Genomic DNA, 56,513 nt, shown 5'->3' with positions numbered 1-56,513 from the left:
CTTCTCCAACTCTTTCTTTGTTCCTCCTGTAAGGGAGTCACTTCTTCATGCGTGTGAACAGAATCGGTCGTGCCCGGAAGGCGGCGGTGGGGCTGTCCCTGGCGGCGCTGGCCGCCGGCGTGACGACCGCCGCGGGACCGGCAGCCGCCCAGCCGAAGGCGGCGGCCGCGGCGGCGCAGTGCAGCACCACGTACCGCATCGAGCAGAAGCTCGCGAGCGGCACGACCTGGCGCATGTGCTGGCGCTTCGAGAGCAAGTCCGGACTCGTCCTGGAGGACGTCTCCTACCAGCCGCCCGGCGAGGCCGCTCCGATCAAGGTCCTCAACAGCGCCAGGCTCGCCCAGATCCATGTGCCCTACGACGACGGCAAGAACGAGTTCAACGACGTCACGGACTACGACTTCGGCTCCGGCCTGGTGAACCTGGACCCGGGCGAGTGCCCGGGCGGCACCATCCGGGTGGTCAAGGTCCCCGGCGGCATGGACCCCGCCCACCCCTACGTCAAGGGCCTGTGCACCACGACCCGTTCCCGCGGCCACGCCTACCGCATGCAGGCCGACACCGGCAACAAGGTCTACCAGGCCCAGGGCAAGGACCTGCTCGTCTACACGGTCAACAAGGTCGGCTGGTACGAGTACATGACCGAGTGGCGCTTCCAGGACGACGGCACGATCAACATGAACGTGGGCGCGACCGGCAGCCTCTCGCCGTACGACTACGACGCCGGCGACGGCCGCGGCTGGCCGATAGGCAAGGGCGCCAGGTCCTACGCCACCAGCCACAGCCACAACGTGTTCTGGCGGCTCGACTTCGGCCTCGACGGCTCCTCCAAGGGCCGCGTCGAGCAGTACGACTCGGTCGTCAGCCCGCCCGCGGCCGGCCAGCAGGGCCCGACCAACAAGACCACCCGCACCACGGTCACCAAGGAACTCGCGGGCGACGCCAAGAACATGCGCTGGTGGCGCATGGTCAGCGCGACCGGCAAGAACAAGGACGGGCACGCGCGTTCGTACGAGATCGTCCCGGGCCCCACCTCCAAGTACCTGGGCCGCCCGTTCACCAAGCACGACGTGTACTTCACCGAGTACGACAAGTGCGAGCAGTACGCCAGCAACAACCCGCTCAACTGCGGTGCCGGACACGGCAAGTCCGTCGACACCTGGGTGAACGGGCAGACCCTCACCCACCCCGTGGTCTGGATGAACGTGGGCTTCCACCACATCGCGCGCGACGAGGACCAGCAGCCCATGCCGGTCCACTGGCAGGGCTTCTCGATCGCCCCCAGGGACGTCACCGCTATGAATCCGCTCACTCCGGCCGACCTCGCCGGGCAGAACGGGCAAGTGGAACCGCTTGGTTGAGAAACGACCCTGTCCATCCGGCTGCACCGCCCACCGCTCCCGGAGTACCCTTCCTTGATCGTTGAGACGGGAAGCTCGGGGGAGCGGAAGGCGGTGCGCGGGTGGGCTCGGGAGGGCTTGAGTTGCCCCCTGGTGACGAGGGTCACGAGGGGAACTCGGCAGACGTCCCGCCCGGCACGGTGTCGCTGGCGCGGCCGATGGAGACGAGTTCCATCGGGCCGGAGCTGGACTGGGACGCCGACGCCTGGCGTGAGGTGCGTACGCGCGCCCAGCGAGCCGGCCGGGCCTACATCTGGCTGAACCTCGTCGAACAGCGGCTGCGCGCGGTCGTGGCCGCCGTACTGCGGCCCATCTACGAACCCGTCCACGGCGACGAGTGGGTGGTCGCCGCGGCCGGCCCGGCCGGCCAGGAGTGGGTGCAGCGCGCGGTCGCCGTACGCGAGGTCAGCCGCCGCAAGGGCTATCTGCTCGACCCGGCCGACGACAATGTGATCAGCTTCCTGACACTGCCACAGCTGCGCGAGCTGATGGTGCAGCACTGGCCGTGCTTCGAGCCCTACTTCGACGAGCGCCGGGACGTCGAACTCGCCCTGGACGAGCTCGAAGTCACCCGCAACGTCGTCTCCCGCAACCGGGCCCTGTCCGAGGCGGTCCTCAACCAGGCCGAGCGGGCCTCCGCGCGGCTCCTCGAGATGCTCGACTCGAGCGGCGACGTGCCCTCCGCGCGGCGACTGCCCGTCGACGCCGTGGAGGACCTGGTCGGCGACCGGTACGCGGACGTGGTCGCCGTGCACTCCGACCGGGTGCGGCTGCTGCGCCAGTTCCCGGCCGAGGACATCTTCGGCGGCGCCCGCCGGCTCGACGCCATCGGCATCGGCCTCAACCTGCTCGTGCAGAACTTCTCCGGGCGCCGCCTGGTACGGCTGGCGGAGGCGGGCGCGCGAGTGCGGCTGCTGTTCCTGAACCCGGCCTCCAGCGCGGTCAAGCGCCGCGAACGCGAACTCGGCATCAAACGAGGCGAACTGAGCCGCGCCGCGGAGATGAACATCCTGCACATGCGCCGGGTGCGCTCCCGGCTTCGGGACCCGGACGCCTTCCAGATCCAGGTCTACGACGAGACCCCGCGCTTCACCGCCTACCTCGTCGACGGCGACGGCTCGGACGGCATCGCGGTCGTGCAGTCCTATCTGCGGCGGACCCGGGGCATGGAGGCGCCGGTGCTGGTGCTGCGCAACGGCAGCCGGGTGGTCAAGTCGGACGGGGTGGACGAAGGCGGTCTCTTCTCGGCCTATCGCGAGGAGTTCGAGCTTGCTTGGGCTGATTCGCGGCCAGTGTCCTGAACTGTCCGTTCTTCTGGTGGCTGAGCGGAACGCGGTCCTCGGATTGTCAGTGGCGCATGCGATCGTGGAGACCACTGGGGGAAAGCACCACCGAGAAGGGGGGCCACCATGGCCTGGCACCGCGAGCTGCTGATCGGCTTCGACCTGGAGACGACGGGGACGGACCCGCGTGAGGCACGCATCGTCACGGGGGCCGTGATCGAGGTCAGGGGCGGGCAGCCCACAGGAAGCCGGGAGTGGCTGGCGGACCCGGGCGTGGAGATCCCGGCGGACGCGGTGGCGGTGCACGGCATCAGCAACGAGCGCGCGACCTCCGAGGGCAGACCGGCCGACCAGGTGGCGGACGCGATCGCGGACGTCCTCACCACGTACTGGAAGACGGGCGTCCCGGTCGTCGCCTACAACGCGGCCTTCGACCTGACCCTGCTCTCCGCCGAACTGCGCAGACACGGACTGCCGTCCCTGCGCGACCGCCTCGGTGGCCTCGACCCGGCCCCGGTGGTCGACCCGTACACCATCGACCGCTGGGCCGACCGCTACCGCCGCGGCAAGCGCAACCTCGAAGCGGTCTGCGCGGAGTACGGCGTGGTTCTCGACTCCGCCCACGACGCCTCCGCCGACGCCCTCGCCGCGGCCCGGCTGGCCTGCGCGATAGCCGAGCGCCATCCGAAGGTCGCGGCCCTCGGCCCGGCGGAGCTGCACCGCCGCCAGATCGAGTGGTACGCCGACTGGGCGGCGGACTTTCAGAGTTTCCTGCGCGGCAAGGGCGACGCGGACGCGGTCGTGGACGGGACATGGCCGCTGCGGGAGTTGGCGGACGACCGGATCTGAACCGGCCGGGTCAGGCCGGGCTCGCGATGCGCTCCACGCGCGGATTGGCGAGCCTGGCGTAGTCGGCGCCGGAGATGACCAGGGAACGGTCCAGCCGGGCGGCGTTGAAGTACAGCCGCCGCTGGGCGACGACGTCCGGGTCGGCGACGAGGTCGAGGCCGGGATCGAAGGCGAACGGCAGCACCGTTCCGGGAACGGAGCGGGCCAGCCGCTCGGCGGTCCCCGCGTCGCTGAAGCCGACGTACCGCGCCGCGAACAGCTGCCGCACGGCGTCCAGGTCCACGCGCCGGTCCCCGGGGACCACGGCGAGGACGTGCCGTGTGGTGCGCCGGTCCTCCTTGACCCTGAGGACGATGCACTTCGCGGCCTCGGACGCCGGGTGACCGCGCAGCGCACACACGGCGTCGGTGGCGCCCTCGGGCTCGTGGTCGATGAGGCGGTACTCGACGGAGGAGGTGTCGAGCAGGGAGATCAGCTGGTCGTAAGTGTCGTGCTCCGGCATGGGGAGTCCTCTTCGGTGCGGGATTCGGTGCGGGATTCGGTGCGGGATTCGGTGCGGGGTTCGGTGCCAGGCGCGGCGGTGGTGGCGGGGACGGGGGTGGTGGCGGGGGCGGCGGTGGTGGCGGGGACGGGGGTGGACGGTCTGCCCGGCCTCGCCGCGCGGTGGGCGCGCTCCACGGACTGCCCCCAGTAGGTGCCGGCGACCATCAGCGCCGCGCCGAGGCCGGTGAGGGGGCCGAAGTGTTCGCCGCCCAGGACGACGCCCACGGCCGCGGCCCACACGGGCTCCGTGCCCAGGAGCAGACTGGCCCGGCTGGCGGAGGTGCGCTGGACCGCCCAGGTCTGGGCGAGGAAGGCGAACACGCTGCAGAACAGCGCGAGATACACCAGCTGCGTCCAGGTCGCCGCGTCGGCCCGGACGAGGTCGGGCAGGCCGGTGGCGGCGGCCGACGGCAAGAACAGCGCCGTGCCGATCAAGGTCTGCAGCGCCGTCAGGTGCAGCGGTCGGACGGCCCGGCGCGCGGTGAGCCGGCCGACGAGCGCCACGTGCACCGCCCGCACACCGGCCGCCGCGAGCATCAGCAGATCGCCGAGGCGGGGCGCGTGGAAGCCGTTGCCGGACATCAGCAGCCCGACGGCCAGGACGCACACACCGGCGGCGGCGTAGAAGGAGGGAGGCAGCCCGCCCGGGTGACCGGAGCGGTCGAGCAGCGGGGTGAGGACGATGGTCAGGCTGATGATGAGGCCCGCGTTGGCGGCGCTGGTGTGGGCGACGCCGTACGTCTCCACCACCAGTACCGCGGCCTGGGTCACCCCCAGCGGCACGCCCACCCGGACCTCGTCGCGGGTCCACCGGCGCGGTCCGCGACGGGCGGCTCCCAGCACCCCCAGACAGGCGACGGCGGAGAGCGCGTACCGCGCGAACAGCACGGTCAGGACGGGCAACGCGGAGACGGCCGTCTGGGCGGACAGATAACTGGAACCCCAGACGAGCGCGACCAGGAGGAGTACCGCATCGGTACGGCGGGCGTCGGACACCCGTTCACCGTGCACCGGCGACGTCCCTGAAGCCCAGAACCAGTTTCTAAATTGATCTTTTAGCGTCCCTACACTGTGCTCTTACACTGCGGCAATGGACGAACGGCAGTTGCGGATCCTTCGGGAGCTGGGCGAACTGGGCAGCGTCACCGCGGTCGCCGAGGCGCTGCTGGTGACCCCGTCGGCGATCTCGCAGCAGCTGCGGCTGCTCCAGCGCTCGATGCCGGTGCCGCTCACCGAGCGCCACGGACGGCGCCTGGTGCTCACCGACGCCGGCCAGGCGTTGGCGGGCGCGGCCGTCGAGGTGGAGACCGCGCTGGCGCGGGCCCGGCACGCCGTGGCGGAGTTCGTCGGCCGACCGGACGGGGACGTGTCGGTGGCGGCGTTACACAGCGCGGGCGCGGCATTCTTCCCGCTGCTGCTGCGGGCCTGCGCCGGACCCGACGCGCCCGCGCTCGCGCTCGCCGACGCGGACGTACCGCAGGAGGACTTCCCCCGGCTGACCCGGGAGTACGACCTCGTGCTCGCGCACCGCCTCGACCACGCCCCGCCGTGGCCGCGCACGGTGACCGTGACCACGCTGCTGCGTGAGCCGCTCGACGTGGCGATGCCCGCCGGTCATCCCCTCGCCGCCAAACGGCGTGTGACCCCGCGGGACGTGGCCGACGAACCATGGATCACGGTGCACGAGGGGTTCCCCGTCCTGGCGACCGTCGAGGCGATCGCCGCCGCGGCCGGCCGCCGGCTCCGGCTCGCCCACCGCATCAACGAGTTCACGGTGGTGGCCGACGTCGTCGCCGCCGGGGGTGGCATCGCGCTCATGCCGCGCTGGACGATGCGCCCGCACCCGGCCCTGGTCCTGCGGCCGCTCAGCGGCGTCCAGGCCAGACGCCACATCGACGCCCTGTGCCGCCCCGAACGCACGGCCCGCACGGCGGTCCGCACGGTCCTCACCGAACTCCGCCGCGCCGCCCGCACGATCCAGGCCCGCGACGCGGAGACCTCCGTACCGGACACTCCCGATGCCTGACCGCCACATCCCTGCGGCGCCCGAACCGACGGCATGACCGGTACGACCGGTACGACCGGTACGGTCAGAACGGATACCACCGCACCGTCTCGTCCCCGTCCCGCAGCGACGCCACCCGGCGCCGGAACTCGGCCAGCGCCTTGGGGTTGCTCGGGGCGTGCTGGGCGACCCAGGCGCAGCTGGCGGTCTCGCGGGCACCGCGCAGCACCGAGCAGCCCGCCCACGCGCGCACGTCCCAGCCGTAGGCCTCGGTGAAGGAGTCGTACGCCTCGGCCGGAAGGCCGTAGCGGTCGCGGGAGAGGGCCATGACCACCAGGTCGTGCTCGCGCAGGTCGGCGGAGAAGGTCTCCAGATCGACCAGGACGGGGCCCTCGGGCCCGATGTGCACGTTGCGCGGCAGCGCGTCGCCGTGGATCGGGCCGGGCGGCAGATGCGGGGTGAGCGCCGCCGCGGACGTCGCGAAGCCGTCGCGGCGCTCGCGCAGGTACGCCGCGTCAGCCGGGTCGATCGCGTCACCGGCCAGCCGCAGCCAGCGCTCCACCCCGCCCAGCAGCTCGCGCGGCGGCAGGGCGAACGCGGGGGCGGGCAGGGCGTGGACGACCCGTAGCAGTTCGGCCAGATCGCGCGGCTCGGCGGGCCGTACCGGATCGGGCAGCCGGTGCCACACGGTCACCGGGTGCCCGTCCACGAGGAGGGCCTTGGATTCGGCCGCTCGTACCGCCGGGACGCCCGCCTCGGCGAGCCATGCCGCGATGTCCAGTTCGCGCCGCGCCCGGTCGAGGAGTTCCGCGTCGCGGCCCACCTTGACGACCAGGTCACCAGCGGCGAACACCGCGTTCTCGCCCAGGGCGAGGAGCCGTGCGTCCCCGGCCGGCCCTGGCGACACCCCCGCCGCGGCCAGTACCTCCCGGGCCCGTGCCTCGTCCATCGTCCGCCTCCGTGTCCGTACTCGCTGTTCCGATGTGCGGGCTCTCGCTGTCCTGGAAGACCGGCTCGTGCTGTTCCGATGTGTCGGCGCACTCGCCGTCGCGTTCCCGCCAATCGTCGGTCAGTGTCGCATCCGCACAGGTCGGACCGTGTGCGCGGTGTCTTGACGAGGCACCTGGTCTTCACCTCCTTCTTGCGAGGATGCCCCGGCGTTCACGCTGGGGTGGGGGTACCTCCCGCTTGCGGGGGAGGATCGCATCCCGGTGTTGCGGCGTGGAGCGCGGCCGTCTCTGACCGGTGGGCGCGGAGTGTCCGCAGGGTTGCCCGGGGCCGGGGAATGCGAACGCGTGTGCCGGTAGTCGCCGGTTGGAGTGGTGATCGCGCGATCGGGCTACGGGCGTGCGGCTGTCGTACGTACGGTCTCGTCACGAGGCGTCGGGGAGGCCGTGGGCTTTTGGTCCGGGGGTCGTGGAGGGGGTGAGGGTGTGGCGGGAGCGCAGGCGGTCGCGGACGAATCCGGGCACGCCCGGTGGACGTTCCGGCTGCGGGTGTCGTCCACCGCACTCGCCGCGCTGCTGGACGAGTGGGACCGGTGCCGGTGGGTGTGGAACGAGAGCGTGGCCAAGTCCAAGCAGGTCCACGCCCGGAACAAGACCCTGCCCGAAGGCGTCGGCAGGACGACGTGCGGTCCGGCACAGCTCGACAAGATGCTCACTGAGGCACGGGCCCGTACTCCGTGGCTGTGTGAAGGCAGTTCGGTGCCGCAGCAGCAGATCATCCGCGACTTCGGGAAGTCCAGGGCGAAGGCGCAGAAGGACATCCGCGAGCGCCTTCCTGCGCGGCAGCGGGCGGGGATGCCGAGGTGGAAGAAGAAGCGCGAGGCCCTGCCGAGCCTGAACTATACGAAGCGCGGGTTCCGTCTGAAGGAGGGTCGTCTGCACCTGGCCGGGGGCATCGTCCTGACGCCTGTGTGGTCCCGCGACCTGTCCGCCGAACCCTCCTCGGTGCGCGTGTACCGGGACAGTATCGGCCACTGGTACGCAAGCTTTGTCATCCCCGCCGAGGTCCAGCCGCTGCTGCAGACCGGCCGGGTCATCGGTGTCGACTGGGGCGTGAAGGAGACCGCGACCACCACGTCCGACGCCCACGACCTCCCCCATGCGCAGCACGGGAAGAAGGCCCAGGCCAGACTGTCGCGGTACGACCGCATGATGGCCCGCCGTAAACCTGCCAAGGGGCAGGCCGCAACGAAGGGCTACCGGGGGGCGAAGAAGTGGCGGGCGAAGACCTACGCGAAGATCGCCCGGCAGCGTCAGGACACGGGCCGCAAATGGGCCAAGCGCGTGGTCCGCGACCACGACGCCGTGGCGGTGGAAGACTTCCGGCCCAAGTTCCTCGCGAAGTCGACGATGGCCCGCAAGGCCGCTGACGCGGCGATCGGCGCCACCAAACGGGCGCTGACCGAGATGGCCCGCAAGCACGGCCGGATCGTGCACCTGGTGCACCCGGCCCACACCACGATGGACTGCGCGCACTGCGGAGCGAGAGCCAAGCACGCCCTGCCGCTGTCGGAACGAACGTATACCTGCACCGCGTGCGGAACCGTCTCCCCCAGAGACAAGAACTCCGCCCGCGTGATGCTCGTCCGGGCTGGTCTCAACCCGGCTGGCGCCGAAGGCGTAAGACCCCCGGGAGCGCCGCTCCCCGAGGCCGCCTGAGCCAGGAATCCCCCTCATTTATTGAGGGGGAGGATTCAACTACGCGATTCCGCCCGTGTTCGCGGACAAGGCCGCCGAGACCGGTGCCGAGGTGAAGCCCTGGCGCTCCGCGCTGCCCTCGCCCGACGACGACCTGTCGGCCTGGGGGGCCACGCTGCTGGACAACGTCGAGCCGTTCCTGGACAACGCGATCCAGGCGCTGCCCCAGCTGATCGACGCCTACGACGGGGACGAGCCCGACCTCGTCCTGCACGACATCACCTCCTACCCGGCCCGCGTCCTAGCCCACCGCTGGGGCGTGCCCGCGGTCTCCCTCTCGCCGAACCTGGTCGCCTGGGAGGGCTACGAGGAGGAGGTCGCCGAGCCGCTGTGGGCGGAACCCCGCAAGACCGAGCGCGGGCGGGCCTACTACGCCCGCTTCCAGGCCTGGCTGGAGGAGAACGGGATCACCCAGCACCCCGACCCGTTCGCCGGCCGCCCCGCCCGCTCCCTCGTGCTGATCCCCAAAGCCCTCCAGCCCCACGCGGACCGGGTCGACGAGCGCGTGTACACCTTCGTCGGCGCCTGCCTGGGCGACCGCGCCGCCCAGGGCGACTGGCGGCGGCCCGCGGGTGCCGAGAAGGTGGCGCTCGTGTCGCTCGGGTCGGCCTTCACCAAGCAGCCCGACTTCTACCGGGAGTGCGTACGGGCCTTCGGAGAGCTGCCCGGCTGGCACCTGGTGCTGCAGATCGGCAAGCACGTCGACCCGGCCGAACTGGGCGACGTACCCGCGAATGTCGAAGTGCGGTCCTGGGTCCCGCAGTTGGCGATCCTGAAGCAGGCCGACCTGTTCGTCACCCATGTGGGCGCGGGCGGCAGCCAGGAGGGACTGGCCACGGCCACGCCGATGATCGCCGTACCGCAGGCCGTCGACCAGTTCGGCAACGCGGACATGCTGCAGGCCCTCGGCGTGGCCCGTCAGGTCCCCACCGCGGAGGCCACCGCCGAAACCCTGCGCGCCGCCGCCCTGGCCCTGGTCGACGACCCGGACGTGGCCCGCCGGCTGAAGGACATCCAGGCGGAGATGGCGCAGGAAGGCGGCACGCCGCGGGCGGCCGATCTGATCGAGGCGGAACTCCCCGCACAGTGGCGCGCATGAGGATCGAGGCCGAACTCCCCGCACGGCAGCGCGCATGGGTGAGGGCCCGTTGGTTCCCGTCAGGGATACCAGCGGGCCCTCGGCCGCGCAGGATCAGACCTTCAGCGGCTCACCCTCGTCCGGCACCGCGGGAGCGGTCACGGCCTCCGGCGACTCGTCGTGTGTGAAGTCCGGCATCCGGTTCAGCCACTTCGGCAGGTACCAGTTGCGTTCGCCGAGCAGCGCCATCACCGCCGGGAGCAGCACACCCCGGATGACCGTCGCGTCGATCAGCACCGCGGCCGCGAGGCCGACACCCATCTGCTTCATCGACTGCATGGACAGCGTCCCGAAGATCGCGAACACGGCGACCATGATGACGGCGGCGCTGGTCACGACGCCGGCCGTGGTGACCACGCCGTGCTGGATCGCGTCGTTCGTCGTACGGCCGCGCAGCCGCGCCTCGCGGATCCGCGAGACCACGAACACGTGGTAGTCCATCGACAGGCCGAACAGGATCACGAAGAGGAACAGCGGCAGCCAGGTCACGATGGCTCCGACGCCCTCCGCGCCCACCAGCGAGGCGCCCCAGCCGTGCTGGAAGACGGCCACGAGGATGCCGTACGCCGCGCCCACCGACAGCAGGTTCAGCGCGATCGACGTGATCGCGACGGTCAGCGAGCGGAACGACAGCAGCATCAGCAGGAAGGCGAAGACCACGACGAACGCGAAGACCGGGACGACGGAGCCGACCAGCTGGTCGTTGAAGTCGTGGTTGCCCGCGACCTGCCCGGTGATCGGCGCCTGGACGCCGTCCACCTTGCCGAGCGTGGCGGGCCGCACCTCGTCGCGCAGCTTCTCCAGGCTCGCACTCGCCTTGTCCTGGTCGGAGCCGCCGACCAGCGGGACGTAGACGAAGGCGACGTTCTGCGCGTCGTGCAGCTTGATCTCGACCGGGCCGCGCGAGGCGCCCGAGCTGATCGCCCGCTCCTTGAACCGCGCGAGCGCGCTCGCCACCTCGGGGGCGTTGATGTCCCGCGCTTTGACGACGACCTCGGCCGGCTCGGAGCCGCCGGGGAAGGCGTCGTTGACGCGGTTGTACGTCTGCACGATGGACAGCGAGTCGCCGAACTCCTGGTCCAGCGTGAGGTTCTGGGTCTTCATGCCGACCGCCGGAGCCGCGATCGCCAGCAGCGCGCCGGTCGCGACCACGACGGAGACGACGGGCTTGGCCAGCACGCGCCGCAGCACCGCCGTCCAGACACGGCTTCCCTGGTTCGCCGCCCGTCGGCGCCGGCCCAGGAACGGTATCCGGCCCTTCTCGACCCGCTCGCCCAGCAGCGACAGCAGCGCGGGCAGCACGGTCACCGAACCGACCATGGCGACCGCCACGACCATCAGTGAGGCCAGGCCCATCGCCTCGAACCCGGCGAGCCCGGTGAACAGCATGCCCGCCATCGCCACGCACACCGTGACTCCGGAGACCACGATCGCCCGGCCGCTGGTCGCGGCGGCGATCCGCAGGGCCGTCTGCGCGTCCCGGCCGGCCTCGCGCTCCTCGCGCTCCCGGCGCAGGTAGAACAGGCAGTAGTCGACGCCGACGGCCAGACCGACCAGCAGCATCACGGAGTTGGCGGTGTCGCTCATCGCCATCACATGGCTGACGACACCCATCAGGCCCATCGTCGCCATGATCGCGGTGATCGCCAGGGCCACCGGCAGCAGCGCGGCGACCAGCGCACCGAAGGCGATGAGCAGAATGCCGAGGGCCACCGGCACCGCGGAGTACTCGGCCTTCTGGAAGTCGTCCCCGAACGCGTCGCTGAACGTCTTGTTCATGCTGGCGCCGCCGATCTCCTCGATCCGCAGCGACGCATGATCCCTGCCGACGCCCTCGACGGCCTTCAGGACGGGCTCCACCCTGTCCTTGGCGGTCTCGGAGTCGCCGCGCATGTCGAACTGCACCAGCGCGCTGCGGCCGTCCTTCGAGATCGTCCGCGTGTCGTACGGCGAGGTCACGTCCGTCACCTTGTCGGTCGCCTCGACGGCCCTGACGACGTCGGCGACCGCCGCCCGGAACTCGGCGTCCGTGGCCTTGACGCCACCGTCCTTGCCCTGGATCAGGACCGTCTCACCGGCCGGTTCCTGGATACCCGCGTCGTCGATGATCCTGGCGGCGGTGTGCGTCTCGCCCTTCAGTTGGTCGTTCTCGTCGACGTCGACCCGGCCCGCGGCCGAGCCGAGCCCCATCGCCAGGACGACGAACAGGACCCAGATCCCGACGGCCGCCCATCGGTGCCGGGCGCTCCAGCCGCCGGCCCGGGCGGCGAGACCCCGCACCCGTGAATCTCCGTTCCCCATGACGGGCTTGCCCCCTTGTGTGCGGTGACAGCCCCCTGCCGCCACCTTTCGCTTCGAAGGTATGGGCCGGATAAAGGCAATTCGTCGTACTGTCCGGTGAGGTCGGGTGGGCCCGACTCATCCCCTCGGACCGCGCCGTCTCCGTATCGGGGAGGACGGTGGCCCCTTACACGTAGCCGGTCTCTCCGGGATGCGGATCAGGGACGCAAGGTTGTGCTGCAGGCTGACCAGTGAGTAACTTACGTTCCCCGGCCGGGCCTGAGCGGCCGTCGTGCCCGCCCCCACGGGGCACGACGGCCGCTCTAAGGTGTGCGGATGACGACGTATGCGGCGCTGCTGCGCGGAATCAACGTGGGCGGCAGCAAGAGGGTCCCGATGGCCGATCTCCGCACCCTCATGGAGAGCCTCGGCTACGACGGCGTCCGCACCCATCTGCAGAGCGGCCAGGCCGTGTTCACCCCCGGCCGCGGCGACGAGGAGTCCCTTGCCGCCGAGCTCGCGCAGGCGATCGAGAAGCACTTCGGCTTCCGCGTCGACGTCATCGTGCGCGACCACGCCTACCTGAAGGCGGTCGCCGACGCCTGCCCGTTCCCGGCCGCCGAACTGGAGGCCAGGCAGCTCCACGTCACGTACTTCTCCGAGCCGGTCGACGCGGAGCGCTTCACCGGGATCGACCGGGCCGCGTACCTCCCCGAGGAGTTCCGCCTCGGCGACCGGGCCCTGTATCTGTACGCCCCTGACGGCCTGGGCCGCTCCAAGCTGGCCGAGCAGCTGTCCAAGCCGCGGATCACCAAGGGCCTGATCGCCACCTCGCGCAACTGGAACACCGTCGTCAAGCTGGTGGAGCTGACAGGCTGACCGTCCGCAGGCCGAGATACCCGGTGCGCGAGATGTACGACTGGATCTCCTGCGGCACGGTGAGGCGCGGATCGGCGTACAGCCGACGGAAGTCGTCGTCCGTGCGGGCCGCGGCGATCTCGTCCAGGAGGGCGAGGTCCTCGTCCATGAGCTCGGCGTCGGCGTGGATCTCCCGGCCCCAGAAGTCCCAGGGCAGCAGCTCCACACGGTTGACCGCGGCCAGGTCCAACCGCACGTTGCTGCCGATGTACCACAGTCCGTCGAAGCCGTCGTAGCCCCAGACCCCGAAGGTCTTCGCATCGGCCTTCCCCGCCCGGCACGCCCGCCAGGCGTCCCCGGCCACCAGGAACCGGTCCCGCGGCACGTCCAGCGGGTCGAAGGGGATCTCGTACGACGGATGCAGCACCTGCGCGTCGGCCAGCCGCCGACTTCCGTCCGGCAGGCGGTACTCGGTGACCCAGTGGTCGTCGTGGTATCCCTCCGTGAAGTAGTCGGCGAAGCCGCACCGGATCCGGGCGGGCGTACCGGTGGCCCGCAGCAGACCGCACAGCAGCAGGGAGAAGTCCCGGCACGTCCCCGCGAACCGCTCGTCGTACGCCCGCTCTTCGGTGAGCGGGCCGTCCCCGCGCTCGCGCAGGATCCGCAGCAGCTCCCCGACGTACCGGGAATCGGGGTCGTCGTGCTGCCGGTCCTCGGGGATCGGATGGCCGAGACGTCCGCTCTCGGCCCGATGGATGATCAAATTCCTTACCAGCTGGGCGAGTTGACCAGGGTCACGCGGGAGCCCGCTGACGTCCAGGTCCCCCGGATCGCTGTACGCCGTCTGCTCCAGATAGATGTCGTCCATGCCGCCGACGCTCCGCCTTGCCCCAGGGGCAAGGTCAACCGGCGCAGCCGGCTTGATGGAGTCGCACACGACTGTGCGAGGGTCGTCCCATGCGCTACATCATGATCGGAGCAGGGGCCGTCGGCGGTGTCGTCGGCGGACGGCTGGCGGGGGCGGGGCACGAGGTCGTGCTGGTCGCGCGGGGCGCGCACCACACGGCGCTCAGGGACGGCGGGCTGCGGCTGCGGGTGCCGGAGGGCGAGCTGACGTACCGGCTGCCCGTGGTCGACGGGCCGGGCCCGCTCGGCGAACTCCGCGCCGACGACGTGCTGGTCCTGGCCGTCAAGACCCAGGACAGCGAGGCGGCACTCCAGACCTGGGGCCCGGTTCCGGTCGCCGGTGGCGGTACGGCCGCCGAGCGACTGCCGCTGGTGTGCGCGCAGAACGGCGTGGAGAGCCAGCGCCTCGCCCTGCGTCGCTTCCGACGGGTGTACGGCGTCTGCGTCTGGCTGCCGTCCACGTACGTCGAGCCCGGCGTCGTCTCCGCCGCCGGCAGCCCCCTGACCGGCATCCTGCACCTCGGCCGCTACCCGCACGGCACCGACGCCACCGCCCGGGCGATCGCCGCCGACCTGGAGAAGTCGGGCTTCGAGGCGCCGCTCCCGCCGGACGTACGGCGCTGGCAGTACGCCAAACTGCTGAGCAACCTCGGCAACGCCATCGAGGCCGTCAGCGGACCCGTGGACAGCGAGGAGGCCGAGGCCCTGTTCGCGAGGGTGCGCGCCGAGGGCGAGGCGGTGCTCGACGCCGCCGGCATCGCGTACGCCGGCCTCGAGGAGCAGCGGGAGGCCCGTGGCGACAAGGTGACCCTGGTGCCGCTGGACGGCGCCCCGCGCGGTGGGGGCTCCTCCTGGCAGTCCCTCGTCCGTGGCACCGGCACCATCGAGGCCGACCACCTCAACGGCGAGATCGTGCTCCTCGGCCGGCTGCACGGCGTACCGACTCCGCTGAACGAGCTGCTCCAGCGCCTGGCCAACCGGTTCGCGCGGGAGCGGCGGGCCGCCGGTTCGATGCCGGTCGGCGAGCTCGTGCGGCTGGCGGACGACGCTGTCGCGTTTGTTCAAGAGGCCTGAGCGCGGTCTGTCTAGCGTGAGGTGCATGACGTACGACGACCTGCACCCGTACCTGACCGAATGTGCCGCCGAGGCGGCACGCGTCGCGCGCGGCGTCCCGGCCGACCGGCTCACCGACCCGACCCACTGCCCCGACTGGGATGTCCGTGCCCTGGTCAACCACTGGGTCCTCTACACCTCTCACGGTCTCGAGCACCGCGCCCTGCGCAAGCAGCTCCCCGAGGAGCTCACCGCGCGCGACTTCACCGCCGAGCCCGACTGGGCCGAGGCGTACGCCGCCCAGCTGGACCGTGCCGTCGCCGCCTGGGCGGACCCGGCGGTGTGGGAGGGCGAGGTCGACCTGGGGATGGCGCAGATGCCAGCCGTCGAGATCGCCTCGATGATCATCAAGGAGACGGCGGTGCACGGCTGGGACGTCGCCACCGCCACCGGCCAGGAGTTCCACGTCTCGGACGGCGCCGCCCGGCTCGTCCTAGACGTGGTCGAGAAGCACGGCGACCTCTACCGGCGGTACGACGGCTTCGCCGACCCGGTGCCCGTGCCGGAGGACGCTCCCGTGTTCGAGCGGGCCCTGGCGGCCAGCGGACGGGACCCGCGTCGGCGCGCCCGCGCGCGGACCCGCACGGGAGGGCTGTCCTAGCGGGGCCGCGTGGGACGGCGGGACCGGTCAGACGGGGATCGTCAGGGGCAGGTCGGCGGTCACCGTCCCGCCCTCCGGCGTCGCCCGCAGGGTGAGCGTGCCCCCGATCTGCTCGACGCGTTCGTGCATGGAGCGGATGCCCACGCCGTGCGTCCACGGCGCGGTGTGGCGGCCGGTGTCCGTGACCGTCACACGCAGGGACGCGGTGTCGGTCAGCTCCAGCGTGAGCGTGGCGGTCGCTGCGCCGGAGTGCCGGGCGACGTTGGTCACCGCCTCCACCGCCACCCGGTACGCGGCGACCTCGACGGCCGCCGGCAGCGGAGGCAGCACCTCAGGCGCGTCGACCGCAACCCGGAGAAGGCGGCCGTCAGGCGCTCGCAGCGGCGCGATGCGCTGGCGTACGGCGTCGACGAGGCCGAGTTCGTCGAGCGCCCCGGGACGCAGGCCGTAGACGATCCGGCGGATCTCGGTGATCGCGTCGCCGACGTCGGCGCGCAGCCCGCGCAGCATCTCCACGGCACGCTCCGGGTCTCCGTCGACAAGGTTGACGGCCGCGTCGGCGGTGTAGGCGATGCCGGTGAGGGTAGGGCCGAGACCGTCGTGCAGATCGCGGCGCATCCGACGACGCTCCTCCTCCAGTACGGTCACCACCCGGCCGCGGGACACCCGCAACTGCTCGCTCAGCCGCGCCGCGTGCAGTGCCTGGGCCAGCGGCGCCACCACCAGGCCGACCACCGCCGCGGCGGCCCGGGGCAGCCGCAGGTGCCCGGGCGGAAGCCAGACCACGAGGTCGCCGACGTGCTCGCCACCCGCCCGCAGCGCGGTGAGCGTGGTGTGACCGTCGTCCGCGTTCCCGACGGTCCCCGCCGTGGCGATGGTCGTGCCGTCCTGGCGCAGGGCGATCCCCGGCACCCCCAGCGTGGCGCGCAGGGTGTGCAGCCACAGCGGCGGCGGCGCCCCGGCGGTGAGGTCCGTGCCCAGCCGGGTCAGCGTCTCGACCGGGTCGGCCGACCTGCCGAACAGCATCTCGTCCATGCTCGCCTCGACCCGCAGCCGTACGGGCTGGTACCCGGCCGCGATCACGGCCGCCAGCAGCGCGGGCAGCCCCTTGCCCGGCCGGGTGCCCAGCACCAGTTCCCACAGCGCCGCGACCCCCTCGTACACCGATGCGCTCAGCGCGAGCATGACGATGAGGACGGCGGCGCCGCGCATCACGGCCCGGACGTCGGCCCGGTGCGGCGCGACCAGCGCCACCGTGATCGACAGCGGGAGGAGCAGCGACAGCGCACCCATGGCGACGACCGTGGCGACGGGCCCCATCGGTACGGAGTTCTCCGCCGCGAAGAGCAGCATCCCGCCCAGAGTCGTCGCGGCGCCGCCCAGCACCAGCCACAGCACACGCCGCCGGTCGTCGCCGGCGGTCACCTCGAACAGCACCCAGGTCCCGGCGCACATCGCGGTCCCGGCGGCGATGGCCGCCGTGACCAGCGCGGCCTGGCCACCCCACACAGACGCCGCCGCGCAGCCCGCCCCGGTGACGACGACGGCCGCTTCCGCCCAGCGCAGCAGCCGGGAGGCAGGCCGTACCTCGACGACGCGGAGGGCGGCCAGCGGCACGGTGACGGTGGAGGCGAGCACGGCCAGCGCCACGGCGAACGCGTGGGCCCCGGCGGCGAGTACGAGCGGCGCGCCCAGCAGGGCCGCGGCGGAACCGGCCAGGAAGCGGGAGGCGGCCGGGTCCCCGCGCCGGCCGTCCGCCGGACGGCACGACCGCCGGGCGGTCACGGTGCCGGACGACTGCCGGGCGGTCACGGTGCCGGACGACTGCCGGGCGGTCACGGTGCCGGACGACAGTGCCAGGCCGCCGCCGGTCATCACCGACCAGATCACCCACTGGTCGGACGGCGACGGCGGGGCGAACCACAGGGACGCGCAGGCCGACACGGCGAGCAGTGCGAGACCGGTCCACAGGGCGAGACCGGCCCACAGGGCGACCGGACGACGGCGCCCGTTCACGTGCCGTCGGCGGCCGGTGCGGTGCCGCCGCCCAGACCCTGCTGCCGGGCCAGGATGACGGCCTCGGTCCGCCCGTTCACCCGCAGCTTGGTGAAGATGACGGACAGGTGGTTCGCGACGGTCTTGGCGGCCAGGGCCAGTTCGGCCGCGACCCTTGAATTGCTGTGTCCCCGCGCGACCAGGTCCAGCACCTCACGCTCCCGGGCTGTCAACTCGGGGAAGGGCGGGGCTGGTTCGGGCGTCGGGTCCAGGCGTCCGAGCAGCCTCGCCGCGGCACCGGGGCCCATGACGAACTGCCCCGCCGCCACCGAGCGCAGGGTGGTGAGGATCTCCTCCTGCTCCGCTCCCTTGAGCAGATAGCCGCGGGCGCCGGCCCGCATCGCGGACACCACCGTCGCGTCGTCCTCGAACATCGTCACCACGAGCACCGCCACGTCGGGCAGCAGCGTGGCCAGCCGCCGGGTCGCCTCGACCCCGTCCATGGCCGGCATCTGGATGTCCATCACGACGACGTCCGGTCGGCTCAACTGGGCCTCACGCAGCGCCTCTTCTCCGGTGGCCGCCTCCGCGACCACCTCCACGCCGTCCAGTGAACCCAGCAGGGCGCTCATGCCCCGTCGCACAACGGGATGGTCGTCGGCGATGAGGACCCGGATCGGGCGGGTGGCGGGGGAAGTCATGTCCCGATGATGGCCGAGTTCCGTCGGTGCGGGCAGGGCGCGGGTTCCCCCCGGCCCGGGAACTCCTCCCGGGTGAACAGGACGAACAGGCGATGCGCGGCGCGGGGTGTCTCCCCGATGCTCGGTTCACCGGGTCGCCGCGGCGGCGGCCCTCAAGTCCCGTACGGGGGAACCGACATGAGTGCGAAGGAAGCGGTGAGCTCGCTCACCCGCAAGAACAAGGTGGGTTTGGCGCTCGCCGGGGTGCTCGGGCTGCTCGACACGGCGAACTTCCTCGACATCCCGGCGGGCGACTCGGACGCCGCGGGGCCGCCGGCTGCCGTACTGGTCGCCGACGGTGTCCTCGGCCTGATCACGGTGGTCGCCGTCCTCTACGCCTGGCGCACCGCCAACCGGACCGGCTCCCGCGTCGTCGCGGGCTCCCGGATCCTCTCGGCGATCACCGCCCTCCCCGCGCTGTTCGTCAGCGGGGTCCCGGCGTGGGTGGTGGCCTTGGTCGCGGTCTTCGTGGTCCTCACCGTCGTCGTCACCGCTCTGGTCCTGTCGCGGCCGGCACCGGCACCGGACGTTGTCACGACATGACGCGGTGACGCGTGGCGCCCTGACGCCCTGACGCCCTGACGCGATGACGCGATGACGCGATGACGCGATGACGCGATCACGCGATGACGCCCTGACGCGATGGCGGCGGGACGACGGGACGACGGGACGATCACGTGACGCGCTCGGCTCCGGCATCCGGGACCACGGGGGAGTGGCGGATGCCGGAGCCGGGCCGGTCCCGGCATCCGCGGCGGAAGGGGAGCCGTAGCGGAGAAGGAGCCGGAGCCCGCGGCAGAAGGAGCTGTAGGAGTCGTAGGAGCTGTAGAAGTCGTAGGGCGTCCGGGGAACTCGTCAGGTGGTCTCGCCCCGCCAGTCCCCGTCGCGCTGGGCCCACCGCACCGCCGGAGCCACCGCCACGCCCACCACCGCGAACAGCACGCCCAGGACCGCCCACCCCGCAGTGCCGTGCTGGATCGCGGTCACCGTCACCAGCGCCGGGCCCGCCATCATGCCGGCGGACATGCCCGCGCCGAAGACGCCCTGGTACACGCCGTGGGCGCGGGCGTCGGCGAGTGCGTAGCCGAGGGTCCAGCCGCCGGACGCGGACAGCACCTCGGCGAAGACCTGTACCACCGCGCCGGCGGTCAGCGCGAGCACCGCCCACACGGGGGAGAGGCCCGCGGAGAGCGCGTACACCGCGCAGGCCGCCGCGAGCAGCAGCCCCGCCCAGCCCATCGCCCGTACCGCGCTGTGGACTTGGGAGGCGCGGCGGGCCACCCGCACCTGGAGCAGCGCCACCAGCACACAGTTCACGATCATCAGCAGCGCGGCCGTCCAGCGGGGCGCCTCGGTCCGCTCCACGATCCACAGTGGCAGACCGACCTCGGAGAGCGTGTACTGCACGACCAGCACGGAGTTCAGCACGGTCACCGCCAGGAACGGCAGGTCCCGCACCGCGCGCCAGCGGTCGGCCGCCGGAGCGTCGGCCGCGACCGGCGCGCGGTCGATCGCGTGCGCGGCCAACGGCAGCCGTCGAACCATCAGCGCGGGCACCGCGAACGACAGCGCGTTCACCAGAATGACCGTCATGTACGCGCCGCGCGTGTCGAGTTGGAGGGCGATCGCTCCGAACACGCCGCCCACGCCCATACCCACGTTCGTGACCATCCGAAGGTACGCCCGTGCCTCCACCCGGGTCGCCGCGGGCAGCACGTCCGCGTACAGCGCGCCCTGCACGCCACGGCTCGCCATCTGCAGCCCGGTCGCGCAGACCACCGCGAGGACGAAACCGACGTACGAATGCACCAGGACGTAGGCGGCCGTTGCGAATCCGGTGCCGCCCCACAGCAGCGATCCCACGCGCCGGGCGCCCCACCTGTCGGCGGCCCGTCCGGCGGGAATCCCGGCCGCCACGCCGACCAGCCCCGCGACGGTCATGCCGAGCCCGACCGAGGTCGCGTCCAGACCGACGATGCGCGTGAAGTACAGGACACCGAGCGGGAAGTAGAGGCCGTTGCCGAGGGAGTTGAAGGCGGTCAGCACCGTGGCCCGGCGCAGGACGGGGTCGGCGGGCAGCAGCCCGGCAGCTCGGGTGGCCGACGTCGGCGCCGTACCGGCCGAACTGCCGGAGGGCGGGGAGTCGGACGCCGGTTCGGAGGCCGATTCGGAGGTCGGTGTCGTGGTCATGAGGACAGCCAACCCGGCCGCTTGTCCGCGCCGACAATGATTTAGCGTGGCGCTCAATGATTGAGTTCCGGTTCGCCGTCGGCGACCTCGCCACCACCTCCTTCGCGTACTCCCCGCTCCAGGAGGCGGTGTTCTCGCTGCGCTGTCTGCACGACCCGGCGCGCTATCCGCACCACCGGCCGTGGCTGCGCTGCATCCGCCCGCGCCTGGAGACGCTCGACCGCGAACTGCTCACCGCGGTCGTAGCCCCCTGGCTATGGGTACCGGATTTCCTCACCCCGCGCCCCGCCCGCGCCCGGCCCGCCTTCGCCGACGAGTTGGACGTGGTCCGCGCCACCCCGCCGGACGTCGTCGGCGCCGACATCCGTGCCACCTACCGGACCCCGGAGGCGCTCCCCGCCGTCCTCGCGCGGGGCCTCGCCGAGCCCGTCGCGCTCCTCGCCCGGCTCGCGGACGCGATCGACGCCTACTGGCACACCTGCCTCGCCGACGACTGGTGGCCACGCGTGCAGAGCATCCTGGAGGCCGACCTCGCGTACCGGGGACGGGTGCTGGCGGAGGACGGCGTCGGCGCGCTGCTGGCGGGACTCGATGAGCGGCTCTCCTGGACGGGCAGTGAGCTGCGGCTGTCCACCCGGGACTTCATGGTCCAGACCTCGTGGGCCGACGTCAGCATCGACGGGCGCGGCCTGGTGCTGCTGCCGACGATGTTCGCCCGCGGCGCCCAGCCCCTGATCGACCCCGCACGGCCCCCGGTGCTCATGTATCCGGCGCGCGGCCGCGCCACCCTCTCCGAGACACCGCCCCCGGTCACCGACGAGGCCCTGCTACGCCTCCTCGGCCGCCCCCGCGCCCGTCTGCTCCTGCTGCTGGCCGAACCGGCGTCCACCACCGAACTGGCCCACCGGCTCGGCGTCACCCCCGGTGCGGTCAGCCAGCACCTCGCGGTGCTCTACCACGCCGGGCTGCTCAGCCGTACGAGGAGCGGTCGGATCGTCCGCTACACCCGGACGCGGCTCGGCGACGAGCTGTGCCGGCGGTGACGAGCAGGCGACAGCGGAGGAAGCACGCTTCCGTCGCTCAGGCGCTCACCCTGGTTGACAGCAGCGCTTTCGTGGACGCTCCGTCGTACCGGTGCACCATCAGCTGGGCCACTTCCGGGGCCGGACCCAGCACCTCGGCCAGCACGTCCGCCGCTGCCGCGCCCCGCGCGATGCGGTCCGGGAGGAAGCCGGGGGCCAGGACGTAGGGGGCGACGGCCACTCGCCGGCACCCCAGTGCCCGAAGCTCCCGCACCGCGTCCTCGGTGCGGGGGAGGGATGCGGAGGCGAACGCAGGTCGCACGGCGCACCAACCGGTGTGCCGCCACTCCCGCGCGATATCTGCGATCACTGCGATCGCCTCCGGGTCGGTGGACCCTGCCGAGGCCAGCACGACCCCGGTCGAGGACTTGTCGGCGGGCGTCAGCCCCGCCTCGTACAACCGTCGTTCCAGGGCGGAGAGCAGCAGCGGCGACGGGCCGAGAACCTCCGCCTGCCGGATCCGCAGCTGCGGCGGCGCGTCCCGCAGGACCGCCGGGATGTCCGCCTTCGCGTGGAACGCGCGGGTCAGCAGCAACGGGAGCGCCACGACGTCACGGACGCCCTCCGTCGCCAGCGACTCCAGCACCCCGTGCACCGACGGGATGTTGAAGTCGAGGAAGCCCGTCTCCACGCGCAGCCCCGGGCGCAGCGACCGTACCCGCCGCACGAGGGCGTGGATGGTCGCCGCGTGCCGCGGATCGCGGCTGCCGTGGGCGATGACGAGAAGGACCGGCTTCTTGTGCATGGGACTTCAGCTCTTCACCAGCAGGCCGCGGCTGCGCAGCACCCACCGCTCCAGCGGGCTGAAGATCAGCAGGTCGATCGCGATGCCGACGAACAGGATGAGCAGGATGGCCTCGAACACCATGGCCATGTCGCTCGCGGTACGGGCGTTCTCCAGCAGCTGGCCGAGGCCCACGCCCAGGTCGGGGAAGCTGGCGATGATCTCCGCCGCCATCAGCGAGCGCCACGAGAACGCCCAGCCCTGCTTCAGGCCCGCCACATAGCCGGGCAGCGCGGCCGGCAGGGTGACGTGCCAGATGCCCTTGACGCCCGTCGCGCCCATCGTGCGTCCGGCGCGCAGGAACAGCGGCGGCACCTGGTCCACGCCGGACACCAGGCCGTTGGCGATGGACGGGACCGCGCCGAGCAGGATCACCGCGTACATCATCGAGTTGTTCAGGCCCAGCCAGATCACGGCCGGCGGCACCCACGCCACCGACGGGAGTGACTGGAGGCCGGACAGGATCGGGCCGATGGCCGCGCGCACGAACTTCACCCGTGCCACCAGCAGACCCAGCGGGGTGCCGATGAGCAGCGCGAAGAAGAAGCCCAGCAGACCGCGCGAGACGCTGGTCCAGATGTAGCCGAGCAGATCGCCCTTGAGCCAGGCGTCCTGGAAGGCGCTCCCCACGGCACCCGGCGAGGGCAGCTTGGTCGGGTCGTCGATGATCGGGTAGAGGATGTACCAGACCACGAGGACCACCGCGACGGCGGCGATCGGCGGAAGGATCTTGTTGACGAAGGTCTGCCGGAGGGTCGGACGGCCGGTGGCCGTGGTCTCCAGTGCGTCCAGGCCCGCCTCGACGCTCCCGGCGTCCTGGACCGGCGTCGTCTCAGTGCTGGCCATGACGGCGGATCTCCCCACGCAGTACATCGGTGATCTCAAGGGACAGTTCGGCGACGGGCGCGTCCTCGATGCGGCGCGGCTGCGGGATGTCGACCGTCCACTCGCGCGCGATCCGGCCCGGACGGGACGACAGCAGGATCACCCGCTGCGCGAGCCGTACCGCCTCGCGCACGTTGTGCGTGACGAACAGGACGGAGAGGCCGGTCTCCTCCCAGATGCGGGTCAGCTCGTCGTGCAGCACGTCCCGCGTGATGGCGTCGAGCGCCGAGAACGGCTCGTCCATCAGCAGGAGGTTGCTCTCCTGCGCGAGCGCGCGGGCCAGTGCCGCGCGCTGGCGCATACCGCCCGACAGTTCATGGACGCGCTTGCCGTACGCGCCCTTCAGCCGGACCAGTTCGAGCAGCTGCTCGGCCCTGCCGCGGCGGTCGTTCTTGGGAACTCCCCTGAGCTTCAGGGCGAGTTCGATGTTCTTGCCCGCGGTCAGCCACGGGAAGAGTGCGTGCTCCTGGAACATCAGGGCCGGGCGGCCGTCGGTCGTGATGGAGCCCGCGGTGGGCTTGTCCAGCCCCGCCACCAGGTTCAGCAGCGTGGACTTGCCGCAGCCCGAGGCCCCCAGGAGGGTGACGAACTCACCCGGCGCGACATCGATGCTGACGTCGTCCAGGACGAGCTGCTGCCCGCCCGGTGTCGCGAAGGACTTCGAGACATGCTCAAGGCGTGCCGCGTACTCGACCGACTCGGCGGCCTTGGCGAGAGTCGTGGTCGTGGCCATGGTCGTCACCTCCTGGGAACTCGTCGGGTCTGCGTCAGCTGGTGCCGAGACCGGCGGCGTCGACCGTGCTCACGCCCTCGGCCTTGAGGACCTTGTTGAGGATCGTCAGGTCGTAGATGCCATCGAGGTTCGGCTTCTCCAGCAGACCTGCCTTGACGGCGTGCTCCGCCTCGGCGTCGAGGGTGGAGGCCAGCGGGTCATCGGTGAACTTGATCGACGTCCAGGCCGGGTCCAGGACGTTCGTCGGGAGCGCCTTGCCGGAGTCAGTCTCCAGCTGCTTGTTCGCCGCCGCCTTGGCTTCGTCCGGGTTGGCGTTGATCCACTTGTTGGTCTCGACCGAGGCCTTCAGGACCGCCTCGACGGCCTTCGGGTGCTCCTTGAGGAAGTCCTGCCGCACGATGATGTTCGTGATCACGAACTTCTTGTCGGGCCACAGCGACGCCTCGTCGAGCAGCACCTTGGCGCCCTCCGCGACCAGCTTGGACGCGGTCGGCTCCGGCACCCAGGCGCCGTCGATGGAACCGGACTTGTAGGCGTCCGGGGTGATCTTGTTGTCCGTGCGGACGACCGTGACGTCACCCTTGCCGCTCTGCGCGTCGACCTTCCAGCCCTGGTCGGCGGCCCAGTTCAGGAACGCCACGTCCTGCGTGTTGCCGAGCTGCGGGGTGGCGATCTTCTTGCCCTTGACGTCCTTCAGGGACTTGATCTTGTTCGGGTTGACGACCAGCTTCACGCCGCCCGACGCCGAACCGCCGATGATCTTCAGGCTCTTGCCGTTGGACTTGGTGTAGCCGTTGATCGCCGGGGAGGGGCCGATCCAACCGATGTCGATGGAGCCCGAGTTGAGGGCCTCGATCTCGGACGGACCGGCGTTGAAGATCGCGGGCTTGACCGTGGTGGCGCCGAGCTCCTTCTGGAAGAAGCCCTTCTGGACGCCCACGAGCGCAGTCGCGTGGGTCAGGTTGCCGAAGTAACCGATCTTGACGGAGTCAAGGCCGTCGATCTTCGTGGATCCGGCGGCGACCTTCGCCTTCGAGGAGTCGTCGTCGGAATCGGACCCGTAACCGCAGGCGGCGAGGGTGAGCAGGGGGAGAGCTGCGATCACGGCTATGCCGCGGCGAAGGAACGTTGAGCGGTTGACAGGCACGGGAGGCTTTCCTCTCGTTGGCCCGGCGGTCACGGTCTCTCAGGTCGTGGCCGGGAGGTCGGCAGGTCTTCGTCGCTTCCGGGACGTCGGGTGGGGGGACAGGGCGCGCAAGCGGTGCGCGTACGTCATCGCGCACATCGCGCGACTCCGCCCTGTCCGCTGCCGAGGGCGCCGCTGCCGACACGGCCGCCCTCCTTCGCGAACGTCGAGTAGACATCGTTGGTCTTCATGCTCAGAAGTCCCAGCCGTCGTTTTCGGACTCGTCCTTGACCGGTTCCGGGGAGGCGAACGACTCGCCGACCATGCCCGCGGTGAGCGTGGTGCCGTCGCTCGGGTCGATCAGGATGAACGAGCCGGTGCGGCGCGAGTCGGCGTACGAGTCGACCGGCAGCGGCTCGGCGGTGCGGATCTTCACCCGGCCGATGTCATTGGCGACGAGCTGTCCCGGGTGCGGGTGCAGGGACAGGTCGTCGAGCGTGAGACGGGACGGGATGTCCTTGACGATCGCCTTGACCGTGCGCGTGCCGTGCTTGAGCAGCACGCGGTGCCCGACGGTCAGCGGCTGGTCGGCCACGTGGCAGACGGTCGCCTCGATGTCCTGCGTGGTGGGCGGCGCGTCCTTGCTCGGCACGATCAGGTCACCGCGCGAGATGTCGATGTCGTCCTCCAGCAGGAGGGTCACCGACTGCGTCGTCCACGCCACGTCGACCCGCTCGCCGAGCAGGTCGATGCCGGAGATCTTCGTCGAACGGCCGGACGGCAGGACCGTGACCTGCTCGCCGACGCGGAAGCTGCCGGCCGCGATCTGGCCCGCGTAGCCCCGGTAGTCCGGGTGCTCGGCGGTCTGCGGTCGGATCACGTACTGCACGGGAAGGCGCGCGTGGCAGTGCGCCAGGTCGTGGCTGACCGGGACGGTCTCCAGGTGCTCCAGCACCGTGGGACCGCCGTACCAGTCCATGTTCGCGGACGGCTCCACCACGTTGTCCCCGGCCAGCGCCGAGATCGGGATCGCGGTGACCTCCGGGACGCCCAGCTCGGTCGCGTACGCCGTGAACTCCTCGGCGATTGCCGCGAACACGGACTCCTTGTACTCGACCAGGTCCATCTTGTTGACCGCGAGGACCACGTGCGGGACACGCAGCAGGGCGGCGATCGCGGCGTGGCGGCGCGTCTGCTCGACGACGCCGTTGCGGGCGTCGACCAGGACGACCGTCAGCTCGGCGGTGGAGGCGCCGGTGACCATGTTGCGGGTGTACTGCACGTGGCCGGGCGTGTCGGCGAGGATGAACCGGCGCCGGGGCGTGGCGAAGTAGCGGTACGCCACGTCGATCGTGATGCCCTGCTCGCGCTCGGCGCGCAGGCCGTCCGTCAGCAGCGCGAGGTCCGGCCCCTCCTGGCCCCGGCTCGCCGAGACGCGCTCCACGGCCTCCAGCTGGTCGGTGAGCACCGACTTGGAGTCGTGCAGCAGCCGGCCGACAAGGGTGGACTTGCCGTCGTCGACGGAGCCCGCGGTGGCGAACCGCAGCAGGGTGGTGGCCGAGAGTTCCTCGGTCGTGATGGTGCTCATGCTTAGAAGTACCCCTCGCGCTTGCGGTCTTCCATCGCGGCCTCGGAGAGCTTGTCGTCGGCGCGTGTGGCGCCGCGCTCGGTGAGCCGGGACGCGGCGATCTCGGTGATGACCTGCTCGAGGGTCACCGCGTCGGAGTCGACGGCGCCCGTGCAGGACATGTCACCGACCGTGCGGTAGCGCACCTGCCGCTTCTCGACGGTCTCGCCGTCCTTGGGGCCGCCCCACTCACCGGCGGTCAGCCACATCCCGCCCCGCTGGAACACCTCGCGCTCGTGGGCGAAGTAGATCTGGGGCAGTTCGATGCCTTCGCGGGCGATGTACTGCCACACGTCCAGCTCGGTCCAGTTGGACAGCGGGAAGACGCGGACGTGTTCGCCGGGGGCGTGCCGGCCGTTGTACAGGTTCCACAGTTCGGGCCGCTGGCGGCGGGGGTCCCACTGGGAGAACTCGTCGCGCAGCGAGAACACCCGTTCCTTGGCGCGGGCCTTCTCCTCGTCGCGGCGTCCGCCGCCGAAGACCGCGTCGAACTTCTCGTTCTGGATCTTCTCGGTGAGGGGGAGGGTCTGGAGGGGGTTGCGGGTGCCGTCGGGGCGCTCGCGCAGCACTCCGCGGTCGATGTAGTCCTGCACGGACGCGACGTGCAGGCGCAGTCCGTGGCGTTGCACCGTGCGGTCGCGGTACTCGAGGACCTCGGGGAAGTTGTGTCCGGTGTCCACGTGCAGCAGCGAGAAGGGCACGGCCGCGGGGGCGAACGCCTTCAGCGCCAGGTGCAGCATGACGATGGAGTCCTTGCCGCCGGAGAACAGGATCACCGGCCGCTCGAACTCGCCCGCCACCTCGCGGAAGATGTGCACCGCCTCGGACTCGAGCGCGTCCAGGTGGCTGAGGGTGTACGGGCCGGCCGTACCCTCTTCGCCCCCCTTGACCTCGGCTGCGATCGTCATGCCAGTCCCCTCTCGCTGAGCAGGGCGTACAGCGACGCCGCGGACTCCTGCACGCTCTGGTTCTGGGACTCGATCCGCAGATCGGGCGACTCGGGCGCCTCGTACGGGTCGTCGACCCCGGTGAGCCCCGAGAGCTCGCCCGCGGCCTGCTTGGCGTACAGACCCTTCACATCGCGTACGGAGCACACCTCGACCGGGGTCGCGACATGCACCTCGAGGTACGCCGCCCCGCTCTCCTGGTGGCGCTTGCGCACGGCGTCCCGGCTGTCCGCGTACGGCGCGATCACCGGCACCAGGGCCTTGACGCCGTTACGGGCGAGCAGCTCGGCGAGGAAGCCGATGCGCTGCACGTTGGTGTGCCGGTCCTCGCGGCTGAAGCCGAGGCCCGCCGAGATGAACTCGCGGATCTCGTCGCCGTCGAGCACCTCGACGAGGTGGCCCTCCTCGCGCAGCCGGCCGGCCAGCTCGTACGCGATGGTGGTCTTGCCGGCGCTCGGCAGACCCGTGAGCCAGACGGTGGCTCCGGTCGTCACGTGTGTCTCCTGAATCTGTGTCATGGTCAGTCGTGCAGCCCGCACTCGGTCTTGGCGCGTCCCGCCCAGCGGCCGGCGCGCGCGTCCTCGCCCTCCAGGACGCGGCGGGTGCACGGGGCGCAGCCGACGGAGGCGTAGCCGTCCATCAGCAGCGGATTGGTGAGTACGCCGTGTTCGGCGACGTACGCGTCCACGTCGTCCTGGGTCCAGCGGGCGATCGGGGAGATCTTGACCTTCTGCCGTTTCTCGTCCCAGCCGACGACCGGGGTGTTCGCCCGGGTCGGGGACTCGTCGCGGCGCAGCCCTGTCGCCCAGGCCCGGTAGCCCTTGAGGCCCTCTTCCAGGGGCTGGACCTTGCGGAGCTTGCAGCAGAGGTCGGGGTCACGGTCGTGCAGCTTGGGACCGTACTGCGCGTCCTGCTCGGCGACCGTCTGGCGCGGGGTGAGGGTGATGACGTTGACGTCCATCACGGCCTCGACCGCGTCGCGGGTGCCGATGGTCTCCGGGAAGTGGTAGCCGGTGTCGAGGAACACGACGTCCACGCCCTTCATGGCGCGGGACGCGAGGTGCGCGACCACCGCGTCCTCCATGGAGGAGGTCACGCAGAAACGGCTGCCGAAGGTGTCGACCGCCCACTGGAGGATCTCCAGCGCGGAGGCGTCCTCCAGGTCGCGGCCCGCCTGCTCGGCGAGCGCCCTCAACTCATCGGTGGTGCGCTCTTGCTGAGTCGTCGTCATGTCGGCTCATCCCCTCCGGCGTTGGAGTTCCGAAGTCCATGGGCCAGCAGCCCGAGGAACTTCAGCTGGAATGCGCGGTTGCAGGCCGCGCATTCCCAGGCGCCGTGACCCTGCTCGCTGGGACGCAGGTCCTCGTCGCCGCAGTAAGGGCAGTAGAAGGGGGCGGCCCGCTCGCTCATGAGAGGGCCTCCTCGCTGGCGCGGGCGGCCCACGTCGCGAACCGCTCGCCGTCCTCGCGCTCGGCCTGGAAACGCTTCAGGACACGCTCGACGTAGTCCGGCAGCTCCTCCGAAGTGACCTTCAGGCCCCGGACCTTGCGGCCGAAGCCGGCCTCCAGACCGAGGGCGCCGCCCAGGTGCACCTGGTAGCCCTCGACCTGCTCGCCCTTGTCGTCGAGGACGAGCTGGCCCTTGAGACCGATGTCCGCCACCTGGATACGGGCGCAGGCGTTCGGGCAGCCGTTGAGGTTGATGGTGATCGGCTCGTCGAAGTCCGGGATGCGGCGCTCCAGTTCGTCGATCAGGGAGGCGCCGCGCGCCTTGGTCTCGACGATGGCGAGCTTGCAGTACTCGATGCCGGTGCAGGCCATGGTGCCGCGCCGGAACGGGGAGGGCTTGGCGGTCAGGTCCAGCGCCTCCAGGCCCTCGACGAGGGACTCGACCTGCGACTCCTCGACATCCAGCACGATCATCTTCTGTTCGACCGTCGTACGGAGGCGGCCGGAGCCGTGCGCCTCGGCCAGCTCGGCGATCTTCGAGAGGGTCGTGCCGTCCACGCGGCCCACGCGCGGCGCGAAACCGACGTAGAAACGGCCGTCCTTCTGCCGGTGCACGCCGACGTGGTCGCGCCAGCGCTGGACGGGCTGGGCGGGCGCCGGGCCGTCGACGAGCTTGCGCTTGAGGTACTCGTCCTCCAGGACCTGGCGGAACTTCTCGGGGCCCCAGTCGGCGACCAGGAACTTCAGCCGGGCGCGGGTGCGCAGCCGCCGGTAGCCGTAGTCGCGGAAGATGCCGATCACGCCGGCCCAGACGTCCGGGACCTCCTCCAGCGGGACCCAGGCGCCGAGCCGGACGCCGATCTTCGGGTTGGTGGACAGGCCGCCGCCGACCCACAGGTCGAAGCCGGGGCCGTGCTCGGGGTGCTCGACGCCGACGAGCGCGATGTCGTTGATCTCGTGGGCGACGTCGAGCAGCGGGGAACCGGAGATCGCCGTCTTGAACTTGCGGGGCAGGTTGGAGAATTCCTTGCTGCCGATGTACCGGCTGTGGATCTCGTCGATGGCCGGGGTGCCGTCGATGATCTCGTCCTCGGCGATGCCGGCGACGGGCGAGCCGATGATCACTCGGGGGGTGTCACCGCAGGCCTCGGTGGTGGACAGGCCGACGGCCTCCAGGCGGTTCCAGATCTCGGGAACGTCCTCGATCCGGATCCAGTGCAGCTGGATGTTCTGCCGGTCGGTGATGTCCGCGCTGCCCCGCGCGAACTCCTGCGAGATCTCGCCGATGACGCGCAGTTGCTGGGTGGTGAGGCGTCCGCCGTCGATCCGCACCCGCAGCATGAAGTACTTGTCGTCCAGCTCCTCCGGCTCCAGGATCGCGGTCTTGCCGCCGTCGATCCCGGGCTTGCGCTGGGTGTACAGCCCCCACCAGCGCATACGTCCCCGAAGGTCGTTGGGGTCGATCGAGTCGAACCCGCGCTTGGAGTAGATCGTCTCAATGCGTGTCCGCACATTGAGACCGTCGTCGTCCTTCTTGAACTGCTCGTTGCCGTTGAGCGGGGTGAAGTGACCCGCGGCCCACTGACCCTCACCGCGGTGACGGCTCACCTTGCGGCGGGGCGCTGCGGCAGCAGGGTTCTGCGGGGTGGCGGCCATGGTTCTACGTCCTTCGGGACAGGCGGAATGCGGCTCTTACCTGTGCGGGCGCACGGAAAACGTACGTGCGCGTCTTTGCGCAGGGGGAAACCAAAAAGGGAAAGTCGGCGGTGCTGCGGCTCGTCAGCTCGCCGGACAGATGGCGCTGGACATGCGGCCGAGGTCGACGTGCCGCCGACTCACCAAGGCAATTCCAGTTCCAGACATGACGGAAGCGTGTCACGGCGATCTGGACACAGTCCAGCTTCGTCCGTCATGCGGACATACTGGTCCCGGAATGTGAGACAGGGGTGTCTTCGGTCACATGGCGTGCGGGCCGCCTTGTCAATGCAGGTCAGGCGGGGTAGGCGCCCGGCCAGGGGCCCGGTGCGGAGACCTCCGGCTCTTCCTCGACCTTGGTGTCGAACAGCTTGAACCCCCGGCGCAGGTAGTTGTCCATCGCGTGCTCGCCGTCCAGGCTGCACGTATGCAGCCACACCCGCTTGGTCGTCGGCAGCCCCGGCCACCGATCCGTGAGGTCCCAGGCGCGGGCGGCGCCGTACGACAGCAGGTGCCCGCCGATCCGCCGTCCGCGGAAGGCCGGGATCAGCCCGAAGTAGACGATCTCCACAACCCCGTCGTCCTGCGGATCCAGCTCCACGTACCCCGCCGGCGTGCCCCGGTCGTAGGCGACCCACGTCTCCACGCCCGGCCGCTCCAGGTGCTCCTGCCACCGCGCGTACGTCCAGCCGAGCCGGTCGATCCAGCGGATGTCCCCGCCCACGGACGCGTACAGGAAGCGGCTGAACTCCGGCGAGGGCACCTCGGCGCGGACGATCCGCACGTCGCCCTCGGGCGCGGCGGCCGGGAGGGCGTCGGTCGGCGCGGTCTGCTCGAGGGACCAGGTGGTCACGGCGATGTTGGTCATGCCGGACAGGGAATCATCTAGTCCAGAGATCTGTCGATCGAGGCCAGCGGCAGTGCGAAGAGCATCCGCGCGGACTGGGACCAGACCTCTCCGGTCTCCTGCCAGTAGGAGAGGGACTCGGTCTGTGGGCTCCAGCAGCGGCGCGTCCCCTCGGATCCGCACTTCGTGGCCCGGGCACCGTCGGTGTCCTGCCGCCACAGGCGGCCGGGCCCGTCCTGGGTGTCGGCCGCGCGGCTGACATACCAGTGTGACCGGTACGACAGCACGCCCCGGACCTCGGAGGTCTTCGTCTCGTACACCTCGTCCGCGTCCGCGTGGCCGGCGGCGCCGGTCGCGAGGAGCCCGGCGCGGTCGGGGGCCGTACTGAAGGAGTAGCGCCAGAGGCGGGTGCGACGGTCGCTGTGGGCGAGGGTCCACTCGCTCGCGACCAGGCTGTCCGGGGTCGTGCTGCGGTCCAGGGAGACGCCGCCGGGGTGCGGGGCGCCGTCGCCGCCGGTCAGCCGGTAGGAGCCGATGGCCGGCAGTACGTACCGGTAGCCGTGCGCCGACCAGCCGTCGGCCACCCGGCCGATCGCCTCGGCGTCCACCGTGGCGCGCTGGACGCGGTTCATGTCGTAGACGTACAGCGCGGCGCGGTCGCCGTCGTCGGCGGTGACCAGCAGCTTGTCCTCGTACCAGACCATGCCGGAGACATGGGAGGTGAGCCCCCGGTAGTCGCGCCCGCCGTCGACCGGGACGGCGAGGAGCGCCCAGGTGTAGCTGAGGTGGTCCAGGTCGCCCGCGTCCACGAAGGCGACCCGGGCGAGGTCCCGCTCGGCCGCCGTGCCGCCGCTCGTGGTCCAGCCGGAGAGGATCACGCGGTTCGCGCCCCAGCGGCCGTCGTCGTCCGCGTCCCCGGAGGTGGTGACCGCCCCGGGCCGCCAGCCGACGGTGTCCGCGGCGTTCCAGCAGTACGCGCGCGTGGCCGCCGGTTCGACGGGCAGCGCCCGCTTCTCGGCGGACGTGCAGTCGGCCGCGGCGCGCAGCGTGTGGTCGGCTCCGGCGAGGACGGCGGTGACCCCGACGGGCCGCCCCATCTCCCCGGCGAGCCGGTCGAGGTCGGCCTGCGGCACCAGGTTCTCCGTCAGCCGCAGCCTGGCCGTCTCCGCGGAGGAGGTGAGCGGCTTCAGTGCCCCGGGATCGTCGGCGACCGTCGCCTGCGAGGCGCTGATCATGGTGGCGGCGGCGGTGAGCGCGAGGGCCGTCCCGGCCAGGAACGCGCGCAGCGCCTGGCCCCGTCTGTGCCGGCGGTGTCTGCCACGTTGCTTCATCCGACCTCCCGAGGCGGGCCAACTGCGCCTGGTGGTCGTCACGTTGACCGAGGAGCAGGTGGGGTGACCCGTACAGGGGATGCTACGGCAGGCGGAGACTGCCGGGGACGAAGACCTCGCAAATATGCGGAAGATGCCACCGGGTGAGTCATTTGCGGTGACGGCGGCCGGTGAGTGGCCTACCGTTGGGGCGGCCGGTGAGTGGCCTACGGCAGGGCGGCGGACGTCCGTCCCTCCGTCACCGCCGGTGCCGTCGAGTGCGGCAACAGGTCGCGTGGGTCGTCCGGCAGGAGGACCTCGACGTCCGCGTCTTCGCAGAAACGATACGGTTGGTGTTCCAGGAACCCCCCGAGGTACTTCCGTACCCGCGACATCTCGGCCCGTACCGTCACCGTGCGGCCCGGATCGCCGAACACGTCGCCGGCCAGTCCCGCGGCACTGCGCCCGGAGCGGTGCGCGGCCAGCAGGTAGAGCAACTCGGCATGTCTGGGGCTCAGTTCGTGGGTCCAGGAACCCGCGCTGCCCGACACCGTCACCGACCAGCTGCGCGGCCGGCCCAGGTCCAGCACGATCCGGGTGGCCGCCTGCGGCAGCGGCTCGGCAGCCCCGTCGGCGGCCCGCACCAGCCAGCCGTCCGCCAGCGGCTCCACCGAGCACAGCCCGAGCGACGGCAGCCACCGACGGCCCGCCGACAGCGACTTGGGCAGCGCGAGCCGGTTTGTGTACGGCATCCCCGTCACGGCCGCGGTCCAGCCGTCCCGGTCCACCACCACCGCCCGGTCGCCGAGCCGAGCCAGCACCGGCGCCGCCACCGCGCGCAGCTGCTCCAGCGAGCTCTGGTGCAGCTCGCGCAACCGGGCCTCGGCCAGCTTGGCCACCGAGTCGACCCAGGAGAGCGTGGCCGGATGCATCGTCTCGAGCGGGCCGCTGACGTCCACCACACCCAGCAGCCGGCCGTCCCGGGGATCGGTGATCGGCGCGCCCGTACAGGTCCACGACGCGTGACTGCGTACGAAGTGCTCGGCGGCGAACACCTGGACGGGACGGCGCACCACCGCCGGGGTACCCACCCCGTTCGTGCCGACGACGTCCTCACGCCAGTCCGCGCCGAGTTCGAACCCGAGCCCGTCGGCCTTGCGCAGCACCGGCGAACAGCCCTCGCGCCACAGCACCCGGCCCTCCGCGTCGGCGATCACCATGATGTGGTGGGCGGTGTCCGCGACCTGGAGCAGACCCTCGCGCAACACCGGCAGGACATGCCGCAGCGGGGACTCCTCCCGGCGCCGCTGGACCTCGTCGGGGGCGAGCAGCCCCGATCTGAAGTCGTGCTCGGGGTCGACGCCGCTGCGCAGCATGCGCCCCCAGGACTGTTCGATCACGGGGCGGGGAGCGATGCGCGCGCGCTGTCCGGCGAGCGTGGCGTCGCGCACGTCGCTGAGCATCCGCGCCGCGCGCGCCGCGTCGACGGCGGCGAGTTGCGTCACGTTCTTCGGCGAGTTCGCCACTGGGTCCTCCCAGGAAGGGCCTGCGACAACCGGAGAATGTCAAGCGCCTCGGCCGACGGTTTCCGGTCCTGTTCCGCTGGTTCAGGTGGTGCGTCACATACTGCCGCTCGCCGATGACGGAGGGACACAGTCCGGACACAGAGACCAACAAGTTGCAACCCCTTGCAACCCTGGTGAACGACCACGCGGTGTTTGAAACTTGACCCACGCCGTCCCGAGCGGCGTTTCTGGCCTCGCAGGGCCAACTCAGCGGGGGTGGTGCCGTGTCGGCGCAGCATCACCCCCGCGTAGTCGTACGACGGATACGCGCAGGTCAGGACACCGGCCGAGCCCGCTCCACGATCGACGCCAGGTCAAGGGTGTGCGGCAGGGTCCCGAAGGCCGCGCCCCAGTCGCCGCCCAGCCGCGAGGCGCAGAAGGCGTCCGCGACCTCGGGCGGCGCGTACTGGACGAGCAGCGCGCCCTGGAGCACCAGCGCCAGCCGCTCGGCGAGCCGCCGGGCCCGCCCCTCGATGCCCGCCAGGTCGGCGAGTTCGGTCAGCAGGTCCTTGATCGCCCCGTCCAGCCGGTGATCGGCGCCGCGCGCCCGCCCGACCTCACGGAGGTAGGCGTTCAGCGCCTGCGGCTCCCGTTGCAGCGCCCGCAGCACGTCCAGCGCCTGGACGTTGCCCGCGCCCTCCCAGACCGAGTTCAGCGGCGACTCGCGCACCAGCCGGGGCAGGCCCGACTCCTCGACGTACCCGTTGCCACCCAGGCACTCCGCGGCCTCCACCGTCACCGGCGCGCACCGTTTGGTCACCCAGTACTTGGCCGCCGGCACCGCGATCCGCAGCAGCGCCCGCTCCTGTTCACCGCCGTCGTCCCAGGCGGCCGCGAGGCGCAGCGCGAGGGTCGTCGCCGCCTCCGACTCCAGCGCGAGATCGGCCAGAACATTACGCATCAGCGGCTTGTCGAGGAGCGGGCCGCCGAACGCCTCCCGGTACGTGCAGTGGTGCACCGCCTGCGCCACGGCCTGCCGCATCAGTCCCGCCGAGCCCAGCACGCAGTCGAGCCGGGTCGCCGCGACCATCTCGATGATGGTGCGCACCCCGCGCCCCTCCGCACCGACGCGGCGCGCCCAGGTCCCGTCGAACTCGACCTCGGAGGAGGCGTTCGACCGGTTGCCCAGCTTGTTCTTGAGCCGCTGGATCCGGAACACGTTGCGCGAGCCGTCCTCCAGCACGCGGGGCACCAGGAAGCACGTCAGTCCCTCCGGGGCCTGCGCCAGCACCAGGAACCCGTCCGACATCGGCGCCGAGCAGAACCATTTGTGCCCGGTCAGCGCATACGTCCCGGGCTCCGCGAGCGGGGCCGCGGCCGTGGTGTTCGCCCGTACATCGCTGCCGCCCTGCTTCTCGGTCATGCCCATCCCGAACAGCGCCCCCGCCTTGAGGTGGGCGGGCCGCAGCTCCCGGTCGTAGATCGTGGACGTCAGCCGCGGCTCCCACTCGGCGGCGAGCTCCGGGTCGTGGCGCAGGGCCGGTACGGCCGCGTGGGTCATCGACAGCGGGCAGCCGTTGCCGGCCTCGACCTGCGTCCACACCAGGAACCCGGCCGCCCGCCGCACATGCCCGCCCGGCCGGACCCAGGCCCCGGTCAGGCCCGCCGAGACGCCCTTGCCGAGCAGCCGGTGCCAGGCCGGGTCGAAGTCGACCTCGTCGATCCGGTTGCCGTAGCGGTCGTGCGTCCGCAGCCTCGGCGGATTGTCGTTGGCCTGCGTCCCCCACTCCTGCAACTGCGCCGACCCGGCGGCCCGACCCAGCGCCGCGAGCTCGCCGCGCGCCTCGTCGAGCACCGCCGGATCGACATGCCGTTCGACCGCCTCCGTCAGCGCCCGGTCGGCGGTGTAGACGTCGTATCCGGTCAGGGGCGGGGGCTGATTGGTCACGGTGTGCGTACTGCCTGCCATATCCCGGAACCTACCCGCCACAGCGATGGTCATGACCGCCCTGACACGGCACACGACACCCCCGCCTCGACCCAGCCGGGAGGGGCCCGGGGCGACGGGGCCGCGGTGAGGCCAGGCGGCAGCGGTGGGGCGGCCGCCGGGTGGTGCCGCCTGCGGCCGTGTCGGTCGTGCGGTCGGGGCGGTTGCCCGGGCCGGCCGAGGCGGGTCAGGGCCGTCTCCAGTGGGTCCTGCGTCAGCGCCTCCTCCGGCCGGCCCGGGGCGGTAGACGGTGTCGAGACAGCGTTCGCCGAGGTCCGGAGCGATGGCGACCGCGGTGAGGCCGGGGCGGTCGTGCTGGGACAGCCACCGGGCGGCGCCACGGGCGCGACCGCACCGGCTGTCACACCAGGGGTGAGTTCATGGTCGCGCGACGGATACCTTTAGGACGTGCAGCCAGCAAGTCAGTCTCCCCAGCAACCCGAGAGCCCGTCCGGGCGTCTCCACCGGGCGCGTGCCCTCTACCGGAACGTCTCCAAGCGCAGGACCGCCTGGCTGCTCCTGAAGGACACCGTCAACTCGTGCATCGAGTACCGCATCCTGGGCCTCGCGGCCGAGGCGGCGTTCTTCTCGCTGCTGTCCGTGCCGCCGCTGCTGCTGAGCCTGATCGGACTGCTCGGCTACGTCGACGACTGGACCGGCACCGACAGCATCAGCAGCCTCGAGAGCAACATCCTGGAGGCCTCGCGCACCGTCCTGTCCGACAAGGGCGTCAAGGAGATCGCGCAGCCGATCCTGGACGACGTGATGAGGGGCGGCCGTCCCGACGTCATCTCCATAGGCTTCCTGTTCGCGCTCTGGTCCGGCTCCCGCGCGGTGAACGTCTTCATCGACACCATCACCGTCATGTACGGCCTCGACGGCGTCCGCGGGATCGTCAAGACCCGCTTGGTGGCCTTCCTGCTGTTCATCGGGGCGCTGCTGATCGGCTCGGTCGCGCTGCCCCTGATGGTCGCGGGCCCGGACGCGGTGGTGCGGATCCTGCCCTGGTCGACGACGGTGGTGCAGGTCCTGTACTGGCCCGTGGTGATCGTGCTGTCCATCGCCTTCCTGACGACGCTCTACCACGTGTCCGTGCCGGTGCGCTCACCGTGGATCGAGGACGTGCCCGGCGCCCTCGTGGCGCTCGCCATGTGGGTCCTCGGCAGCTTCCTGCTCCGCATCTACCTCCAGAACACCATCGAGGGCGCGACGATCTACGGCTCCCTCGCCGCCGCCGTCGCCGTACTGCTGTGGATCGGTGTGTCCGCCTTCGCCGTGCTCGTCGGGGCCGCGGTCAACGCCGCGATCGACCGTGTCTGGCCGGCCGCCGCGACCGCCGCCGCCCGCGCGGCGAACGAGCGGCTGCGGGGGGAGGTGGCCGCGGAGTACGTCGCCCGGATGACGGCGGCGCGTGCGCACGACGATGACGACGACGATCCCGACGACCCCGACATGCCGTCCGAGTTCCCCGAGCGCTGGTCCCGGTTCCTGCCACCGGAGGACGTGACGGGACGGCTCCGGACGCATGCGAAGAGTTCCCCGAAGGGGAACGGGAACACGGAGGAACCGCCCCCGGAGAAGTGACCGGCGGGGCCGGTGCCGCTCACGTCCTCAAGGCCGCCCCCGCGGCTCCGGCCTCCCGCGCGAAGTCCGTCGCACGGGGGCCGCGGCTGCGGGGGCGGCGCGCCCTCCGTCGGCCGCGCCCGCTCCTCGCCGGGCGACGACACCCTCGAAGCCGTCGCCGGCGCGGTCGGCCAGGGCAGCGCGTTCGCCCCGTCCGGTGGCTTCGAGCGGTGTACGTCCTCAGGCCGAAGGAACACCGGACGCGCGCGGCGTAGTCTGGCCGACGTGTACGCGGAGCGGCCCTCCCGCCTGGCCGGCGCGGTGGTGTGGACGAGCACCCCGTCGGCGTTCGGCGCGCGCCCGGTGCTGCCCGACGGCTGCATGGACCTGCTGTGGACCGAGGGGCGGCTGCTGATCGCCGGTCCGGACACGCGGGCGCACGTCCCCGACGGCCCGCCCGCGCACTGGGCGGGCGTCCGCTTCCGCCCCGGCACCGCGCCCGCCCTGCTCGGCGTGCCGGCGCACGAACTGCGCGACCGGCGCGTGGAGCCGGCCGACCTGTGGCCGGCCGCGCAGGTACGGCGCCTGCGCGGCCGCGTCGACGCGGCCGCCGACCCGGTGACCGCGCTGGAGGACATCGCGATGGACCTGGCGGCGGACACGGCCCCGCCCGACCCCCTCCTGACGCGGCTGGTCGCCGCCCTGGACGCGGGCCACCCGGTCGCCGCGACCGCAGACGAACTCGGCCTGGGCGCACGCCAGTTGCACCGCCGCTCACTGGCCGCCTTCGGCTACGGCCCCAAGACGCTGGCCCGCATCCTGCGCCTGCAACGGGCCCTCGCCCTGGCCCGCGCCGGCGTCCCCCACGCCGAGACGGCGGCCCGGGCCGGATACGCCGACCAGGCTCACCTCGCCCGGAACGTGAGGGAGTTGACGGGCATGACGCTGGGCGAGCTACTCGGCCGGCGGCGCGAACAGATCGACCCCGTTCCCGTCGGGGTCGAGCACGACGGCGTACCGCTGCCCCCAGAAGGCGTCCCACGGCTTCAGCTCGCCGCGACAACCGGCGCCCACCAGCTCTTCGAACACGGCGTCGACCTCCTCCGGCCCCTCGCACCGCAGCGCGAGCGCGGCCCGGCTCCCACCGGACGGTGCCCGCCACTCCGGGTGGAAGGACCGGACGGTGTCCTCCGTGTCCAGCAGCAGACGTAGCCCGCCCGGCAGTTCGGCCTCGGCGTGCGGCTCCTGCTCGGACCCTTCGGGGAACGCGAACCCGAGCCGGCGGTAGAAGGCGACGGAGGCGGCCATGTCGGAGACGACCAGCCCGATGGCATCGAATCGTGGACTCATACGGCCACCGTAGACAGGGACCCGGCCGCCGGTCTTGAACGAATCGGACACGCCGGTCAGCCGAAGGTCACCGGCCCCCTGGGCGTCTCCAGCGTGAACGACAGCCCCACCGGCCCCTGGGTGAGCGGGAGGTCCGTGCCCAGCGCGGCCAGCAACGACCGGATCTCGTCCGGGTCGGGGGCGGTCGCGGACAGCGCCAGCAGAGGAGTGACGGGCAGGCCGGATGCCGTGGGGTGGGCCGAGGCGCCCCAGTCGATGAGGAACGGCACCAGCCCGCAGGGGTGGGCCGAGGCCCCGTCGGTCAGGCGCCACTCCAGCAGGGTGCCGTCGGGGCGGCGGCGGCTCATCGCCCGTACGTCGCCCGGGTCGTAGCCCTGGGCGCGTGCGGCCGCGACCGCCGCGTCCAGGTCGGACGGGCTGATCGCCCAGGTGATCGTCCGCGGGGCGGCCAGAGCGTCGACGCCGAAGGGGCGCGGACCCGTGGGCTCGGGCTGCTCCGGATCCGGGCCGAGGATCTCCAGATAGCTCGTGCCGCCGAGACCGACGAGGTGGTTGCGGGTGCCGCGCCCGACATGGACACCGCCGGGGGCGGGCGCCACGCCGGTACGCCGGGTGAAGTCGGCGACGGTCGCCGCCAGATCGGGGGTCGCGAGAACGAGGTGGTCCAGCAGCGGTACACGGGCGTTGGCGTTCATCCCGCCGGAGACTACGCGCCCCACTCCTCCCGACACCCCCACCTGTGGAACACCTGTGCGGCAGGATGGGCCCGTGATCCGTACCGTACGCATTCTTCCGCTGCTGCTCCTCATGCCCGCGCTGCTCACCGCCTGCGGCACCGAGAAGGCGGGCGGCGCGGGCGCCGCGGACCCGGCGGAACTCGCCTCCCGCGCCCAGGCGTTGGGTATCGCCCCGGAACTCGTCTACGTCACCGAGGCCCCCGGCTTCACCTTGGCCCAGCAGTCCGTCGGCGTGTACGGAGACGACGGCGTCTCCGCCGTCTACGTCTCGCGGAAGACCGGCGCCCAGCTCCAGCTCTACGTCGACCGGGGCACGCTGACCGCCCGGAGCTGCCCGACGCAGCCCGTCCGCGATGCCACCGCCGACCGGACCAGCTGCACGCGCGACGGCGACGCGTGGTACCGCAGCGCCGGTGAGCAGAGCGAGTACGCCGTCCCGAAGAAGGGATACGTCGTCCGGGTCGGTGGCGACGGCGTCCCGCGCGACGTGCTGCGTGCGGCGGCCCACAAGGTCCACCGGCCCTCCGCCGACGAACTCGACGCCCTGCTGCCGCCCGCAGCCCCCCGGGCGACCGAGCCCGTGGAACGCGGCGACCTGCCCACGGTCGGCGACGGGGCGCCGAACAACGACCCGGGCGCCGGCGGCTGACCACCGGCTCACCGCAACCCCCTGCCCGGTCGGCCGAAAGGGTGTCGCCGCCCAGCCGCGCGAGTGTTTCACGCACCCGCCGTACTCGCCGGGCGACCGCGCGGCTAGGCATGCCCAGTGACGACCGACGACGCGACACAGGGCAGAAGGGGGCGTTCCGTGGACCGCGAGCTGCGCGCAGGGCGGGCCCGCCACCGCGGCGAGCGCCTGGCCGACGCCGCCGACGCCCGGCTGCCGGTGTACGACGGCGGGGGGCTGCTGCGCAAGGCGTTCCCCCACCACTGGTCGTTCTTCCTCGGCGAGCTGGCGCTCTACAGCCTGATCGTCCTGGTGCTGACGGGCGTCTGGCTGACCTTCTTCTTCAAACCCGAGATGCGCGAGGTCGTCTACGACGGCTCGTACCTGCCCCTGCGCGGCGTCCCTATGTCCGTGGCCTTCGACTCCACCCTGCACATCAGCTTCGACGTGCGCGGCGGACTGCTCATCCGGCAGCTGCACCACTGGGCGGCCCTCGTCTTCGTCGCCGCGATCGGCGTGCATCTGCTGCGGATCTTCTTCACCGGCGCCTTCCGCAGGCCCCGGGAGATGAACTGGGTCATCGGCGTCACCCTCCTGGCGCTCGCCCTGGCCGAGGGGTTCGCGGGCTACTCGCTCCCCGACGACCTGCTCTCCGGCACGGGACTGCGCATCGCGCAGGGCATCATGCTGTCCATCCCCGTCGTGGGCACCTACGTGAGCATGTTCGCGTTCGGGGCCGAGTTCCCCGGGCAGGACATCGTGCCCAGGCTGTACAGCCTGCACATCCTGCTGCTGCCCGGCGCGCTGATCGCCCTGGTCACCGTCCACCTGATCCTGGTCTTCCACCTGAAGCACACCCACTGGCGCGGCCCGGGCAAGACCGAGAAGAACGCCGTCGGCAAGCCGATGGTCCCCCAGTTCACGGCGTCCTCGGCCGGCTTGTCCCTCATGGTCTTCGGCGTGCTGACCCTGCTCGCCGGGCTCGCGCAGATCAACCCGGTCTGGGTCTACGGCCCCTACCGCCCGGACGTCGTGTCGACCGGCTCCCAGCCCGACTTCTACGTCGGCTTCCTGGAGGGCGCGCTGCGGCTCGTGCCGCCCTGGGAGACGAACCTCGCCGGCCACACCCTCATGTGGAACGTCCTGCTGCCGGCCGTCGTCCTTCCCGGTCTCTTCTTCACCGTCCTGTACGTGTATCCGTTCGTCGAACAGCGGCTCACGGGGGAGTGGGAGCAGGAACACCATCTGTGCGACCGCCCGCGCGAACGCCCCGTGCGAACCGGGCTCGGCGTCGCCGGCATCGTCTTCTACGGCGTCCTGCTGCTGGGCGGCGGCAACGACGTCATCGCCCAGACGTTCCGCATCTCCGTGAACGTCATCACCTGGATCCTGCGCATCGCCCTCGTCGTGGGTCCGGTCCTGGCCTTCATGGTCACCCGGCGCCTGTGCCACGCCCTGCTGGAGTCGGAGCACGAACGACTGACCGAGGGCGAGGAGACCGGTGAGGTGCGTCAGTCCGTCGCCGGGGGCTACGAGAGCGACCAGGTGCCGGTGGAGAAGTTCCGGCCCGGCGCCCCCATGACCCCGATCACCCCTCCCGGCCGGAGTCCCGGCCGGCGTACTGGAACACCATTCCGAACACCCCGGCTCCCAGTACGCCGACGCCGATGATGAACAGCCACAGCCCGTACACCACCCCCGTCGAGGCGACCGCGAACCCGGCGGCGGTGATGATCGGCCAGCGGCTCTCCGGCGGGAAGAACTCCAGCGGCCCGGCGCCGTCGGCCACCTCGGCGTCGGGGCGGTCCTGGGGGCGGCGTCCCCTGCGCCGGTAGTTCATCGCGCAGAAGAACGAGATCACCGCGCCCATGAGGAACGCGACGATCAGCGCCGCCGTACCGGCCGGATCAGCGTGCGACCAGATGCCGTAGAGCACCGCGGTGCCCCCGAAGAAGACGGCGACACCGCCGAACAGCAACGCCTCAGTCCGCATGGGGCAACTGCTCCCGTCTGCGCTGCACGATGGCCGGATGGCGCAGATCGAAGGCCGGGGACTCCGAGCGCACCCGGGGCAGCGCCACGAAGTTGTGCCGGGGCGGCGGACAGGACGTCGCCCACTCCAGTCCCCGCCCGTAGCCCCAGGGGTCGTCCTCGGTGACGCGTCGGCCGTGCCGGGTCGTGTGCCACACGTTGTAGAGGAAGGGGAGGGTGGAGACGCCGAGCAGGAACGCGCCCACCGACGAGAGGGTGTTGAGCAGCGTGAACCCGTCCGAGGGCAGGTAGTCGGCGTACCGGCGGGGCATGCCCTCCTCGCCGAGCCAGTGCTGCACCAGGAAGGTCAGCTGGAACGCCGGGAACAGCAGCCAGAAGTGCAGCTTGCCCAGTCGCTCGTCCAGCATCCGCCCGGTGAACTTGGGCCACCAGAAGTAGAACCCGGCGAACATCGCGAAGACCACGGTGCCGAACAGCACGTAGTGCAGGTGCGCCACGATGAAGTACGAGTCGGTGAGATGGAAGTCCAGCGGCGGCGACGCGATGAGCACCCCGCTCAGCCCGCCCAGCAGGAACGACATCAGGAACCCCATCGCCCACAGCATCGGGGTCTCGAAGGACAGGGACCCGTTGTGCATCGTGCCGATCCATGCGAAGAATTTGATGCCGGTGGGCACGGCGATCAGGAACGACATCAGCGAGAAGAACGGCAGCAGCACCGCGCCCGTCGCGAACATGTGGTGCGCCCACACCACCGCGGACAGCATGGTGATCGTGATCGTCGCGCCGATCATCGGCAGATATCCGAAGAGCGGCTTGCGCGAGAACACCGGGATGATCTCCGTGACGATCCCGAAGAACGGCAGCGCCACGATGTACACCTCGGGGTGGCCGAAGAACCAGAACAGGTGCTGCCAGAGGATCGCGCCGCCGTTCGTAGCGTCGAAGACGTGCGAGCCGAACTTCCGGTCCGACTCCAGCGCCAGCAGCGTCGCCGCCAGCACCGGGAACGCGGGCAGTACGAGGATCGACGTGAACAGCACGTTCCAGGTGAAGACCGGCATTCGGAACATCGTCATTCCCGGGGCGCGCAGACACAGGATCGTGGAGATGAAGTTGACCGCGCCCAGCGTGGTCGACACACCGGTGACGACGAGCCCCATCACCCACAGGTCACCGCCCGCGCCGGGCGAGTGGTAGGCACTGTTCAGCGGCGCGTACGCGAACCAGCCGAACGCCGCCGCGCCGCCCGGCACCAGGAACCCCGAGACGACCATCAGGCCGCCGAAGAGGTACATCCAGTAGGACAGCGCGTTGAGCCGGGGGAAGGCCACGTCCGGCGCGCCGATCTGGAGCGGCATCACGGCGTTCGCGAACCCGGCGAACATCGGGGTCGCGAACAGCAGCATCATGATCGTGCCGTGGATCGTGACGAACTGGTTGTAGCCGTGCTCGCTGAGGAACTGCAGTCCGGGACGCGCGAGTTCGGCCCGCATGCCGAGTGCCAGCAGACCGGCGAAGAGAAAGAAACAGAACGCCGTGACCATGTACAGGCGTCCGATCTCCTTGTGGTCCGTCGTGGACGCCCAGCGCAGCAGCCTACGGCCGAGGGAGTCGCGGGAGGCGGAGGGCCGCTGGAGTTCCTCGGTGTGCTCCGACAGTTCGGTCATCGTCCTCCTCCACGGCGGTACCCCGGCGGCACCGGCGCCACCAGGTGCGGACGGCTCTGCGCGCGACGCTACTGCCCGCGACCGGGGGAAGGCGCCCGCGCCACGCCTCCTGTCCGCCGACGGAGTGCGCGGTTGTCGGCCCCGGCTGCCCGGCGCACAGGATCGCTGCGGAAAGGCGGAGGCCCCGGCGCACCCGCCCCGCCCCGAGCGCCCTCGAAAGTTTTCGTCCATCGAGGTCCCTGGGCCCGGTAAGACGAGGTGACATAGGGTCCTGCGCCATGACCGCCCGCCTGCTCGTGTACACCCGCACCACCGACTACCGCCACGACTCCATCCCCGACGCCGTCGCCGCCGTACGCACCCTCGGCGGATACGAGGTCGACCACACCGAGGACCCCACCGCTCTGGAACGGCCCCTGGACGCGTACGTGGCCGTTGTCTTCCTGTCCACCAGCGGCGAGGTGCTGACCCCGGCCGGCCGGGAACGGCTCGCCGGGTACGTCGAGGCGGGTGGGGGGTTCGTGGGCGTGCACGCCGCGGCCTGCACCGAGTACGACTGGCCCTACTACGGCGAACTGCTCGGCGCCCGTTTCGCCCGGCACCCCGAGTACCAGCCCGGCAAGGCCGTCGTCGAGGACCGCGGCCATCCCGCCACCCGGCATCTGCCCGCGGTCTGGGAGTTCACCGACGAGTGGTACGACTTCCGCACCAACCCGCGCGGCGCGGTGCGCGTCCTGGCCCGCGCCGACGAGTCGTCGTACTCCGGCGGCGGTATGGGCGACGACCACCCGCTGGTCTGGTGCCGGGAGCAGGGCGCCGGCCGCGTCTTCTACACGGCCCTCGGCCACGCCTCCGCCGCCTACCTGGACCCGGACTTCCGCGCCCAGCTGCGCGGCGGAATCGACTGGGCGGGCCGGCTGGCGGACGAGTGACGCTTCGGCGCGGCTGGAGCGGATCGGGGCCTCCCACTTCGCCTGGCGGGCCGCCTTCCTCGGCCTCGACTCACGGGCGCCGAACACCCTGACCCGCGAACTGCTGGACGGGGAGCCGACCGACTGTCCTTCGCATCACCCGTGACCAGCGACCCCACCCGCACCGCTCCGATAGCATGTTCGAGCTCGCGACGATCGTTTCATCGCCCGTCGTTCACCGGAAAACCATGCCATCCAGCCCGAAGCGCCACCCAGTTGACCAACATCTAACAAATCAGCCAAATAATTGATAAATATATCCTCGCGGGTGTTTTCGCGAATAAAAAGCAGAATTGCGTTCGTCGCGTGGCGTCAACCACGGGCGATACTGTGGGCCGCAGTGGGTGTGGTAGCCCTCGGATTCCTCATCGCGCTGGAGGTCGCCGCACGTCACTACGGCCAGCCGGGGCCGATTACCAACCAGGCGCAAGAGGTGATATTCGCCCCCAAATCGGGGCCGCTGTTGTACGCCAGTATGGCGTTGATGATGGTGGTGCTCACCTGGCGGCAACGGCTCATCGCGGCGGCTGCCGCGATCGGCATCGACGTCGCCTTCTTTCTGGTGCGGTGGGCGGTCGACGCCAAGATGATGTTCGGCAACGGCGCGTTGTGGGTGATTTTGGGCTATGGGGTCATCGCTGTCACGCGCCGCACCGGCCGGGAACGTGTTCTGCTGCTGAAGGGTGTCGGGCTGGGCCTGCTGCTGGTGACCGGCCGCAAGACCGGCGATGCCTGGCTGCTCATCACGTCGAAGACCCGCCCGGCGGTGCTCGACCAGTACGTGGCAACCGCCGATCACGCGCTGGGCAACCCGTCGTGGCTGGTGGGCCGGATCGTCACGGCCACCGGTCCGATCGGCGCCCGTGTTCTTGACTGGGTCTACATTCAGCTTGCGGTGGCCGCGGTCGTCGTCGCGCTGTACCAGCTGCGAAACGTGGCGGTCGAGGGCCGCTTCCCGCGCCATCATCTGGTGCGCACCTTTCTGGTGATCGGCCTCCTCGGACCGGGCATCTACATGATCTTCCCGGTGGTCGGACCGATCTTCGCCTACGGCGGCGGCGCATTCGACACCGGCGGCGGCCACTGGGCGCTGGCCGACATCTGGCCGAACACACCGCCGCCGATCAGCGCCCCGCACCCGATGCCGTACGACGAGATCACCCCACGCAACTGCATGCCGAGCCTGCACACGGCGTGGGCTACGGCGATCTTCATTCATTCCCGCAAGGGCCCACGGATTCTGCAAGTCGCAGGCGCGTTCTGGCTGATTGCCACGCTCGGCGCAACGCTGGGCTTCGGCTACCACTACGGCGCGGACATCGTCGCCGGCGTGGTGTTCACGCTCACGATCGAGGCGGCTCTGCGCTCGCTCGACCGCGGCTGGGATCGGTCAGGAATCCAACTGGTCGCTCACGGCACCACGGTCTTCGCCGCGCTCCTGGTGTCGTATCGCTATCTGCCGATGGAGATGGCCGAACATCCGTGGGTGTTCGGACCGCTTCTCATCCTGGCGATGACCTCAGTGATTTACGGCTTCGTCCGGACCAACAAACTGTGGGAACCGAAGGCCGCACCGGCGCGGCAACTGGAACCGCAACCCGAACCGGTCGGCTAGGTCGCGGACGGCTGACATGGATCCGCTGACGCCGGGCCCTTGCCGGACTGGTCGTCGACGCCGCTCGGTTCCTCGACAGCCGCGGTGACGACGAAGCCGATCCCGGCTCCGCAGTGAAGATGATGCAAGGCGTGGGCGGCTCTGGCGGGGTCGCCCCCCTCAGCCCCCCGGCGGAGCCGTGCTCGCGCGTTCCACCAGACGCGTCGACAGTTCCGTGCGGGTTCCCTCCGGGCGGTGACCGTCCATCATCCGTACCAGCAGGCGCAGTGCCGTCGCGGCCATCTCCGCCAGTGGCTGGCGGACGGTGGTCAGAGGCGGGGCGGCCCAGCGGGCCTCGGGGAGGTCGTCGAAGCCGACCACGCTGACGTCGTACGGGACCTTCAACCTCCGCTCGGCCAACGCCTCGTACGCCCCGAGCGCCATGGTGTCCGAGCACACGAAGACAGCGGTGGGCGGTTCGGGCAGATCGAGCAGTTCCCGCATGCGGAGGAGGCCCGTGGCCTCGTCGAAGTCGGCGTGACGTACGTATTCGGGCCGTTGGCGCAGTCCGGCCGACGCCAGTGCCGAGCGGTAGCCGGCGACCCGGCCGCTGCTGCACAGTTTGTGGTGCGGGCCGGCGATCACGGCGATCCGCTCGTGGCCGAGCGACAGCAGGTGCTCGGTCGCGGTGACCCCGCCCTGCCAGTTCGCCGCGCCCACCGACACCACGCCCGGCGGCGGTTCGAGGACCGGGTCGATCATCACGTACGGGATGCGGTGCTGGTCGAGCCAGGCGTACTGGGACTCCGTCAGCTCGGCCAGGTTGAACAGCACTCCGGCCGAGCCGCGCGCGGTGAGCTTGTCCAGCCAGCCGCGCTGCGGGCGGCCGCTTCGTGGCCGGGTGAGGCCGGCAGCCGAGACGATCACGTCCAGACCCGCGTCGTGGGCCGCCTCCTCCACCCCGTGCAGCACCGCACCCGACCACGAGCTCTCCAGCGAGTGCACGACGAGGTCGACCAGCCGCGGCGTCCTGACCGTGTCGAACCTCGGTCTGCGGACGTAACCGAGCCGGTCCAGCGCCTCCGTGACCCGGCGGCGCGTCTCGGGCGCCACGTCCTCCCGGCCGTTGACCACCTTGGAGGCGGTCGGCACCGACACCCCCGCCTCGCGGGCCACGACGGCCAGCGTCGGTCCGACCGTCACGCTCGCACTCCCCGTACGGACCATCGGGAACCACCTCTCCGGACACCGGCGCGCAGAAAGCGCTTGCTATCCTAGGTGGGTCTCCGCGCGACGTGAAGTCCTCGGGGATCGCGCCCCGCACCTGGCCGTGTACTTCCAGTGGGCCAGGTCCCGCGAGCCGTGGATCGTGATCGTCGCAAACCACTCGAAGGACTGGTCGCCCCGGAGTACCGGTCGCCGGCCCGGACCGGCGACGGGTCCGGGGCGAGGCCGCGGATCACCGGGCTGCGGAGTACGGTGGCCAAGGCCTTCTGCCGCACGGTCACTTGAGGGCCCCCAGGGTGACCCCGGTACGCCAGTAGCGACGCATCGCGACCATCATGATCGCCATCGGCACGATGGAGAGCAGCGCGCCCGTCAGGACCAGGCTGGTCAGGTCGACGCCCGACTCCAGGCGTTTGCCGGACCAGTTGTACAGGCCCAGGTTGAGCGTCCAGTTCTCCTCGCCGCGCAGCACGGTGAGCGGGAGGAAGAAGGCGTTCCAGGTGTTGACGAAGGCCAGCAGGAACACCGTGGCGCCGCCCGTCGTCATCATCCGCAGCACGATGCTGAGGAAGATGCGGAGTTCCCCGGCGCCGTCCAGACGGGCGGCCTCCAGGAGTTCGAAGGGGACCGTGGCCTCGGTGTAGACCTTGGCGAGGTAGACGCTGAACGGGTTGATCAGGCAGGGGATCAGCATCGCCCAGGGGGTGTCGACCAGTCCGATCGCCGAGAACAGCAGGTACAGGGGGAGCGTGAGCAGGGCGATCGGGATCAGGAACGAGCCCACCACGCACGCGAACACCACGCTGCGGCCCGGGAAGTCGAAGCGGGCCAGGCCGTAGCCCGTGGCGAGGGCGATGAGCGTGCCGCCGAGAGAGCCGACACCCGCGTACAGCAGCGAGTTGGCGGTCCAGCGCAGGAAGATGCCGTCCTCGTAGGTGAACAGCTGATGCAGGTTGTCCCACAGGTGCATGCCGGAGAACCACAGGCCGTTGCTCTGGTACAGCCCCGTACGGTCCTTCGTCGCGGCGACGATCAGCCACCACACCGGGAACAGGCTGTAGGCGCTCGCCAGGACCAGGCCGACGAGCAGGAAGCGCTGGCCGCCCCGGCCGCGGGCCGCCGGGTCCGGGCGGGTGAGTCGGCGCACGGCCGGTGTCGGGGGCTGCTTGGCGCGGTTTTCGGCGAGCACCATCAGTCGGCCTCCCTCGAAGTCAGCCGGTAGAAGAGGAAGGAGGCGATGCCGAGGATGAGGGCGAGCAGCACCGACAGCGCAGCGGCGTAGTGGTAGTTGCCGGCGGTGAACGCCTGGTTGTAGATGATCATGATGGGGGTGAAGCTGTCGTCCACCGTCTGCGGGGTGACGTTCCGGAACAGCGCGGGCTCGTTGAAGATCTGCAGCATCTGGATGATGGAGAGCAGACCCGTCAGGACGAGCGCCCCGCGCACGTACGGGACCTTGATGCTGCGCGCGATCCGGATCTCGGAGGCGCCGTCGAGACGCGCGGCCTCGAACAGCTCGCGCGGCACGGCCCGGAGCGCCGCATAGATGATCACCATGTTGTAGCCGATGCCGTGCCAGGTCAGCAGGTTGCCGATGGACGGCCAGACCATGGACGGCGCGAAGAAGTTCCAGGAGGAGCCGAACAGCTTGCCCAGCGAGGTGAGCGGGCCGACCGAAGGGCTGTAGAGGTTGATCCACACGATCGCCGCGACCACCCCGGGGATCATGTACGGCACCAGCAGCAGGATCCGGAACCTGCTCGCCACCCTGGACGTGATCGCGTCCAGGAACAGCGCCAGCACCAGGCTGACGAACAGCATCACCGGGATCTGGACGCAAGCGAACAGCACCACGCGCAGGACGGAACTCAGGAACGCCGGATCGGTCACGCCCTGCCGGTAGTTGGCCAGGCCCGAGAACTTCTCCGTCGCCCCGCCCAGACCGAGGCCGGACTGCTGCTCGCGGAACAGGGACTGGTGGACGGCGTAGCCGATGGGGACCAGGTAGAGGAAGACGAAGCCGAGCTGGAAGGGCACCGTGAAGGCGGCGCCCTTCCAGCGCTGGGAGCGGATCATCGCTGCTTCCTCAGCCCTTGACGCTGATGCCGCGGGACTTCAGATCGTCGACCGTCCACTGCTGCATGTGCGCCAGCAGGTCGGTGACCGTCTGCTGCTTGTTGATGACCTTGGCCCAGCCGGCCTGCATCTCCGTGAACATCGCGGTCCAGTCGGGGCCGAAGGTCCAGTCGGTGGTGACCGTGCCGAGGCTGTCGGTCACGATCTTCTTGGCCGGCTCGTAGTTCGTGCCGAGGAGCTTGGCGGAGATCGCGTCGTCGACGTACGCGCTGCTGTCGGCCAGCGCGGGCATCACACCGTTGCCGGTCTCGGGGCTGGCCATCGTCTTCACCGCGCCGGTATCGGTGGACATCCACAGGGCGGCCTCGGCGGCCTGCCGCTGGTGGTCGCACTGCTCGGTGACCAGGGTCAGGCTGCCGGTGAGGTTGGTGCCGGCCGGGGTCTTGGCCGCCTCGCCGCTGAACGTCGGCCAGGGCGAAAGGGCCCATGTGCCGTTGGACTTGGTGAAGTTCTGCACCATGCCGGCCATCTGCCAGGTGGAGATCTGCCGGGTCGCGGTGCCACCGTCGTCGTAGTTGCGCTGCACGGCCGCGTAGTCGGCGAAGGACAGCTTGGAGTTGAGGTCGTTGTCGATGATCTCCTGGATCACCTGCGCCGCCTTGAGGGTGCCCTGGTCCTGGAAGTCCACCTTCCAGGAGTTGCCGTCGATCGCGTACCAGTGCGCCCCGGCCTGCATGGCGAGCACCTCCAGGGTGCTCGGGTCCTCACCGGCGTAGTTGGTGATCTTGACGCCGCGCTTCTTCAGCTGCTTGCCCGCGGCGATGAAGTCGTCCCAGGTGGCAGGGGCCTTCAGGCCGTACTTCCGGAAGATGTCGGTGCGGTAGATGGTGAAGTTGGGCGCGGAGCTGGTGGGGACGCCGTAGAGCTTGCCCTGCACCTGCGCGGCGGACCAGGAGCCGGAGTTGAACCTGTCCTTGTCGGCCTCGACGTACTTGGTGATGTCGGCGAGTGCGCCCTGCGAGACCCAACTGGTCACGTACTCGGCGGTGTTCTGCACCAGGCAAGGCGCGTTCTTCGCCTTCACCGCGTTGGTCAGCTGTTTCTGCATGGTCAACTGGTCGGTGACCTTGGTGTACTTGAGCTTGATGTCCTTGTGGGCGGCGTTGAACGCCTTGACGACGGCCTCCTGGCCGTTGGCCCAGCCCCAGAAGGGGAGGGTGACCGGGCCGGACGCCCCGGAGGACGAGTCGTCCCCGGAGCCGGACCCGCCGCAAGCGGAGAGCAGACCTGTCAGCGCGAGACCCGCTACGGCGGCGCGGGCGAACCTTCTCCGGGGACTGATGGAGTTCATCTGACCGTGATCCTTCGGAAAGTAGGCGTCTTTGAACGAGAGGACGGCGGCTCGGTACTGGCCAGGAACGGCGGCCGGAGGACATCGACGGGGACGTCGGCTCGCGGTTGCGAGGGTCGGCCAAGCGGAAGCTGTAGAAACCGGTTGCTGGGAAGGTAGGCCGTGAAGCCCGGCGGTATCAAGGGGTGTGCCGAAATTCGGTTGAGGCAGCCGCGAAATAGTGCGGAAACCGTTTACGAAACTCGATCGAAGCCCGTCGGTCGCGCCGGCCCTGACTGCCGTGCCGGCCGTGCCCTGGCGGTGTCAGCCGCGCCGCTTCGGCGGCGCGACCGAGTGGCGTACGACGACATGGGTGCCCAGCACCAGATGCTCGCCGTCGCCGCCCTTGCGGCGGCCCGCCCCGGAGCCCTCGCGCCGGTCGGCCACCGCGCGCAGCGCGACGCGGCCCATCTCCTCGTACGGCACGTGCACGGTGGTCAGCTGGGGCGTGAGCTGGGAGGCCAGCGGGATGTCGTCGTATCCGACGATCGACACGTCGTCCGGCACCCGCAGGCCCGCCGTGCGCAGCGCCTGCATCGCGCCCGCGGCGACGACGTCGGTCCCGGCCAGTACGGCCGTGAAGGTCACGCCCTCGCGCAGCGCCGTCTCGACGGCCCGGTGGCCGTGCTCGTCGTCGTACGGCCCGTGCCGCACCATGCCCGGGTCGAACGGCGCCCCGTACGCCTCGAAGGCCCGTCGCGCTCCGCGCAACCGGCCTTGGGCGGTGGTGAGTTCGGCCGGCCCCGGCAGTACCAGGATCTCGCGGTGGCCCGCCGACAGCAGGTGGCTGGCCATCGCGTAGGCGCCGGACTCGTTGTCGTAGTCCACCGTCGTGGCCGGTACGTCGCCCTCCAGCGGCGGCCTGCCGACCAGGACGAGGTGGGAGCCGGCCGCGTCGAGGGAGCGGGCGAAGCGGGCCATGCGCAGCTGGTACTCGTCGTAGTCGTAGGCACCGCCGAGCAGGACCACCGCGGCGACGCCCTGCTGGCGCATGAGGTTGACCAGGGCGAGTTCACGCTCCGGGTCGTCGCCGGTGGTGCCGACCAGCGACAGCCAGCCGCGCAGGGTGGCCGCGCCCTCGACTCCCTTCGCCACGTGGGCGAAGGCGGCGCCGGTGACGTTGTTGATGAGGATCGCCACGGTCGGGGTGCCGCCGCCGGCCAGGGAGCGGGCGTGGGCGTTGGTGACGTAGTCCAGGTCGCGGACGACCTTCATCACCCGGCGGCGCAGCTCCTCGGAGACCGGGTAGTTGCCCGAGAGCACGCGCGACACGCTCGCCACGGAGACGCCCGCGTGTTCCGCCACGTCCCGGATGGTCGCCCGGCCCGCGGCGTCACCGGTCGCCCTGCGCTGACTCACCCTCGGGGCTCCTTCACCGTCGTGACCCGATCACCGCGGCGGCCATGGGTCGCGCCGTCGGTGGTGCGGAAACCGTATCCCATCGTCCTTTCCGGCATCACGGCCTGTGGAGGGCCGGGGCGGACGGTCGGGCGCCGTGGGGCGGAGGGGGCTTCGGCGGCGGGCATCAGGCGACCCTGGTCAGGTCCGCGTGCCGTACCTCGTGGGCCAGGGGCAGGCCCGTGGCCAGGCGTTCCAGTTCCTCGACGACGATGCGGCCGAGCCGCTCCAGCTCGTTGCCGAGGGAGCCCGCGATGTGCGGGGTGAGGAAGACGTTGGGGAGCCGGTAGAGGGGGGACGTGGCGGGCAGGGGTTCGGGTTCGGTGACGTCCAGGACCGCGTGCAGCCGGCCCGAGACCAGTTCGTCGGTGAGGGCGTCGGGGTCGACCAGCGCGCCCCGGGAGGTGTTGATCAGTACGCCGCCGCTCCGGATCAGGGCGAGCCGGTCGCGGTCGAGCATGCGGTGGGTCTCGGGGATGTCGGGGGCGTGCAGGCTGACGATGTCGCTGTGGCGCAGCAGGTCCTCCAGCGTCAGGAGTTCGGCGCCGAGCGCGCGGGCTTCGGCGGTGTCGACGTAGGGGTCGTAGAGGAGGACCTCGAAGTCGAACGGCCGCAGCAGTTCGAGCAGTCGGCGGCCGACGCGGGAGGCGCCGATGACGCCGATCCGGCGGCCGAGGTTGCCGGTGGCCGCGGTCTCGGCGGGGGAGGGCTGGCCGTGGGTGGCGCGGAAGCGCTCGCGGTGGGTGAACGCGTCCTTCCCGGTGAGCAGGATCATCGCGAGCGTGTACTCGGCGACCGGCAGCGCGTTGCCGGTGACCGCGCTGGAGACCGTGACCCCGTGCGTCCACAGGGCGTCGCCGACCAGCGAACGCACGGAGCCTGCGGCGTGCAGCACCGTGCGCAGCCGGGGTGCCGCGGCCAGCGTGCCCGAGTCGAGGCGGGGGCAGCCCCAGCCGGTGATCAGTACCTCGGCGCGGGCCAGCGCCGGTGCGGTGGCGGGGTCGGCGAAGTCCCGTACGACGAGGGCGGGGTCGATCTCGGCCGTCTGCCGGAGCCGGGCCCGGAGGGGCGCCGGGAAAAGCAGGGGGAGGTGCACCGGATCCATGGCGAACACGGCCCTGGGCAGCTGGGCGCTGGGCATGACTCTCCTGAGGTGCGTGCGTCGGAAACGTTTTCTGAAAGCGTGTTCTACCGTAGGTCTGGGCGGTGGCGGGGTCAATCGGTGGGATGGACCTGAGCAAGGGCTGGTCACCACCAGTTGTCGTGCGCCGCGGAGGAGTCCTGTCCGTCGCCCCGGTGCGCCGTGTCCGAGCGCGGGGCGTCGCCGACCCCAGCGGGCGCCGCGGTCCGGCTGGGAAGAACCCCCAGTTCAGTCCATGTGTCGTTACGGCTCGCACGGTGACGGACGAGTCGGCCCGCGGGTGGCGTCGCCGTGGTGCGGGGTTTTCGAAAATTCGCGCAGCCCCTTGACGAGCTCGCTCGGGCGGTCGAAGCTCTGCCCCACTCGGCTATAGGAACCGGTTGCTACCTGTTACTGCACCAGCCCGGTTCGCCGCTGTTTTCCTCTGTCCTCCGACCTGTCCCCCCGATGCGGAAGGTGAGGCCTCCATGCGTTCGCACGCCGGTACTCCCCCCAGTCGCCGCCGTTTCCTCGCCCTGTCGGCCGGCGGCGCCGTGGCCGGCGCGGCGGCGCTCAACGGCTGCGCTCTACAGGTGTCCAGCGGGGTGAGCGGACCCGGCGAGACCGTCACGCTGATGGTCAAGCCCGACGACATCTCCCCGGAACTGGTCAAGCAGGCCCAGAAGGACATCGGCGTCAAGATCGTCACGGTGCGGTACGACCTCACCAAGCTGATCGGGATGATGACCAACGGCAACCCGCCCGACCTGGTGCGCGGTGTCGGTGCCGTGGACGCGCCGTACTTCGCGGCGCGGGACGTGATGGAGGAACTCGACCCGTACTTCGCCCGGAGCGACGTCCTCGCGCTCGAGGACCTGGACCCGGTGAACGACCTGTGGCGGTACGACGGCCGGACCCAGGGCAAGGGCCCGCGCTACGGCATGGCCAAGGACTTCTCCCAGGACTCCATGTACTGGTACAACACCAGGCTCTTCGACCAGGCCGGCGTCGACCACCCGCCCGAGACCGAGCCGGTCACGTACGAGGAGTGGCTGGACAGCGCCAAGCGGCTCACGCGGCGCAAGAACGGCCAGACGACAGTGTTCGGCGGCAGCTACAACGGCGTGCTCACCCCCAATCTCCTGACGAGTCTGACGGTGGCCGCCGGAGGCAGCCTCTTCAGCGACGACTTCTCCCGGGTCGACTTCACCACTCCCGAGGCCCGCAAGGCGCTGGGCTGGTACATCGACTACTGCCGGGCCAAGGTCGGACCGAGCCTCGTCCAGCCGGACCCCAACGCCTGGGACGGGCCCACTTACCAGGCCGACCGGATGGCCATGACGAACTCCGGCTACTGGCTCGGCGGCCTGATCAACGCCGACAAGAAGCTGGCGCCGGTGTCCCGCCTGGCACCCGCCCCGGTCTTCCAGGGCGACAGACGGGTCAGCCCGTGCCAGGCCGGCACCGGCCTGTGGATGCCGAGGAAGGCACGGAACAAGGACGCGGCGTGGCGGGTCTTCGAGTGGTTCTTCGGCGAGGCACCGGCCAAGGCGCGCGCCACCAGCGGCTGGGGCATTCCCACCCTGAAGTCCCTGCGCACGCTGATGCCGGCCCAGGAGGACTACCAGAAGCGGGTGCTGAAGGTGCAGAACGCCGAACTGAAGCACTTCTCGGTGATCGCCTTCACGCCCTACGCCACGGCGGACTCGCTCTACGCCCTCTTCAACCAGACCGCCCCGGCCGCGATGCGGGGAGACATGTCCGTCGACACCCTGGCGGGCCGCCTGAACTCGGTCATGAACGAGCAGCTGAAGCGCGGTAAGGAGCAGGTGGGATGACGGTCGAACAGATCCCCTCGGTCGCGGGCCGGTCCGGCCCGGCCGCGAGCGCCGGCCGGGCGCGGGCGGCCGAGCGGCCCCGGAACTCGATGACCGCGCGCAGGCACCGGGCGTTCTACCTGTTCACCTCGCCCTGGATCACCGGATTCCTGCTGCTCACCGTCATTCCCATGGCGTACGCGCTGTGGCTGAGCTTCACCACGTTCGACGGTATCTCGCCCCACTGGCGGTACGTCGGGCTCGGCAACTACCGGGAGCTGTTCTCCGACGCGCAGACCTGGCACGCCCTGGGCCGCACCGGTCTGTTCGCGGTGACCTCGGTGCCGCTGTCGATCATC

50 protein-coding genes and 2 pseudogenes (1 of these 52 only partly in view) are annotated in these 56,513 nt (G+C 71.1%); 19 read left to right on the top strand and 33 right to left on the bottom strand.

From position 1 onward, the window contains the following. The first annotated feature begins 47 nt into the window (after positions 1-47). From ACFY16_RS14260 to ACFY16_RS14250, 3 genes are all read left to right on the top strand, one after another. Positions 48-1,361, top strand: coding sequence for a copper amine oxidase (locus ACFY16_RS14260; RefSeq protein WP_390647395.1), 1,314 nt, complete (start codon positions 48-50; stop codon positions 1,359-1,361). A gap of 101 nt (positions 1,362-1,462) precedes the next feature. Further along, complete coding sequence (locus ACFY16_RS14255) at positions 1,463-2,701, top strand: SAV2148 family HEPN domain-containing protein (RefSeq protein WP_390647394.1); 1,239 nt, start codon at positions 1,463-1,465, stop codon at positions 2,699-2,701. Positions 2,702-2,809: 108 nt separating this feature from the next. Further along, positions 2,810-3,532, top strand: a complete 723-nt coding sequence (locus tag ACFY16_RS14250) for a 3'-5' exonuclease (protein ID WP_390647393.1) — start codon at positions 2,810-2,812, stop codon at positions 3,530-3,532. A gap of 10 nt (positions 3,533-3,542) precedes the next feature. Here the strand turns inward: ACFY16_RS14250 and ACFY16_RS14245 are convergent, their stop codons facing one another. Continuing rightward, on the bottom strand, positions 3,543-4,034 hold the full coding sequence (locus tag ACFY16_RS14245) for a YbaK/EbsC family protein (RefSeq protein ID WP_390647392.1): 492 nt from the start codon (positions 4,032-4,034) through the stop codon (positions 3,543-3,545). After that, on the bottom strand, positions 4,004-5,071 hold the full coding sequence (locus ACFY16_RS14240; protein WP_390647391.1) for a DMT family transporter: 1,068 nt from the start codon (positions 5,069-5,071) through the stop codon (positions 4,004-4,006). The genes ACFY16_RS14245 and ACFY16_RS14240 overlap by 31 nt, the downstream gene beginning before the upstream one ends. A 94-nt stretch (positions 5,072-5,165) precedes the next feature. On the opposite strand from ACFY16_RS14240, the gene ACFY16_RS14235 reads away from it, so the two are divergent. Beyond that, complete coding sequence (locus ACFY16_RS14235; RefSeq protein ID WP_390647390.1) at positions 5,166-6,101, top strand: LysR family transcriptional regulator; 936 nt, start codon at positions 5,166-5,168, stop codon at positions 6,099-6,101. A 64-nt stretch (positions 6,102-6,165) separates the two neighbouring features. Here the strand turns inward: ACFY16_RS14235 and ACFY16_RS14230 are convergent, their stop codons facing one another. Beyond that, positions 6,166-7,029 (bottom strand): phosphotransferase enzyme family protein, encoded by an 864-nt coding sequence (locus ACFY16_RS14230; protein ID WP_390647389.1) that lies wholly within the window; start codon positions 7,027-7,029, stop codon positions 6,166-6,168. Positions 7,030-7,513: 484 nt separating this feature from the next. On the opposite strand from ACFY16_RS14230, the gene ACFY16_RS14225 reads away from it, so the two are divergent. Further along, complete coding sequence (locus ACFY16_RS14225; protein WP_390647388.1) at positions 7,514-8,746, top strand: RNA-guided endonuclease InsQ/TnpB family protein; 1,233 nt, start codon at positions 7,514-7,516, stop codon at positions 8,744-8,746. A gap of 25 nt (positions 8,747-8,771) precedes the next feature. Further along, positions 8,772-9,884 (top strand): annotated as a pseudogene (gene mgt, locus ACFY16_RS14220) (macrolide-inactivating glycosyltransferase); the annotation flags it as partial. A gap of 93 nt (positions 9,885-9,977) precedes the next feature. Here the strand turns inward: mgt and ACFY16_RS14215 are convergent. Next, positions 9,978-12,224, bottom strand: a complete 2,247-nt coding sequence (locus ACFY16_RS14215; protein WP_390647387.1) for an MMPL family transporter — start codon at positions 12,222-12,224, stop codon at positions 9,978-9,980. Between the two features lie 315 nt (positions 12,225-12,539). Between ACFY16_RS14215 and ACFY16_RS14210 the strand changes: the two genes are divergently transcribed. Next, complete coding sequence (locus tag ACFY16_RS14210; protein ID WP_390647386.1) at positions 12,540-13,082, top strand: DUF1697 domain-containing protein; 543 nt, start codon at positions 12,540-12,542, stop codon at positions 13,080-13,082. Here ACFY16_RS14210 and ACFY16_RS14205 read toward each other — a convergent pair. Then, positions 13,057-13,929 carry a transglutaminase-like domain-containing protein gene (locus ACFY16_RS14205; protein WP_390647385.1) on the bottom strand — a complete coding sequence of 291 codons (873 nt, stop codon included), beginning with the start codon at positions 13,927-13,929 and terminating at the stop codon, positions 13,057-13,059. The two genes, ACFY16_RS14210 and ACFY16_RS14205, sit on opposite strands and share 26 nt — an antisense overlap. Positions 13,930-14,018: 89 nt before the next feature. Between ACFY16_RS14205 and ACFY16_RS14200 the strand changes: the two genes are divergently transcribed. Both ACFY16_RS14200 and ACFY16_RS14195 read left to right on the top strand, forming a co-directional pair. Next, positions 14,019-15,041, top strand: coding sequence for a ketopantoate reductase family protein (locus ACFY16_RS14200; protein ID WP_390647384.1), 1,023 nt, complete (start codon positions 14,019-14,021; stop codon positions 15,039-15,041). Between the two features lie 25 nt (positions 15,042-15,066). Further along, the gene (locus tag ACFY16_RS14195; protein ID WP_390647383.1) at positions 15,067-15,681 is read left to right on the top strand and encodes a TIGR03086 family metal-binding protein; all 615 of its coding nucleotides are present in this window, start codon (positions 15,067-15,069) and stop codon (positions 15,679-15,681) included. A 27-nt stretch (positions 15,682-15,708) separates the two neighbouring features. Here the strand turns inward: ACFY16_RS14195 and ACFY16_RS14190 are convergent, their stop codons facing one another. Both ACFY16_RS14190 and ACFY16_RS14185 read right to left on the bottom strand, forming a co-directional pair. After that, positions 15,709-17,697 carry a sensor histidine kinase gene (locus ACFY16_RS14190; protein WP_390647382.1) on the bottom strand — a complete coding sequence of 663 codons (1,989 nt, stop codon included), beginning with the start codon at positions 17,695-17,697 and terminating at the stop codon, positions 15,709-15,711. Further along, positions 17,694-18,377 carry a response regulator gene (locus tag ACFY16_RS14185; RefSeq protein ID WP_390647381.1) on the bottom strand — a complete coding sequence of 228 codons (684 nt, stop codon included), beginning with the start codon at positions 18,375-18,377 and terminating at the stop codon, positions 17,694-17,696. The genes ACFY16_RS14190 and ACFY16_RS14185 overlap by 4 nt, the downstream gene beginning before the upstream one ends. Positions 18,378-18,554: 177 nt before the next feature. Between ACFY16_RS14185 and ACFY16_RS14180 the strand changes: the two genes are divergently transcribed. Further along, on the top strand, positions 18,555-18,959 hold the full coding sequence (locus ACFY16_RS14180; RefSeq protein ID WP_390647380.1) for a hypothetical protein: 405 nt from the start codon (positions 18,555-18,557) through the stop codon (positions 18,957-18,959). Between the two features lie 312 nt (positions 18,960-19,271). On the opposite strand, the gene ACFY16_RS14175 is transcribed toward ACFY16_RS14180, so the two are convergent. After that, on the bottom strand, positions 19,272-20,606 hold the full coding sequence (locus ACFY16_RS14175; RefSeq protein ID WP_390647379.1) for an MFS transporter: 1,335 nt from the start codon (positions 20,604-20,606) through the stop codon (positions 19,272-19,274). A gap of 56 nt (positions 20,607-20,662) precedes the next feature. On the opposite strand from ACFY16_RS14175, the gene ACFY16_RS14170 reads away from it, so the two are divergent. Beyond that, positions 20,663-21,649, top strand: coding sequence for an ArsR family transcriptional regulator (locus ACFY16_RS14170; RefSeq protein WP_390647378.1), 987 nt, complete (start codon positions 20,663-20,665; stop codon positions 21,647-21,649). Positions 21,650-21,686: 37 nt separating this feature from the next. On the opposite strand, the gene ACFY16_RS14165 is transcribed toward ACFY16_RS14170, so the two are convergent. From ACFY16_RS14165 to ACFY16_RS14095, 15 genes are all read right to left on the bottom strand, one after another. Further along, complete coding sequence (locus ACFY16_RS14165) at positions 21,687-22,433, bottom strand: sirohydrochlorin chelatase (RefSeq protein WP_390647377.1); 747 nt, start codon at positions 22,431-22,433, stop codon at positions 21,687-21,689. 6 nt (positions 22,434-22,439) lie between these two features. Continuing rightward, positions 22,440-23,318 carry an ABC transporter permease gene (locus tag ACFY16_RS14160; protein WP_390647376.1) on the bottom strand — a complete coding sequence of 293 codons (879 nt, stop codon included), beginning with the start codon at positions 23,316-23,318 and terminating at the stop codon, positions 22,440-22,442. Continuing rightward, entirely contained in the window at positions 23,305-24,090 is a 786-nt protein-coding gene (locus tag ACFY16_RS14155) for an ABC transporter ATP-binding protein (protein ID WP_390647375.1), read from the bottom strand. Before ACFY16_RS14155 ends, ACFY16_RS14160 begins: the two co-directional genes overlap by 14 nt. Positions 24,091-24,124: 34 nt before the next feature. After that, positions 24,125-25,237 carry an aliphatic sulfonate ABC transporter substrate-binding protein gene (locus ACFY16_RS14150; protein ID WP_390647374.1) on the bottom strand — a complete coding sequence of 371 codons (1,113 nt, stop codon included), beginning with the start codon at positions 25,235-25,237 and terminating at the stop codon, positions 24,125-24,127. A gap of 232 nt (positions 25,238-25,469) precedes the next feature. Then, positions 25,470-26,804 (bottom strand): sulfate adenylyltransferase subunit 1, encoded by a 1,335-nt coding sequence (locus ACFY16_RS14145; protein ID WP_390647373.1) that lies wholly within the window; start codon positions 26,802-26,804, stop codon positions 25,470-25,472. A 2-nt stretch (positions 26,805-26,806) separates the two neighbouring features. Then, positions 26,807-27,751 (bottom strand): sulfate adenylyltransferase subunit CysD, encoded by a 945-nt coding sequence (gene cysD / locus ACFY16_RS14140; RefSeq protein WP_390647372.1) that lies wholly within the window; start codon positions 27,749-27,751, stop codon positions 26,807-26,809. Further along, the gene (gene cysC / locus ACFY16_RS14135; RefSeq protein ID WP_390647371.1) at positions 27,748-28,284 is read right to left on the bottom strand and encodes an adenylyl-sulfate kinase; all 537 of its coding nucleotides are present in this window, start codon (positions 28,282-28,284) and stop codon (positions 27,748-27,750) included. The genes cysD and cysC overlap by 4 nt, the downstream gene beginning before the upstream one ends. 26 nt (positions 28,285-28,310) lie before the next feature. Beyond that, positions 28,311-29,021, bottom strand: coding sequence for a phosphoadenylyl-sulfate reductase (locus ACFY16_RS14130; RefSeq protein WP_390647370.1), 711 nt, complete (start codon positions 29,019-29,021; stop codon positions 28,311-28,313). After that, a complete protein-coding gene (locus tag ACFY16_RS14125; RefSeq protein WP_390647369.1) occupies positions 29,018-29,200 on the bottom strand; it encodes a hypothetical protein in 183 nt (60 codons plus the stop codon). The genes ACFY16_RS14130 and ACFY16_RS14125 overlap by 4 nt, the downstream gene beginning before the upstream one ends. Further along, complete coding sequence (locus ACFY16_RS14120) at positions 29,197-30,894, bottom strand: nitrite/sulfite reductase (RefSeq protein WP_390647368.1); 1,698 nt, start codon at positions 30,892-30,894, stop codon at positions 29,197-29,199. Before ACFY16_RS14120 ends, ACFY16_RS14125 begins: the two co-directional genes overlap by 4 nt. Positions 30,895-31,017: 123 nt before the next feature. Continuing rightward, the gene (locus tag ACFY16_RS14115) at positions 31,018-31,101 is read right to left on the bottom strand and encodes a putative leader peptide (RefSeq protein WP_309486338.1); all 84 of its coding nucleotides are present in this window, start codon (positions 31,099-31,101) and stop codon (positions 31,018-31,020) included. Positions 31,102-31,228: 127 nt separating this feature from the next. Continuing rightward, positions 31,229-31,801, bottom strand: coding sequence for a GNAT family N-acetyltransferase (locus tag ACFY16_RS14110; protein ID WP_390647367.1), 573 nt, complete (start codon positions 31,799-31,801; stop codon positions 31,229-31,231). 17 nt (positions 31,802-31,818) lie between these two features. Then, entirely contained in the window at positions 31,819-33,111 is a 1,293-nt protein-coding gene (locus ACFY16_RS14105; protein ID WP_390647366.1) for a hypothetical protein, read from the bottom strand. Positions 33,112-33,317: 206 nt separating this feature from the next. Next, positions 33,318-34,616, bottom strand: a complete 1,299-nt coding sequence (locus ACFY16_RS14100) for a GAF domain-containing protein (RefSeq protein WP_390647365.1) — start codon at positions 34,614-34,616, stop codon at positions 33,318-33,320. Positions 34,617-34,929: 313 nt separating this feature from the next. Further along, positions 34,930-36,564 (bottom strand): acyl-CoA dehydrogenase family protein, encoded by a 1,635-nt coding sequence (locus tag ACFY16_RS14095; protein WP_390647364.1) that lies wholly within the window; start codon positions 36,562-36,564, stop codon positions 34,930-34,932. A 426-nt stretch (positions 36,565-36,990) separates the two neighbouring features. On the opposite strand from ACFY16_RS14095, the gene ACFY16_RS14090 reads away from it, so the two are divergent. Beyond that, positions 36,991-38,166 carry a YihY/virulence factor BrkB family protein gene (locus ACFY16_RS14090; RefSeq protein ID WP_390647363.1) on the top strand — a complete coding sequence of 392 codons (1,176 nt, stop codon included), beginning with the start codon at positions 36,991-36,993 and terminating at the stop codon, positions 38,164-38,166. Positions 38,167-38,430: 264 nt separating this feature from the next. After that, positions 38,431-39,111: pseudogene (locus tag ACFY16_RS14085) on the top strand (helix-turn-helix domain-containing protein); the annotation flags it as partial. Here ACFY16_RS14085 and ACFY16_RS14080 read toward each other — a convergent pair. Together ACFY16_RS14080 and ACFY16_RS14075 are read right to left on the bottom strand one after the other, a co-directional pair. Beyond that, complete coding sequence (locus tag ACFY16_RS14080; protein WP_390647362.1) at positions 39,100-39,495, bottom strand: VOC family protein; 396 nt, start codon at positions 39,493-39,495, stop codon at positions 39,100-39,102. The pseudogene ACFY16_RS14085 and the gene ACFY16_RS14080 overlap by 12 nt on opposite strands. A 56-nt stretch (positions 39,496-39,551) precedes the next feature. After that, the gene (locus ACFY16_RS14075; RefSeq protein WP_390647361.1) at positions 39,552-40,190 is read right to left on the bottom strand and encodes a VOC family protein; all 639 of its coding nucleotides are present in this window, start codon (positions 40,188-40,190) and stop codon (positions 39,552-39,554) included. Between the two features lie 73 nt (positions 40,191-40,263). On the opposite strand from ACFY16_RS14075, the gene ACFY16_RS14070 reads away from it, so the two are divergent. Together ACFY16_RS14070 and ACFY16_RS14065 are read left to right on the top strand one after the other, a co-directional pair. Then, positions 40,264-40,881: a hypothetical protein gene (locus ACFY16_RS14070; protein ID WP_390647360.1), complete on the top strand. Its 618-nt coding sequence runs from the start codon at positions 40,264-40,266 to the stop codon at positions 40,879-40,881. A 159-nt stretch (positions 40,882-41,040) separates the two neighbouring features. Continuing rightward, on the top strand, positions 41,041-42,570 hold the full coding sequence (locus tag ACFY16_RS14065) for a cytochrome bc complex cytochrome b subunit (RefSeq protein ID WP_390647359.1): 1,530 nt from the start codon (positions 41,041-41,043) through the stop codon (positions 42,568-42,570). Here the strand turns inward: ACFY16_RS14065 and ACFY16_RS14060 are convergent. Together ACFY16_RS14060 and ctaD are read right to left on the bottom strand one after the other, a co-directional pair. After that, positions 42,488-42,892: a cytochrome c oxidase subunit 4 gene (locus ACFY16_RS14060; protein ID WP_390647358.1), complete on the bottom strand. Its 405-nt coding sequence runs from the start codon at positions 42,890-42,892 to the stop codon at positions 42,488-42,490. The two genes, ACFY16_RS14065 and ACFY16_RS14060, sit on opposite strands and share 83 nt — an antisense overlap. Next, the gene (gene ctaD / locus ACFY16_RS14055) at positions 42,882-44,561 is read right to left on the bottom strand and encodes a cytochrome c oxidase subunit I (protein WP_390647357.1); all 1,680 of its coding nucleotides are present in this window, start codon (positions 44,559-44,561) and stop codon (positions 42,882-42,884) included. The genes ACFY16_RS14060 and ctaD overlap by 11 nt, the downstream gene beginning before the upstream one ends. A 278-nt stretch (positions 44,562-44,839) precedes the next feature. Between ctaD and ACFY16_RS14050 the strand changes: the two genes are divergently transcribed. Both ACFY16_RS14050 and ACFY16_RS14045 read left to right on the top strand, forming a co-directional pair. Next, positions 44,840-45,493 (top strand): ThuA domain-containing protein, encoded by a 654-nt coding sequence (locus tag ACFY16_RS14050; RefSeq protein WP_390647356.1) that lies wholly within the window; start codon positions 44,840-44,842, stop codon positions 45,491-45,493. A 331-nt stretch (positions 45,494-45,824) separates the two neighbouring features. Further along, entirely contained in the window at positions 45,825-47,147 is a 1,323-nt protein-coding gene (locus ACFY16_RS14045) for a phosphatase PAP2 family protein (protein ID WP_390647727.1), read from the top strand. A 159-nt stretch (positions 47,148-47,306) separates the two neighbouring features. Here the strand turns inward: ACFY16_RS14045 and ACFY16_RS14040 are convergent, their stop codons facing one another. The 6 genes from ACFY16_RS14040 to ACFY16_RS14015 all read right to left on the bottom strand — a co-directional run bounded on the left by ACFY16_RS14040 (position 47,307) and on the right by ACFY16_RS14015 (position 54,358). Continuing rightward, complete coding sequence (locus tag ACFY16_RS14040; protein WP_390647355.1) at positions 47,307-48,353, bottom strand: LacI family DNA-binding transcriptional regulator; 1,047 nt, start codon at positions 48,351-48,353, stop codon at positions 47,307-47,309. Between the two features lie 277 nt (positions 48,354-48,630). Then, positions 48,631-49,545 (bottom strand): carbohydrate ABC transporter permease, encoded by a 915-nt coding sequence (locus tag ACFY16_RS14035; protein WP_390647354.1) that lies wholly within the window; start codon positions 49,543-49,545, stop codon positions 48,631-48,633. Further along, the gene (locus ACFY16_RS14030) at positions 49,545-50,429 is read right to left on the bottom strand and encodes a carbohydrate ABC transporter permease (RefSeq protein WP_390647353.1); all 885 of its coding nucleotides are present in this window, start codon (positions 50,427-50,429) and stop codon (positions 49,545-49,547) included. The genes ACFY16_RS14035 and ACFY16_RS14030 overlap by 1 nt, the downstream gene beginning before the upstream one ends. 10 nt (positions 50,430-50,439) lie before the next feature. Continuing rightward, complete coding sequence (locus tag ACFY16_RS14025; protein ID WP_390647352.1) at positions 50,440-51,780, bottom strand: ABC transporter substrate-binding protein; 1,341 nt, start codon at positions 51,778-51,780, stop codon at positions 50,440-50,442. A gap of 303 nt (positions 51,781-52,083) precedes the next feature. After that, complete coding sequence (locus tag ACFY16_RS14020; RefSeq protein ID WP_390647351.1) at positions 52,084-53,178, bottom strand: LacI family DNA-binding transcriptional regulator; 1,095 nt, start codon at positions 53,176-53,178, stop codon at positions 52,084-52,086. 166 nt (positions 53,179-53,344) lie between these two features. Beyond that, the gene (locus ACFY16_RS14015) at positions 53,345-54,358 is read right to left on the bottom strand and encodes a hydroxyacid dehydrogenase (RefSeq protein WP_390647350.1); all 1,014 of its coding nucleotides are present in this window, start codon (positions 54,356-54,358) and stop codon (positions 53,345-53,347) included. A gap of 467 nt (positions 54,359-54,825) precedes the next feature. Here ACFY16_RS14015 and ACFY16_RS14010 point away from each other — a divergent pair, with 467 nt between their 5' ends. Together ACFY16_RS14010 and ACFY16_RS14005 are read left to right on the top strand one after the other, a co-directional pair. Next, complete coding sequence (locus ACFY16_RS14010; protein ID WP_390647349.1) at positions 54,826-56,175, top strand: extracellular solute-binding protein; 1,350 nt, start codon at positions 54,826-54,828, stop codon at positions 56,173-56,175. Next, positions 56,172-56,513, top strand: partial view of a carbohydrate ABC transporter permease gene (locus ACFY16_RS14005; RefSeq protein WP_390647348.1) — the beginning only. The gene runs 657 nt beyond the window's last position; only the first 342 of its 999 coding nucleotides appear in the window; the start codon lies at positions 56,172-56,174; the stop codon falls past the right edge of the window. Before ACFY16_RS14010 ends, ACFY16_RS14005 begins: the two co-directional genes overlap by 4 nt.

It is taken from the genome of Streptomyces sp. NPDC001315 (assembly GCF_042896175.1).
GTDB lineage: Bacteria > Actinomycetota > Actinomycetes > Streptomycetales > Streptomycetaceae > Streptomyces.
The sequence above is the reverse complement of the archived record's forward strand: the minus strand, read 5'-3'. Positions and strand labels throughout refer to the sequence as shown.

Excerpts from the sequence above, each read along its gene's own strand:
- ACFY16_RS14050 (WP_390647356.1), top strand. The coding sequence starts at position 44,840 with ATGACCGCCCGCCTGCTCGTGTACACCCGCACCACCGACTACCGCCAC.
- ACFY16_RS14205 (WP_390647385.1), bottom strand. The coding sequence starts at position 13,929 with ATGGACGACATCTATCTGGAGCAGACGGCGTACAGCGATCCGGGGGAC.
- ACFY16_RS14025 (WP_390647352.1), bottom strand. The coding sequence starts at position 51,780 with ATGAACTCCATCAGTCCCCGGAGAAGGTTCGCCCGCGCCGCCGTAGCG.
- ACFY16_RS14015 (WP_390647350.1), bottom strand. The coding sequence starts at position 54,358 with ATGCCCAGCGCCCAGCTGCCCAGGGCCGTGTTCGCCATGGATCCGGTG.
- ACFY16_RS14145 (WP_390647373.1), bottom strand. The coding sequence starts at position 26,804 with ATGAGCACCATCACGACCGAGGAACTCTCGGCCACCACCCTGCTGCGG.
- ACFY16_RS14165 (WP_390647377.1), bottom strand. The coding sequence starts at position 22,433 with ATGCACAAGAAGCCGGTCCTTCTCGTCATCGCCCACGGCAGCCGCGAT.
- ACFY16_RS14175 (WP_390647379.1), bottom strand. The coding sequence starts at position 20,606 with ATGACCACGACACCGACCTCCGAATCGGCCTCCGAACCGGCGTCCGAC.
- ACFY16_RS14060 (WP_390647358.1), bottom strand. The coding sequence starts at position 42,892 with ATGCGGACTGAGGCGTTGCTGTTCGGCGGTGTCGCCGTCTTCTTCGGG.
- ACFY16_RS14180 (WP_390647380.1), top strand. The coding sequence starts at position 18,555 with ATGAGTGCGAAGGAAGCGGTGAGCTCGCTCACCCGCAAGAACAAGGTG.
- ACFY16_RS14130 (WP_390647370.1), bottom strand. The coding sequence starts at position 29,021 with ATGACGACGACTCAGCAAGAGCGCACCACCGATGAGTTGAGGGCGCTC.
- ACFY16_RS14030 (WP_390647353.1), bottom strand. The coding sequence starts at position 50,429 with ATGATCCGCTCCCAGCGCTGGAAGGGCGCCGCCTTCACGGTGCCCTTC.
- ACFY16_RS14195 (WP_390647383.1), top strand. The coding sequence starts at position 15,067 with ATGACGTACGACGACCTGCACCCGTACCTGACCGAATGTGCCGCCGAG.
- ACFY16_RS14185 (WP_390647381.1), bottom strand. The coding sequence starts at position 18,377 with ATGACTTCCCCCGCCACCCGCCCGATCCGGGTCCTCATCGCCGACGAC.
- ACFY16_RS14095 (WP_390647364.1), bottom strand. The coding sequence starts at position 36,564 with ATGGCAGGCAGTACGCACACCGTGACCAATCAGCCCCCGCCCCTGACC.
- ACFY16_RS14115 (WP_309486338.1), bottom strand. The coding sequence starts at position 31,101 with ATGTCTGGAACTGGAATTGCCTTGGTGAGTCGGCGGCACGTCGACCTC.
- ACFY16_RS14105 (WP_390647366.1), bottom strand. The coding sequence starts at position 33,111 with ATGAAGCAACGTGGCAGACACCGCCGGCACAGACGGGGCCAGGCGCTG.
- ACFY16_RS14170 (WP_390647378.1), top strand. The coding sequence starts at position 20,663 with ATGATTGAGTTCCGGTTCGCCGTCGGCGACCTCGCCACCACCTCCTTC.
- ACFY16_RS14155 (WP_390647375.1), bottom strand. The coding sequence starts at position 24,090 with ATGGCCACGACCACGACTCTCGCCAAGGCCGCCGAGTCGGTCGAGTAC.
- ACFY16_RS14215 (WP_390647387.1), bottom strand. The coding sequence starts at position 12,224 with ATGGGGAACGGAGATTCACGGGTGCGGGGTCTCGCCGCCCGGGCCGGC.
- ACFY16_RS14250 (WP_390647393.1), top strand. The coding sequence starts at position 2,810 with ATGGCCTGGCACCGCGAGCTGCTGATCGGCTTCGACCTGGAGACGACG.
- ACFY16_RS14075 (WP_390647361.1), bottom strand. The coding sequence starts at position 40,190 with ATGAACGCCAACGCCCGTGTACCGCTGCTGGACCACCTCGTTCTCGCG.
- ctaD (WP_390647357.1), bottom strand. The coding sequence starts at position 44,561 with ATGACCGAACTGTCGGAGCACACCGAGGAACTCCAGCGGCCCTCCGCC.
- ACFY16_RS14245 (WP_390647392.1), bottom strand. The coding sequence starts at position 4,034 with ATGCCGGAGCACGACACTTACGACCAGCTGATCTCCCTGCTCGACACC.
- ACFY16_RS14210 (WP_390647386.1), top strand. The coding sequence starts at position 12,540 with ATGACGACGTATGCGGCGCTGCTGCGCGGAATCAACGTGGGCGGCAGC.
- ACFY16_RS14040 (WP_390647355.1), bottom strand. The coding sequence starts at position 48,353 with ATGGTCCGTACGGGGAGTGCGAGCGTGACGGTCGGACCGACGCTGGCC.
- ACFY16_RS14120 (WP_390647368.1), bottom strand. The coding sequence starts at position 30,894 with ATGGCCGCCACCCCGCAGAACCCTGCTGCCGCAGCGCCCCGCCGCAAG.
- ACFY16_RS14110 (WP_390647367.1), bottom strand. The coding sequence starts at position 31,801 with ATGACCAACATCGCCGTGACCACCTGGTCCCTCGAGCAGACCGCGCCG.
- ACFY16_RS14235 (WP_390647390.1), top strand. The coding sequence starts at position 5,166 with ATGGACGAACGGCAGTTGCGGATCCTTCGGGAGCTGGGCGAACTGGGC.
- ACFY16_RS14260 (WP_390647395.1), top strand. The coding sequence starts at position 48 with ATGCGTGTGAACAGAATCGGTCGTGCCCGGAAGGCGGCGGTGGGGCTG.
- ACFY16_RS14080 (WP_390647362.1), bottom strand. The coding sequence starts at position 39,495 with ATGAGTCCACGATTCGATGCCATCGGGCTGGTCGTCTCCGACATGGCC.
- ACFY16_RS14230 (WP_390647389.1), bottom strand. The coding sequence starts at position 7,029 with ATGGACGAGGCACGGGCCCGGGAGGTACTGGCCGCGGCGGGGGTGTCG.
- ACFY16_RS14200 (WP_390647384.1), top strand. The coding sequence starts at position 14,019 with ATGCGCTACATCATGATCGGAGCAGGGGCCGTCGGCGGTGTCGTCGGC.
- ACFY16_RS14125 (WP_390647369.1), bottom strand. The coding sequence starts at position 29,200 with ATGAGCGAGCGGGCCGCCCCCTTCTACTGCCCTTACTGCGGCGACGAG.
- ACFY16_RS14160 (WP_390647376.1), bottom strand. The coding sequence starts at position 23,318 with ATGGCCAGCACTGAGACGACGCCGGTCCAGGACGCCGGGAGCGTCGAG.
- ACFY16_RS14035 (WP_390647354.1), bottom strand. The coding sequence starts at position 49,545 with ATGGTGCTCGCCGAAAACCGCGCCAAGCAGCCCCCGACACCGGCCGTG.
- cysD (WP_390647372.1), bottom strand. The coding sequence starts at position 27,751 with ATGACGATCGCAGCCGAGGTCAAGGGGGGCGAAGAGGGTACGGCCGGC.
- ACFY16_RS14010 (WP_390647349.1), top strand. The coding sequence starts at position 54,826 with ATGCGTTCGCACGCCGGTACTCCCCCCAGTCGCCGCCGTTTCCTCGCC.